Below are 45600 nucleotides of genomic sequence, written 5' to 3'. Positions count from 1 at the left end.
GCGATGAAGCCGTTCTGGCCGTGGCTGCGCCTGCTCGGCGGGCTGGCGATCGTCGTCGCGCTCGCCTGGCGGCTCGGCGCCGACGCGTTCGTCGCCGGGCTCGCGGCGGTGGACGCGCTGTCGGTGATGCTCGCCCTCCTGATCGGCGTGGCGACGACGGTGTGCAGCGCGTGGCGCTGGTGCATCGTCGCGCGCGGCCTCGGGATGCGGCTCGCCCTGCCCGGTGCCGTCGCCGACTGCTACCAGGCGCTCTTCCTGAACTCCGTGCTCCCCGCCGGGATCCTCGGCGACGTCCAGCGCGCGCTGAGCCACGGGCGGCGGGCGGGTGACATCGGCAACGGGGTGCGGGCGGTCGTGCTGGAGCGGTTCGCGGGCCTTGCGGTGCTGTTCGCCGTCGGTGCAGCGACCCTGTTCAGCCGGCCCGCGCTGCTGCCGACCGTCGCGGGCGACTGGCTCCCGACCGCCGGCCTGGCCGGGCTCGGCGTCGCCGCCATGGCCTGGTGGACGGCCCGCGCGCGCAGCGCCGCCAGGGTGCGCGCGGTGTTGGGTGCGACATGGGGCGAGGCCCGCGCGACGACGAGGGCCGTCGGGAACTGGCCGGCCGTCGTGCTGCTCTCCGCCGCCGCGCTCGTCGGCTATCTGCTGCTCTTCGTGGTCGCGGCGCGTGCCGCCGGGGCGCAGGCGCCGATCGGCGAGCTGCTGCCGCTGCTGGTGCTCTCGCTGCTCGCGATGGCCGTGCCGATCAACCTCGGCGGCTGGGGGCCGCGCGAGGCGGTCACCGCGGTGGGTTTCGGCGCGGTGGGTTTCGGTGCGGCGCAGGGCTTCACGGCGGCCGTCGTCTACGGGGTGCTCAGCCTGATCTCGTGCCTGCCGGGCGTCGTGGTGCTGGTGGCGCGCAGGGTCGCGGCGATCACAGCAGCTCGGCGAACGACTCCACGAGACCTGCCAGCAGCGCTCGTCCCTTCTCAGCGGACGCCAGCGACGGCAGCCCGATCACACCTGAGGTCGTGTACGCCTGCATACCGCGGGTCAGCAGATGTCGTCGATCATCCGCTCGATGATCACCTGTCGCGTATCCCGGCCTGACCAGGTGAGGATGCGCATGGAGCAGGATCGACGTTTCCAGCTCGCCGGCGTGCATGTCGGCGACCATGGAGGACCCGAGGCCGGCCGCGTCGCGGGCTGCCGACCACTCGGCCTCGCCGGGGAACAACGCCATCCACGGCTCGTCGACGGTCGCCTCCTGCACGATGTTGCCGAGCACGTAGTTGCCGCCGTGGCCGTTCACGAGCACCAGCTTCGTGACCCCGGCCCGGCGCACCGAATCGCCGATGTCGCGCACGACCGCAGCGAGCGTGGTCGCGCTGATGCTCACGGTTCCAGGCCAGGCGGCATGCTCGTGCGAGCAGGAGATCGTGATCGGGGGCAGACGCCTCACCCGGTGTTTCTCGGCGACAGCGCGCACGATGGTGCAGGCGATGACCGTGTCGGTCGCCAATGGGAGGTGCGCGCCGTGTTGTTCGAAGCTCCCGATCGGGAGCAGCGCGACGGGGCTCGCGCTTTCGCGCTCGTCGACCGTCGTGCCCAGAGGCAGGAACGTGCCGTCGGAGAGATCGCCGGTCATCGCCGGACTTTCTCACACCGCAGCGGCAGAGGGTGTGCGACGAGAGGGGCGACGGATGCCTGAGCAGAAGATCGGTACGGCACTGGCGGAGATCGCCGAGTCGGAGCTGGTGACGAGGAGGGGCCGGTTCCGGGCCGTCGCGTTCCGCGACCGGTTCGACGAGCACGAACACCTCGCGCTGGTGCACGGGGACGTCCTGGCGACGCCGTCGGTGCTGGTCAGGGTGCACTCGGAGTGCATGACCGGGGACGTCTTCGGGGCGCTGCGCTGCGAGTGCGGCGACCAGCTCGACGCCGCGCTCGACATGATCGTGCGGGAAGGCGCCGGCGTGTTCGTCTACATGCGCGGGCACGAGGGGCGCGGGATCGGGCTCGTCGCGAAGACCCGCACGCACGTCCTGCAGGACGAGCAGGGCCTCGACACCGTCGACTCCGCGACCGCGCTCGGGTTGCCCGTCGACGTGCGCGACTTCGGCGCCGCCGCGCGGGTGCTGAACCACATCGGCGTCCGCTCGGTGCGGCTGATGTCGAACAACCCCGAGAAGATCCGCGCGCTCGAGGAGCACGGCATCGAGGTGGCCGAGCGCGTCCCGCTGTTGGCGCAGGTCGACCAGCACAACGTCCGCTATCTGACGGCCAAGCGCGACCGGCTGGGGCACGCCCTGCCGCACATCGACGACGAGCGCGCGAGTGGGACGTTCCCGCGGTAGCGGGACGGGGGTGCGGCGCCGGGGTGTGCCAGGAAAGTGGCTTTCCTGTCCTGTGGTGCCAGGAAAGTGGCTTTCCTGGCACTGCCGCAACCACCTGCGGTGCCCTCGCCCTGCCTCGTGCGTTCAGCGTGCGGCGGTCACGAACTCGAGCACCAGCGGGCTCGCGGTCGCGCGGAACTCCTCGAAGTAGGCGTGCCGCGCGCCCGGGACCAGGTGCATCCAGGCGCCGGGGATGCGGTCGGCGATGAGGGCGGCGTTGGCGGTCGGGTTGAACCGGTCGTCGGCGCCGTGGACGACGAGCGTCGGCGCCGCGATCGCCGGAAGCACGTCCCACGCGTCGTGCTGCGCGCTCGCGGTGAGGTGGCGGCGCCGCGCGTACGCGGGCATCCCCGGGTCGCCGAGCACCGCGTGCGGTCCGGGGTGCTCGGCCAGCCAGGCCGGCGTGAACATCAGCTCGGCGAGCGCCCGGTCGGCCGCCGCGCGGTCGGCCTGCGCGAGCGACCTGCGCACGTCCTGCCCGCGCTCGACGGCGTGCATCCCGCCTGGTGACGTGCAGCCGAGCACGAGCGTGCGGACCAGGTGCGGGTGCTTCACGGCGACCCACTGTGCGATCCGGCCGCCCATCGAGGTGCCGTAGAGGTCGACCCGGTCGGCGTCGAGCTCGCCGATCACCGCGGCGTTGATCACGGCGGCGACGTCGTCCGCGAACATCTCGGTGCTGTACGGGACGTCCGGCTTGTCGCTGTCGCCCGTGCCGCGGTGGTCGAGCGTGACCGTCGTGAAGGTGCTCTCGAAGTCGGCCCGCACGGCGTCCCACCAGCGGTGGGAGTTGGACTGGCCGGAGAGCAGCACGAGCGGTGGGCCGCTCCCGCGCACCTGGAACGCGATCCGGGTGCCGTCGGCAGCGGTCGCGTACCCGTCCACCTCAGATGCCCCGCTGGCTGGTGACCTTCTCGACCGCGATCGTCGCCGCGAACCGTTGGGCGCCGGGCGGCTCGATGTCGACGTGCTCGCCGGTGTACTTCACCGCGATGCGCCGCTCGAGATCCATGGTCTCGTCGAGCACCAGCTCGGCGACCTGCCCGCGCAGCTCCACGTAGTACGTCGGGCGCGCGGGGTCGACGACGGCGAGCGAGATCCGCGGGTCGCGGCGGAGGTTGCGCAGCTTCTGCCGGCCCTCCACGAGGCTGATCCGCACGTGCTCGCCGTCGCGGAGGAACCATAGCGGCGTGATCTGCGGCTCGCCCGCCTTGCCGATCGTCGAGACGAAGGCGACGGCGGTCGAGTCGAGGAGGTCGTGGAAGGGGGCGAGGAGCGACACCGCACAGGTATACCGCGGGGCTCGCGCCCGCCCGGGATGGCATGGTGAGGCATGCCGGACGACATGCCCGACCTCGACGGGGTGCTCGACGCCGTCGGTCCCCGCCTCCGCGAGTTGCGCAGGCAACGCGGGACGACGCTCGCGCGGCTGGCCGAGAGCACCGGGATCTCGGTCAGCACGCTCTCGCGCCTCGAGTCGGGCGGCCGCAAGCCGACGCTGGAGCTGCTGCTGCGGCTCGCGCGGGCGCACCAGGTGCAGCTCGACGAGCTGGTCGGGGCCCCGCCGACCGGCGACCCGCGCGTCCACGCCCGGCCGATCAGCCGCAACGGCACGACGTTCGTCCCGCTCACCCGTCGCCCCGGCGGGGTGCAGGCGTTCAAGCAGATCATCCCGGCGGGCTGGCCCGGTGCGGAGCCCGAACCGAAGGTGCACGAGGGGTACGACTGGTGCTACGTGCTCTCCGGGCAGCTGCGGCTGCAGCTCGGGGAGCACGACATGCTGCTGCGGCCGGGCGAGGCCGTCGAGTTCGACTGCCACACCCCGCACGCCTTCAGCAACCCCGGGCCGGGGCCGACGGAGGTGCTCACGCTCTTCGGCCCGCAGGGCGAGCGACTGCACCTCAGGGCCCGTCCGACCAGGTGAAAGACGAACATCGTGTTCGCCCGATTTCTGGTAGACCGAGCACATGTTCCCTGGGACGCACGCCGCCGTGACACCCGACAAGCTCGCGGTCGTCATGGCCGGTTCCGGCCAGCAGCTGACCTACCGCGAGCTGGAGGAGGGGTCGGCGCGGCTGGCCCGCCACCTCCTCGATGCCGGGCTCGAACGGGGCGACGTCGTCGCGCTGATCTCGGACAACGACCCGCGCGTCTTCGAGGTCTACTGGGCGACCCGGCGCAGCGGCCTCTACATCACGGTCGTGAACCACCACCTCACACCGGATGAGGCCGCCTACATCGTGCGCGACTCGGGCGCGAAGGCGGTCGTCGTGTCGGCGGCGGTCGGGGAGCTCGCCGCAGCCGTCGGCGCGCAGGTGCCGGCCGTGCCGGTCCGGCTCGCGTTCGGCGGGCCGGTCGCGGGCTTCGCCGATTACGACACCGAGCTGGCAGGCGTCTCCTCCGCGCCGCTCGCCGACCAGCCGTGCGGCGAGGACATGCTCTATTCGTCGGGCACGACCGGACGGCCGAAGGGGGTGCGGCCGCGGCTGCCGAAGCGGCAGGTCGACGAGCCGGGCGACATGGCAGGCGTCGTCGTCAGCACGATGTACGGGTTCGACGCCGACACCGTCTACCTCTCGCCCGCGCCGCTCTACCATGCGGCGCCGTTGCGGTTCAGCGCTCGCGTGCAACAGCTCGGCGGCACGGTCGTCGTCATGGAGCGGTTCGAGCCCGTCGCGGCCCTGGCGGCGATCGAGCGCCACCGCGCGACGCACAGCCAGTGGGTGCCGACGATGCTGATCCGGCTGCTCAAGCTGCCGGCGCAGGTAAAGGCGCAGCACGACCTCTCTTCGCACCGCGTCGCGATCCACGCGGCCGCGCCGTGCCCGGTCGACGTCAAGCGGTCGATGATCGAGTGGTGGGGCCCGATCGTGCACGAGTACTACTCGTCGACGGAGGGCGCCGGCATCACGTTCGTCAACCCGACGGAGGCGGCGCAACGGCCGGGCACCGTCGGGAAGGCGCTGGTCGGCACGATCCACATCTGTGACGACACCGGCGCGGAGGTGGGGCAGGGCGAGGTCGGCACGATCTTCTTCGAGCGCGACGCCGCGACCTTCGAGTACCACAACGACCCGGAGAAGACGCGCGGCTCGCGGCACCCCCAGCACGACAACTGGGCGACGTGCGGCGACCTCGGCCACGTCGACGCCGACGGCTATCTCTACCTCGTCGACCGCAAGGGCTTCACGATCATCTCCGGTGGCGTGAACATCTACCCGCGCGAGATCGAGGACGTCCTCGCGCTGCACCCCGCCGTGCTGGACGTCGCCGTGATCGGCGAGCCCGACGGCGAGATGGGCGAGTCGGTGCTCGCGGTGGTGCAGCCGGCGGCGACGGCACAGCCTGGGCCGGAGCTGGCCGAGGAGCTGATCGCGCACGTGCGGGGCAGCATCGCGACCTTCAAGGCGCCGCGGCGCGTCGAGTTCACCGACGACCTGCCGCGCACCCCGACGGGCAAGCTGGTGAAGCAGAAGCTGCGGGAGCGGTACGCCACAACGTCCGGATAAAAATATCGACGTACTCTTTGTGGGTGCCGAGAGTTGCCGACCACGCCCAACGCCGGCGTCAGGTCGTGGAAGCCACCACGCGCGTCATGGCCGCACAGGGCATGGACGGCCCGACCGTCGCCGAGGTCGCTGCGGAGGCCGGCGTGTCGGTCGGCTTGGTGCAGCGGTACTTCCGCACCAAGGACGACATGCTCCTCATGACGTTCGAGCACCACGTCGCCGACCTGATGGACCGGCTCAACGCCTCGTGGGAGTCCGGCGGCTCGATCAAGGAGCGGCTACGCCGATGCCTGCTCGAGTTCCTCCCGCTGGACGGGCCGCGCACGGCGGAGGTGCGCGTCTACCTGGCGTTCTGCGGCCACGCGGTGAGCAGTGAGCCGTTGCGCAGGGTGCAGGCCGCGGCGAGCGCCATGGCGCGCGCGAGCCTCGAGAACGCCATCGCGGAGGCGCGGGAGCTCGGCGAGGTGCCGGTCGACCGCGACCCCGCCACGGAGGCCATGGCGATCTGGGTGCTCGTCGACGGGCTGACCATGCAGACCTACGCCGACCCGCGGACCATGACGGAGGCAGCAGCCGAGCGCCTCATCGACCTGCACCTCGACCGGGTCTTCAGCTGAGCCGTCCTGCAGATGGTCGGTGGGGTGGTGGGGTTGCCAGGAAAGCCACCTTCCTGTCCTGTGGCGCCAGGAAAGTGGCTTTCCTGGCAACGCGTGCGGGACGCACGCATCCCCGTCCCCAGTGCGCGGCCCGCGTCGGCTGACCCCCTGGCAGGGCCGCTACGGCTGCGCCAAGCCGGTGATCCCGGCACTGGACTGCGGACGTGCGGCACGTCCGTCGGGTAGGAGTGGGTGGACCCGTCCGTCCCCGAGCGCGCAGGTGCCCTCATGTATCCCGCTCCCACCCGCACGCGCGTGGCGCGGCGCTGGGGCGTGCTCGGACTGTCGATCGCGGTCGCCGCGGGTGCCGTGGTGCTGGCACGGCCGGAGGTCATGGGCGTGCTGTACGTCCCCGACACGACGGCCGCGCCCGCCGGGCTCGCTGCGGCCGCCGTCGCCGCGGCCCAGGGCGCGACGGGCCCGGCGACCGAGCTGGGTGTTGCGGTGCTGGACCGGGCGACGGGTGAGATCGCCACCGGTCGGCTCGGCGAGCAGCCGTTCTACGCGGCGTCCGTCGCGAAGCTCGTGGTCGCCGCGGACGTGCTCGACCGCAGGCGGAGCGATGGTCTCGCCGTCGGCGACGCCGACCTGGAGCTGGTCCGCCACGCGCTCGGGCCCAGCGACGACAATGCGATGAACCAGCTGTGGACCCGCTTCGACGGCCCCGGCGCCGCGGGCCGCACCGCCGTCCGGCTCGGGTTGACGGGCACCGGCGGCCCATCGGCCCGATCGCAGTGGGGCGAGATGCTCGCCCCGGCGGTCGACGTCGTCCGGATCTGGGCGCACGTGCTCGACGAGCTGCCCGCCGCCGACCGGGACACCCTGCTCGTCCCGATGAACACCGCACCGCCGCGCGCGGCCGACGGCTTCGACCAGCAGTTCGGGCTGCGCTCGACCACCGTCGACGGCCCGGGCGCACCGGGTGCGATAGCCAAGCAGGGCTGGATGTGCTGCGTCTCCGACATGTACTACCTGCACAGCACCGGGGTGGTCGGCCAGGACCAGCGGTTCGTCATCGCCTTGCTCACGAGGATGCCGCGCGGCGAGGGCTGGACGGCCGCGCGCGGCGAGCTGGACACCATCGCCGCGGCAGCTGTGGACGCCCTGCACCCCACCCGACTGTCGTAGCGCCTTGGACTTCGGCGCCGTGGAATGTCATCGCTGTGGAAGGTCAGCGCCGTGGAAGGTCAGCGCCCCGCGATCCGCGCCGTCGTGCCCGGCTCGCCGCGCACCGTCAGCACCCCGCCGACGGTGTGGCGCAGCCACCCGAGCAGCGTCACGTCGTCGAACGTCAGCTGCACCGGCGGTCCCGACCACACCAGGCGCGCGGTCGGGTTGTTGACGATCGCGTCCTGCAGCGCCGCCGCCAGCTCGGGCGTTGCCAGCACGGTGACGCCCTTGTGGGTGACCGCTTTCGCGCCGGGAACGGGCGCAGCGGCGTCGGCGCCGGTGCGCAGGACGTACCCGCAGCCGTGCCTGTCGTCGAACCCTGTTACGACCATGGCGCTCCGTAGCTCGACGTTGCTCGGCGGAAGGAAGTCGACCGCGGGACCTGCGCAGCCGTACAGCAGTGGATACCACGGGATCGTGCCGCGGTGGAGGGTTCGCCGTGAGAAGGTTCACCCCCACGCGACGTTTGTCCGGTGCTTACCGCCTGGTAACAATTGCTAGCACGGCCACCCGCCGCGCCGATGCGGGGCAGCGGTGGCAGAGTCGGCTAGATGTCTAAGGGCGATCCGACGCCCACACGATCCGAGGGCGGCCTGGCCGCACCGGCAGGAGGTCGAAGAGGTCCGATGAACATCGTCGTGCTGGTCAAGCAGGTGCCGGACACCTACTCGGAGCGGAAGCTCAACCCGTCCGACGGCACCCTGGATCGGGACGCCACCGACGCGGTGCTCGACGAGATCAACGAGCGCGCCGTCGAAGCGGCCCTCCAGCTGAAGGAAGCCAACGACGGCTCCGAGGTCACGGTGCTGACCATGGGCCCGGACCGCGCGACCGACGCGATCCGCAAAGCGCTGTCGATGGGCGCCGACAAGGCGGTGCACCTCTCCGACGAGGCGCTGCGCGGCTCCGACGTCGTGCAGACAGCACGCGCGCTGGCGAAGGCGATCGGCACGGTCGAGGGCTACGACCTCGTCGTCGCGGGCAACGAGGCGTCCGACGGTCGCTCGGCCGCCGTTCCCGCGATGGTTGCCGACCTGCTCGGCGTACCCGCGCTGACGCACGCCCGCGAGATCACCGTCGACGGCTCGACGATCACCGTCAAGCGCGAGACCGACGACGGCGTCACGCACCTCACGGCCGAGCTGCCCGCCGTGGTGTCGGTCGGCGAGAAGATCAACGAGCCGCGGTACCCGTCCTTCAAGGGGATCATGGCGGCGAAGAAGAAGCCCGTCGCGTCGATCACGCTCGCCGATGCCGGCATCGACGCCTCCGAGGTCGGGCTGGCCAACGCGCTCAGCACCGTCACCACCTCGTCGCCGAAGCCGCCGAAGAGCGCCGGCGAGAAGGTCGAGGACGAGGGCGACGGCGGCTCGCGGATCGCGGCGTACCTCGTCGCGCAGAAGCTCATCTGAGAACGATCGACGGGAAGGGAAGAAAACTCATGGCTGAGGTTCTGGTACTCGTCGACCACGTCGAGGGTGAGATCAAGAAGTCGACCTACGAGCTGCTGACGGCCGCCCGCGCGGTCGGCGAGCCCTCCGCGGTCGTCGTCGGCCCCGCCGGCACGGCCGGCAAGCTCGGTGAAGGGCTCAAGGCGCATGGCGCCGAGAAGATCTACGTCGCGGAGAGCGGCGACGAGGCGTTCCTCACCCCCGAGGTGGACGTGCTCGCCGCGCTCATCGAGTCGGCGTCGCCCGCCTCGGTGCTCATCAGCGCGACCGCCGACGGCAAGGAGATCGCCGGTCGGCTCGCGGCTCGCACGAACTCTGCGCTGCTCACCGACGTCGTCGGCGTCAGCGCCGACGGTGCGACGCACTCCATCTTCGGTGGCGCCTACATCGCCGAGGCGAAGTCCAACACCGCGCACCCGGTGATCACGCTGCGGCCGGGCTCCGTCGAGATCGAGGAGTCGGCGGGCGCGGGGGCCGAGGAGCCGGTTGCGGTGCCGTCGTCCGACGCGCGCTCCGCGAAGGTCACGTCGCGCGAGCCGATCACCGGGGGTGACCGGCCCGAGCTGACCGAGGCGAGCGTCGTCGTCTCCGGCGGCCGAGGCGTCGGCTCCGCCGAGGACTTCAACGTCGTCGAGGAGCTCGCCGACGCGCTGGGCGGCGCCGTGGGTGCCTCGCGGGCCGCGGTCGACTCCGGCTACTACCCGCACCAGTTCCAGGTGGGGCAGACCGGCAAGACCGTCTCGCCGCAGCTCTACATCGCGCTGGGCATCTCGGGCGCGATCCAGCACCGCGCCGGGATGCAGACGTCGAAGACGATCATCGCGGTGAACAAGGACCCCGAGGCGCCGATCTTCGAGATCGCCGACTTCGGTGTCGTGGGCGACCTGTTCAAGGTCGCGCCGCAGCTGAAGGACGAGATCGCCAAGCGAAAGGGCTGATCAGCCCCGCGCCGGAGCGCGTTGTCGGGGAAGCCACCTTCCAGACGTCTGACGTCGGGGAGGTGGCTTCCCCGTCGTCATCTCCCGGGTGCTGTTCACCGGAGCGTCAGCCCCGCTTCCGCGTCGCCGTCACCGCGCGTTGCTTGCGGCACGTACCAACAGCGCGTGACCTCCTCGCAGGTGCTCGTCCAGACGCCGCAGGCTGCCGCGTCCCGCTACTCACTCCTGCTCACCACCGACGCCGCCGAGGTGCGGGCCGCCCAGCGGTTGCGCCACGACGTGTTCGCCGGTGAGCTCGGCGCCACCCTGCACAGCCTCGAGCAGGGCATCGACGCCGACCGGTTCGACGCCTTCTGCGACCACATCGTGGTCCGCGAGGACGCGACCGCCGAGATCGTCGGCACCTACCGCATGCTGCCGCCGGACCGGGCCCGCGCGGCAGGCGCGCTCTACGCCGAAGGCGAGTTCGTCGTCGACTCGCTCGCGCCGCTGCGCGACTCGCTCGTCGAGACGGGCCGCTCGTGCGTGCACCGCGACCACCGCAACGGCGCCGTCGTCGGGCTCGTGTGGGCCGGCATCGCCCGGTACATGCTGCTGACCGGCAACCGCTGGCTGGCCGGCTGCGCGAGCGTCCCGCTGGCCGACGGGGGAGCGCTCGCGGCGAGCGTGCACGACCAGGTGCTCACAAAGCACCTCGCGCCGGAGAGCTACCGCGCGGCGCCGTACGTGCCGTGGAACCCCGCCGGCATCGAACGGCCCGGCCGGGCCGCGCTGCCGCCGCTGCTGAAGGGCTACCTGCGCCTCGGCGCATGGGTGTGCGGCCCGCCCGCGTTCGACGCCGACTTCGACTGCGCCGACTTCCTCGTGCTGCTCGGGCTCGATCACACCGACCCGCGGTACCTGCGGTTCTTCCTCGGCGAGGGCTGACGATGCATCCCGTGCTCGCGTGGAGCGGCTGGGCGCCGGCCTCGCCGTGCACTCCCGACTGCCTGCCCGCGGAGTCGTCGCCGCAGGTGGGGCGGCTGCAGGTGATCATGCGGACCGTCCGGCTCGCGGCCGCGCTCCTGGTGACCGTCGCCGGGGTGCCGTTCCTCCCGCGGCGGGCGCGGGAGCGGTGGCTGCGGGCCGGCAGCCGAGCAGTGCTGCAGGCGGCGGGCGTGCGGCTGCGGATCACCGGTGCCGCGGAGTACGCGGCACCCGGCCGCGGCGCGCTCGTCGTCGCGAACCACATGTCGTGGATCGACATCCTCGCCGTCGACGCCGTCTCGCCCGTGCGCATGCTCGCCAAGCGCGAGGTGCGGGAGTGGCCGGTGATCGGCTGGGTCGCCGAGCGCTCCGGCGCGCTCTTCGTCGACCGGGCGGGCCTGCACGCGCTGCCGGCGACGGTGGCCGCGACCGCCGACGTCCTGCGCGACGGTGGGGTGGTCGGCGTCTTCCCCGAGGGCACGACGTGGTGCGGCTCGGCCGCGGGCACGTTCCGGCGCGCGGCGTTCCAGGCCGCGATCGACGCCGGGGTGCCCGTGCGGCCGGTCGCGCTGAGGTTCAGCACGCAGGACCCGGCCTTCGTCGGCGATCAGACACTGCTCGACTCCCTCATGCGGGTCGTGCGCATGCGGGGCGTCGAGTGCGAGCTGACCGTGCTGCCACCGATCCCGCCGGGCTCCGACCGGCGCGAGCTCGCCGCGCGGGCGGGCGAGGCGATCGCGTGGGTGACCGGCGTCCGGCACGGCGCTGCGCCAGTCCCCGCCGAACCCGCATTCACCCCAGCAGTGGCCGCCTGACCCCGAACTTCCCCACCGTTTTGCCAACCTGCAGACCCGAAAGCCCGTGCAGGTTGGCAAAACGGTGGGGAAGTCGGGGCGGCGGGGACGGCGTCTACCCTGGATGCCGGAACTTTCCGACCGGTACGGGTGACAGGGATCGCGGGCGTGAACATGCAAGGTGCCACTTACCTCGATCATGCCGCCACCACCCCGATGCTGGAGTCCGCGGTGGCGGCGATGACCGACGCGCTGCGGCGCACGGGCAACGCGTCGTCCCTCCACGGAGCGGGCCGCCGGGCGCGGCGCGCGGTGGAGGAGTCGCGCGAGCGGATCGCCGCCGCTGTCGGCGCGCGGCCGTCCGAGGTCGTGCTGACCACCGGCGGCACCGAGAGCGACAACCTCGCCGTCAAGGGCCTCTACTGGGCCCGCCACAGCGCCGACGACCGCCGCCGGCGGGTGCTCGTCTCCGCGATCGAGCACCACGCCGTGCTCGACTCGGCGGAGTGGCTCGCCACGCACGAGGGCGCCGAGGTCGAGCTGCTGGAGGTCGACCACGAGGGCCGGGTGCGTCCCGAGGTGCTGCGCGCGGCGCTGGCGCGCGAGCCGGAGCGGGTCGCGCTCGTCTCCGTGATGTGGGCGAACAACGAGGTCGGCACGGTCAACCCGATCAGGGAACTGGCCGCGATCGCCCACGAGTTCGACGTCCCGCTGCACACCGACGCCGTGCAGGCCGTCGGGATCCTCCCGGTCGACTTCGCGGCTTGCGGGGTCGACGCGCTCACGCTCACGGGCCACAAGCTGGGCGGGCCGATCGGTGCGGGCGCGCTGCTGCTCGGCCGCGAGGTGGCGCTCACCCCGCTGCTGCACGGCGGCGGCCAGGAGCGCGACGTGCGCTCCGGCACCCTCGACACCCCCGGCGTCGTCGGGCTGGCCGCGGCGGTCGAGCAGTCCGTGGCCGATGGGCCGCGGCGCGCGACGCAGCTGGCCGGGCTGCGCGACGACCTCGTCGGCAAGATCCGCGCCACCGTCCCCGACGCCACCCTCAACGGCGATCCGGGCACGGGCGTCGTCGAGGGCGGCCCGTCCCGCCTGCCCGGCAACGCGCACCTGTCGTTCCCCGGCTGCGAGGGCGACAGCCTGCTGATGCTGCTCGATGCGCACGGCATCGAGTGCTCCACCGGCTCGGCCTGCACCGCAGGTGTAGCGCAGCCCAGCCACGTGCTGCTCGCGATGGGCGCGGGGGATGCCACTGCGCGTGGCTCGCTGCGCTTCTCGCTCGGGCACACCACCACCGCGGCCGACGTCGACGCCGTGGCCGCCGTGATCGGGCAGGTCGTGGAGCGGGCGCGGAAGGCCGGTGCGCGATGAGGGTGCTCGCGGCCATGAGCGGTGGGGTCGACTCCGCCGTCGCCGCCGCGCGTGCGGTCGACGCGGGACACGACGTCGTCGGGGTGCACCTCGCGCTCTCCGAGACCCCGGCGGCGCTGCGCGCGGGCTCGCGGGGCTGTTGCTCCAAGGAGGACGCGGGTGATGCGCGCCGCGCCGCCGACGTGCTCGACATCCCGTTCTACGTGTGGGACTTCGCCGCGCAGTTCAGCGAGGGTGTTGTCGACGACTTCGTCGCCGCCTACGCCGCCGGGCAGACGCCGAACCCGTGCCTGAGCTGCAACGAGAAGATCAAGTTCGCGGCCCTGCTCGACCGCGCGCTCGCGCTCGGCTTCGACGCCGTCTGCACGGGCCACTACGCGCGGCTCGTCGATGGTGAGCTGCGCCGCGCGGTCGACGCCGACAAGGACCAGTCGTACGTGCTGGCCGTGCTCACGCAGCACCAGCTGGCGCACGCGATGTTCCCCATCGGCGACACCCCGAAGTCCGCGGTGCGGGCCGAGGCCGCCGCGCGCGGGCTGCGGGTCGCGGACAAGCCCGACAGCCACGACATCTGCTTCATCCCGTCGGGCGACACCCGCGCGTTCCTGAGCGCCCGGATCGGTGCCAGGCCGGGCGCCGTGATCGACGACGCCACCGGCACCGAGCTGGGCCGCCACGACGGCGTCCACGGCTTCACCGTCGGCCAGCGCAAGGGCCTCGGCATCGACGCCCCTGCCGCCGACGGCCGCCCGCGCTACGTGCTCGGGATCGAGCCGGTCAGCGGCACCGTGCGGGTCGGCCCGGCGTCGGCGCTCGACGTGCGCAGGATCGAGGCCGGCCGTCCGATCTGGAGCACCGGCCACTCACCGGGCGACCGGTTCAGGTGCGTCGTGCAGGTCCGCGCGCACGGCGGCCTGGCCGCGGCCACCGCCGTGCCGACGCCCGACTCGCTGGTCGTCGAGCTGGAGGAGCCGCTGCGCGGGGTGGCGCCGGGCCAGGCCGTCGCGCTGTACCGGCCCGACGCCGACGGCGGCGACGTCGTGCTCGGCAGCGCCCGCATCACGTCCACCGGCTGAGACCCGGCCGGCCTCAGCGGCCTGCGGGACCGGTGGTAGACACCGCGGGTGAGCACTGACGACGCACTGGCCGCAGCTCTGGCCGCGGCCGGGCTGGGGAACGTCCGGCCGGGGGAGCCCGCGCCGATCGTCGTGGCGGCGCAGGACGAACCCGAGGAAGAGCCGGCCCAGCCGCAGGAGCGGTGGCCGGCCGGCGCCGCGACGGCGATCGGCTCGTTGCCCGGGACCGACCCGCGGGAGGCCGCCGCGACCGTCGTGGGGGAGCTGCCGCTGCTGCCGTACCTGCCCGAGCTGCCGGCCCGCGGCGTCGGGGCGGACATCGTCGGGCGCACGGCGTCGCTGCTGGTGGACATCGCGGTAGAGGTGCGGCCGTCGGGCTACCGGGTGGCCGATCGGCCGGGCCGTGACCACCGGATCGCCGTCGACCTGCTCAGGGGCGACATGGACGCGTTCGACGAAGCCTGCGACCCGGTGCGGCCGGCGTGGGTGAAGGTGCAGGCGGCCGGACCGTGGTCGCTGGCGGCGACGGTGGAGCTGCACACGGGACATCGGGTGCTGACCGACCACGGCGCGGTCCGCGAGTTCACCGCGAGCCTCACGGAGGGGCTGCGGCAGCACGTCGCCGAGGTGGCCGCGCGGACCGGCGCGAGCGTCGTGCTGCAGCTCGACGAGCCGGCGCTGCCCGCGGTGATCGCCGGGCAGATTCCGACCCCCTCGGGGTACGGGACGGTGCGGGCGGTCGCGGAGACCGACGCGCAAGACGCGCTGCGGGACCTGATCACCGCGCTCGGCGTCCCCGTCGTGGTGCACTGCTGCGCCGACGAGCCGCCCGTGCGGCTGCTCAACGGCATCGGCGCGGCCGGGATCAGCATCGACGCCACCCGGCCCGCGGTCTCCGGCCGCACCGCCCTCCCCGCGGCGCTCGACGCGCTCGGCGAGACGTGGGATGCGGGGACGCCGCTGCTGCTCGGGATCGTCCCGACCCACGACCCCGGGCGGCCCGTCGCCGCGCCCGCGCTCGCGAAGCGCGTGTTCGAGCTGGCCGACCGGCTCGGCTTCGACAGGCACCGCCTCACCGAGCTCACCGTCCCCACCCCCGCCTGCGGCCTCGCCGGCGCGACGCCCAACTGGGCGCGGCGGGCGATGGCGCTGTGCGCAGAGCTCGCGAAGGCGTTCGGGGACCCGGACGAGTAGGGGGCGCGTGCGTTCCGCACGGGAGGGCAGCAAAGCCACTTTCCGGCCCTCACAGGGCAGGAAAGTGGCTTTCCTGCCCTCCCAGGGGACCCGCCCGGCCGACGACCTCTTGCAGTCGGCCCGGCGGGCGAACGGCAGGAGGAGCGGGGAATCGGGATCCACCGGCACGCTGCAGGCCGCTGCACGTCCGGGGCGGAAGGTCAGGAAAGTCCGCCATGGCCTTCGGGCGCCACGAGGGATGAGGGTCCGTGCTGGGCGCGGCTCGGGTCCGCGGCCGTCGGTAGGTCGAGGCCGAGAGTGGTGACCTCGTGCACGCTCACCGGTCCACACGTTGATCAGATCGCAGTCGTTCACGCTGACACGTGAGCCAGTGCGCGTTGACCGTGCCCCGTCCGCGTCGTGGAACCTTGTGGCGGTCGTGCAACGTTGTAGAGCAGCCACAGGGTTCCATGTGGCGCCAGGGGAGCCCGCTGGCGCCCGACCTGGGCGGCCGACCGCGTACACGTGGCTGATCAGGGGTGTTTTGTCGGTCGGCATCGGTAATCTGCCCTCGTGACGGATGAAGATCCCAAGGTGCGCCACGCCAACCTCGCAGCCGAGGTGGCCGATCACCAGTTCCGCTACTACGTCGATGCGCCGATCATCTCCGACGGGCAGTTCGACGAGCTGTGGCGCGAGTTGCTGGCGCTGGAGGCGGAGCACCCGGAGCTGGTGACGCCGGATTCGCCGACGCAGAAGGTCGGCAGCGGGTTCAGCACGGAGTTCGTCGCGCACGACCACCTCGAGCGCATGCTCAGCCTCGACAACGCGTTCACGGCCGACGACCTGCGCGGCTGGGCCGAGCGGGTGGCCCGCGACATCGGGTCGGAGCAGGTGCACTACCTCTGCGAGCTGAAGATCGACGGGCTGGCGGTCAACCTCCTGTACGAGAACGGCATGCTCACCCGGGCCCTCACCCGAGGCGACGGGCGCACGGGCGAGGACATCACGCTCAACATGCGCACGCTGGAGGAGGTGCCGGAGCAGCTCACCGGCACGCCGGAGTTCCCGGTGCCCGCGCTGGTCGAGGTGCGCGGGGAGGTCTACTTCCGGCTGGAGGACTTCGAGGCGCTCAACGCGCAGATGGTCGAGGCCGGCAAGCCCGTCTACGCCAACCCGCGCAACACCGCGGCCGGGTCGCTGCGGCAGAAGGACCCGCGGATCACCGCGGCGCGCAAGCTGCGGCTCATCTGCCACGGCTTCGGCAAACGCGACGGGTTCGCGCTCGAACGGCAGTCGCAGGGCTACGACGCGTTGCGTGCGTGGGGGCTGCCGGTCTCCGAGCGCACGGTCGTCGTCACCGGCGTCGACGAGGTGATCGCCCACACCGAGTACTGGGGCGAGCACCGCCACGACATCGAGCACGAGATCGACGGCATCGTCGTCAAGGTCGACGAGGTCGCGCTGCAGCGCCGGATGGGCTCGACGTCGCGGGCTCCCCGCTGGGCGATCGCGTACAAGTACCCGCCGGAGGAGGCCACCACCAAGCTCCTCGACATCCAGGTCAACGTCGGCCGCACCGGGCGGGTCACCCCGTTCGCGCAGATGGAGCCGGTGGTCATCGCCGGCTCGACGGTCGGGCTCGCCACCCTGCACAACGCCGACGAGGTGCGGCGCAAGGGTGTGCTCATCGGCGACCGCGTGGTGATCCGCAAGGCCGGCGACGTCATCCCCGAGGTGCTCGGGCCGGTCGTGGAGCTGCGCGACGGCAGCGAGCGCGAGTTCGTGATGCCCACGCACTGCCCCGAGTGCGGCACCGCGCTCGTCCAGCAGAAGGCCGGCGACGTCGACCGGCGCTGCCCCAACGCGCGCTCCTGCCCTGCGCAGCTGCGCGAGCGGGTGTTCCACCTGGCCGGTCGGGGCGCCTTCGACATCGAGGGGCTCGGCTACGAGGCCGCTGTTGCGCTGCTCAAGTCGGGTGTCGTCAACGACGAGGGCGACGTCTTCTCGCTCGACGAGGAGAAGCTGCTGCAGGTCGAGCTGTTCCGCACGAAGGCGGGGGAGCTCTCGGCCAACGGGCGCAAGCTGCTCGCCAACCTGGAGGCGGTGAAGGAGCGTCCGCTGTGGCGGGTGCTGGTCGGTCTGTCGATCCGCCACGTCGGGCCGACGGCGGCGCAGGCCGTCGCGCGCGAGTTCACCTCGATGGAGGCGATCGAGACCGCTGCCGAGGCGGCTGCCGCTGCCACCGCGGCGGCCGGGCTCGTGATCACGTCCGACGGCTCTTCCGCCGAGGCGGAGGAGGAGAAGCCCGGCGAGCCGGTCGCCGTCGACGGCAGCGTCGACGCCGAGGAGGTTGCGCAGCTCTCGGAGGAGGAGCGGGCCGCGGCTGCGGAGAAGGCGGCACGCGCGGCCACCCGTGCCCAGAGCAAGGCGCTCGCCGAGGCACTCGCCCCGATCGCCGGTGTCGAAGGCGTCGGCCCGACGATCGCGGCGGCGCTGCGCGACTGGTTCAGCGTCGATTGGCACCGCGAGGTCGTCGAGAAGTGGCGGGCCGCAGGCGTCCGCATGATCGACGAGGTCGACCGATCGATACCGCGCACGCTCGATGGCATGTCGATCGTCATCACCGGCTCGATGGACGCCTACTCCCGTGACGAGGCCAAGGAGGCCATCACCGCGCGTGGTGGCAGAGCGGCGAGCTCGGTCTCGAAGAACACCGCTTTTGTCGTCGCGGGCGAGGCGCCGGGCTCGAAGTACGACAAGGCCATCGAGCTCCGCGTGCCCGTGCTCGACGAGTCGGGCTTCCGGGTCCTGCTGGAGCGTGGTCCGGATGCCGCGAGGGAGGTGGCCACGATCGGCGAGTGAGAGCCGGTCGTGGCCGGTCGCCCTGCGCAACACTATGATCAACTCGATTGAGGTCTCCGTTCGGAGGAGGCGGAGCCTCTTGTTGATGACGCACTATCCTTCTGGCGTGGGGGTGATGCAGTGCTGCAAGCGGTTCTGAACGGGTCGCGTCCCGAGGACGCGCACCCTGCGCTGCCTGTGCTCGCCCGGCACCTCGCGCGCGACGCCCGCGCGGTCGCGCGGGAAGGCATCACTGCGGTCCACGTCCACCCCCGCGGGCCCAACGCGCAGGAGACGCTCGACCCCATGCACGTCGGCGATGCCGTCGCCGCGATCAGGGCCGAGGTCCCCGGCATGGAGATCGGCGTCACCACCGGCCGCTGGATCCAGCCCGATCCCACCAAGCGCATCGAGGCGGTGCTGGCGTGGGGCCACCTCGGCGTCGGCAAGCCCGACGTCTGCTCGGTGAACGTCCACGAGAAGGGCTGGGTCGACGTCTGCGCGGCCGCGGCCTCCGTCGGCATCGGCGTCGAGCTCGGGGTGTGGACGAGCGGCGACGCCGTCACCCTCCGCACCAATGGCGTCCCGCCCGGCACCACCCGCGTGCTGGCGGAGTCCACCGTCTCCGATCCCGAGACCGCCGTCGCCGAGGGTGTGCGGATCATGCGCGCGCTCGGGAACGAGCTCGGTGTGCCCGTGCTCCTCCACGGCGAAGAGGGCGGCGCGTGGCCCGTCCTCGAGTACGCCATGCGGATGGAGCTCGATACGCGCATCGGGTTCGAGGACGTGCTGGTGCTGCCCAACGGGTGGCTCGCGACCGGCAACGAGCACCTCGTCGCGACGGCCTTCGAGATCGAGAAGAAGCAGAGCTGGCAGTCACCGGGCCGATCCCGGATCGGGCGGCGCGCGCCCAACTGAACGGGCCTGCGGCAGGGCAAGTCGGAGCCCTGGCGGCGACACCATAGGGCTAACCCCCATATCCATCCGGGATCCGCAAGCAATTTTGGCTCCCGCAACAGATTCACCGCCCGCAGCGTGCTCACGAGCGTGGCCTTTTGTGGGAAGCGCGCAATACCGTTGTCTGCATGGGAGTTCTCCGTGCGATCGGACGTCGGGCGCGTGACGCCGCAGCCTTGCTCACGACCCCCGTCGTGCCTGACGATCTCCTCGGCACGATGAACCCGATGTGGTCCACGCGTGAACCCCACGCGCGGGTCATCGGGCTCCGCCGCGAGACCGCCGACACCACGACGCTCGTGCTGCGGCCGGGCGCCGGCTACCGGAAGCACGTGCCGGGCCAGTTCGTCGGGATCGGCATTCGGATCAACGGTGTGTGGCAGTGGCGCACCTACTCGGCGACGTCGTGCCCGTCCGACCCGCTGCTCTCGATCACCGTGACGGTGGTGCCCGGCGGCACCGTCTCCGGCAAGCTCGCGCACGGCACGCCCGTCGGCACGCTCGTCCGGCTCGGTCCGCCGGCGGGCGAGTTCGTGCTCGGCGAGCCCACCCCCGAGAAGCTGCTCTTCCTGGCGGCCGGCAGCGGCATCACGCCGATCATGTCGATGCTGCGCACGCTGTCCAAGGAGCGTCCGGAAGAGCTCGACGGCGCGGTGCTCGTGCACTGCGACCGCACCCCGCGCGACCTCGTGTTCGGTGCCCAGCTGCGTTCGATCGCAGCCGCGACCGGCATGCGGTTCGTCGAGCGGCACACCGCGCTCGAAGGCCGGCTCACCGCCGACGCGCTCACCGACACCGTGCCCGACTGGGCGGCGCGGAAGACGTGGGCGTGCGGCCCGGCCGGCATGCTCGACATGCTCACCGAGCACTGGGACCGTGCAGGCGACCCCGATGCCCTGCACGTCGAACGATTCACCCCGCCCGCGACGGTCGCCGACGGCGTCCCCGGTGGGCGCGTCCACTTCACCACCAGCGACATCGTGGCCGACGCCGGACCGGGCACCCCGCTCATGGTCGCCGGCGAGGCCGCGGGCGCGCTGCTGCCCAACGGTTGCCGGATGGGCATCTGCCACACGTGCGTCGGGAAGCTGCGCTCCGGCGCGGTCCGCGACCTGCGCACCGGCGACGTGCATGACACCCCCGGCGTCCCCGTCCGCACCTGTGTATCCGGTGCCGCCGGCGACGTCGAGATCGAGCTGTGAGGAGCAAAATGCCTACCGCTACCGCAAGCGCAACTCAGACGACGACGATCAGCGCCGCCGCGCACCTGACCGACGAGCAGATCGAGGCGCTCGGCGCCGAGCTCGACGCGATCCGCGAAGAGGTCGTCTCCAGCCTCGGCGAGGCCGACGCCCGCTACATCCACAGGGTGATCGCGGTGCAGCGCGCGCTGGAGATCGGCGGCCGTGCTGCCCTGATCTTCTCCCGGTTCCCGCCGGCGTGGGTGCTGGGGACGGCGGCGCTCTCCGTCGCGAAGATCCTCGACAACATGGAGATCGGGCACAACGTCCTGCACGGTCAGTGGGACTGGATGCGCGACCCGCGGATCCACTCGACGACGTGGGAGTGGGACCACGCGACCCCGGCCGAGGCCTGGAAGCGCACCCACAACTACGAGCACCACACGTTCACGAACGTGCGCGGCAAGGACCGTGACCTCGGCTACACGGTCATGCGGATCACGCCGGAGCAGGAGTGGAAGCCCTCCAACCTGATCCAGCCGCTCACCAACATCGGCCTCTCGCTGATCTTCGAGTGGGGTATCGCGCTCTACGACCTCGACTTCGACAAGTACCGCGACGGCACGAAGTCGAAGGCCGAGATGAAGGCCGACCTGAGGGCGTTCTGGCGCAAGGTCCGCAAGCAGCTCGCCAAGGACTACGTGATCTTCCCCGCGCTGTCGGGCCCCGGCTTCCTGCACACGGCGGCCGCGAACCTCACCGCGAACGTCATCCGCAACATCTGGTCGCACGCCGTGATCTTCTGCGGGCACTTCCCCGAGGGCACCGAGACGTTCGAGGAGGAGCGCCTCGAAGGCGAGACCAAGGGCGAGTGGTACGTGCGGCAGATGCTCGGCTCGGCGAACCTCACCGGCAGCAAGCTGTTCCACATCATGACCGGGAACCTGAGCCACCAGATCGAGCACCACCTGTTCCCGGACATCCCGAGCAACCGCTACGCCGAGATCGCGCCGCGCGTCCGCGAGATCTGCGCGCGCTACGGTCTCACCTACACCGCCGGCCCGTTGCCGAAGCAGTACGGCAAGGTGTTCCTGAAGATCGCCCGCCTGGCGTTCCCCGGCGGCGGCCCGAAGGGCTCGGTCACCGCGCTGCCCAAGGCGCGCAAGACCAACGGCGCCCCGGTCCGCCTGGCCGGCTGACAGCAATCTTCGTCACGCCACAGGCAAGCCTCACCTAAGCTACAGTCCTGTCCTGGGTCGGGCACTCAGGAGGAGGCGGCGCATGCCGGCGAGCGGGTACGGACGTGCGTTGTGCGCACTTGTGGCATCGGCGGCGTTGCTGCTCGCGGGCTGTGGCGGCGGGGCGGGGGAGACCGGCGTCGCGCCGCCGCCGGCCGCGTCGGGCAGCGCTGACGCGTTCCCGGTGACCATCGAGCACAAGTACGGCTCGACGACGATCCCGGCAGAGCCGAAGCGGATCGTCGCGATCGGCTACCAGGAGCACGACTTCATCTACGCGCTCGGCAGCAAGCCGGTCGCGGTCCGCTGGTGGTACGGGTCGGAGACCGACGTGATCCACCCGTGGACCGAGCCGAAGGCGGCCGGGGAGAGCCCGCAGATCCTCAAGATGGACACGATCGAGCTGGAGAAGATCGCCGCGCTCGACCCCGACCTGATCCTCGGCCTGTACTCCGGGATCAGCCAGGACGAGTACACGAAGCTCACCAACATCGCCCCGACGATCACGCAGTCGGGCAAGTACGTCGACTACGGGTCGCCGTGGCAGGAGACGACCAGGACGATCGGGCGGGCGCTCGGCAAGAGCGCGGAGGCCGAGAAGCTGGTCAACGACCTCGACGGCCGGTTCGCCGCGATCAAGGCGGCGCACCCCGAGTTCGCCGGCAAGTCGATCGTGGTGGCCAGCTTCGGCCCGGAGAACATCGGGTTCTTCGCGTCGCAGGACCCGCGGTCGCGGTTCTTCACGTCGCTCGGCTTCACCGTGCCGAAGGAGTTCGACGACATCGCGGGCAAGGAGTTCTACGGGACCCTCAGCTACGAGCAGACCAACCTGCTCGACCGCGACGTGCTCGTCTGGGACCAGCTCTCGTTCACCCCCGGCGGGCGTGCGACGGTCGAGCAGAACGCGCTGGTGCAGCGGATGGCCGTCAGCAAGGAGCAGCGGTCGATCTTCCTCGAGGGCGACGTCGAGGCGGCGTTCGGCTGGAACACCGTGCTGAGCCTGCCGTTCGTGCTCGACGTGCTGGAGCGCGAACTCACGCGGGTCGTCCGGCCGCAGGGGTAGGGCTTTGCGGGGAGGGCAGGAAAGCCACTTTCCTGCCCACGCGTGCGGAACGCACACGATGCCGGGAAAGCCACCTTCCCAGCCCCACGCGCCGGGAAAGCCACATTCCCGGCACTCCGCCACGGCGGCGCCCCGGTCCGGCGCGCACCTGTCATGCGCCGAGTCCTGCCGTCGCTACGCACCGTGATGCAAACCGGCAATATGTGACGTTCTGCTTGTACAAATCTGTGTGACGGAGCACACTCCGTTCAATTTCACTCAGATTGGAACGAACCAGTGCCGCTGCAGCACGGTGCCATGGGCGACTGGAACGAGTACCTCGTCCTGGACCACATCCGGCAAGCCGGGCCGACCACCCGCCCGCAGGTCGCGGGCGCCTTGGGGCTCTCGGCGGCGTCGGTGAGCCGGATCGCCACCCGCCTGCTCGCGCGCGGCCTGCTCGCCGAGACGTTCGGCGAGGCCCGCACCGCGGGCCGGCCCGCGCGGGTGCTGACGTTCAATGCGCTCGCAGGCACCGTCGTCGGCATCGACCTCGGCGGCACACGCTGCCGCGGGGTCCTCGCCGACCTGCTCGGCGAGCCGCTCGCCGAGCACCAGATCACCGTCGCGGAGGCGGGTGGCGGGTTCGCTGCACTCACCGCTGTCTGGCAGCGGATGGCCGGCCTCGCGGCGGAACGCGAGCTCGCGCCGCAGGCGCTGGCCGTCGGCGTCCCCGCCGTGATCGACCCGCGCACCTCGCTCGCCACCCGCGGCCCGAACGTCGGTTGGGAGGGGTTCGACATCGTCGGCAAGCTCGGCGAGCTGGTCGACGTCGAGTTCGCCGTCGAGAACGACGTGAACCTCGCGGCCCGCGGCGAGGCGTCGCGCGGCGCCGCGAAGGGGGTCGCGAACTTCGCAGTGCTGTCGGTCGGCACCGGCCTCGGCAGCGCGATCGTGAGCGACGGTCAGCTCGTGCGCGGCGGCCACAACGCCGCAGGTGAGATCGGGACCCTCGTCACCGGCTTCGAGCAGCTCGGCGAGCGCCGGGTCGGGCGGATCGGTGGCATGGAGAGCGTGGTGTGCGGCCCGGCGATCGCGTTCGAGGCGGCCCGGCTCGCCGCGGGCTCGACGGAGGCGCGCGCCGAGCTGGGCGAGCGGCCGTCGGCGTCCGACGTGTTCGCCGCTGCGGCCGCGGGCGGCCGGCACGCCACCGGGATCGTCGGGCACGTGCTCGACGGCATCGCGCTCTGCGTGCTGGCGCTCGGCGCGGTGGCCGATCCCGAGCTGGTGCTGCTCGGCGGCAGCGTCGGGCGTGCCGTGGAGCCGTTCCTCGGCGCGCTCACCGAGCGGGTCGAGCGGCATTCGCCTGCGCCACCCCGGATCGTCGTCACCGGTCTCGGGTCGAGCGCCACCGCGCTCGGCGCCGTCGACGCCGCCGTGGCGCTCACCCGCGACGCCGTCGCCGCTCCCTTGCTCGCGCAGCTTGGACAAGGAGCCCAGCGCTCATGACCGGAGTGCTCTCCCGCAACGTCCTCGTCATCGTCTTCGCGCTGCTGGTCGTCGTGCTGGCGATCGTCTCGCCGACGTTCCGCGACGTGGACAACCTGCTCAACGTCCTCGAACAGAACGCGATCATCGGCATCGTCGCCTGCGGGATGCTGCTGATGATCCTGCTCGGCGGGTTCGACCTCTCCGTCGGCGCGGTCGGCGCGCTCTCGTCCTGCTCGCTGCCTGGACGATGGCGCAGCTGGGCGTCACGCTCGGGGTGCTGGTCGCGGTTGCGGCCGGGTTCGCCGTCGGTGTGGTGAACGGCCTGCTCATCGCGAAGGTCGGGATCAACCCGTTCGTCGCGACGCTCGGTGTGCAGGTGCTGGTGACGGGCCTGCTGTTCGTCTCGACCGACGCCAAGCCGGTCTACGGCGTGCCCGATTCGTGGAGCGTGATCGGGCTGGGGCGGGTCAACGGCGTGGTGCCGGTCGCGGCGCTGCTCTTCGCCGCGGTGGCCGTGCTGACCTGGCTGCTGCTCCGGTTCACGACGTTCGGCCAGCTCGCGGTCATCACCAGCCCCTGCCTCTTGCGGTTCTCCGGCACGAGGACCACTGCTGGCAGACGAGGCGGCGGGCGGCCGGCGGGTGGCCGACCTGCTGGACTACAAGTCCGGGGTGATCTGACCACTTCCGCTCGGATCCGGACATCTCCGCGCGTCGGGTCTTGCCGGCGGGCGGCACCGGCACAACGGTGTCGGCGTGCACCCCGTGAACATCCACACCGACGAGCCGGTCAGCTCGTGGTCCGGTGCGCTGCGCCGCTGGTGGCCCTCGCTGATCGCGCTTGCGCTCTCGCTGGTCGTCGCGGGCCTGCAGCGCCCGTTCGAGCACGACGACCCGCCGCTGTGGGTGCTCCCCCTGCTCGGGGTGATCTATCTGGCCTTCGGTGCGATGCGGGGCACGCTGCGCCGCCCGGGGGTGCTTGCGCTGCAGGTCGGCGTGCTGGTGGCGCTCGTCGTGCTCACGGTGGTCGCCTTGCTGGTCGCGCCGCCCGTCGCCCGCTACATCGTCGCGTTCGGCTGGCTAGCACACGCGTTCTGGGATCTGGCGCACCACCGCGGCATCGCGAAGCACGCCTCCGTCGGCACCGTTCCCCGCTGGTACGCCGAGGCGTGCGCGATCGTCGACCTCGTCATCGGGGTGGCGCTGCTGGCCGCGTGAGGCCGCCCTGGCCGAACGGGCCGGGAGCTGCGCGACCACCAGCGCGCCGAGGACGATCAGCGCGCCGATGACCTGCATGGGCGACAGGTCCTGCCCCAGCACCAGCCAGCCGAGCGTGGTGGCGACCACCGGGCTGAGCAGCCCGAGGAACGTGACGTGCGTAGGCGTCAGCGCGCGGATCCCGCGGAACCACAGCGCGTACGCGACGGCGGCGCCGATGATCGAGAGGTAGGCGTAGCCGGCGAGGTTCGGGCCGGTCAACGCGACCGGCGGCGGGCCTTCGACCAGCAGCGCGACGGGCAGCAGCACGAGCCCGCCGGCGACCAGCTGCCAGCCCGTCGTCGCGAGCAGCGGCGCGGGGGAGACCCAGCGCTTGCTGAGCACGATGCCCAGGCCCATCACCGCGGCGCCGCCGAGCGCCGCGGCGAGGCCGACGGCGTCGAGCTGCGCATCGGCGCGCAGGACCAGCAGGCTCACGCCGGCGACACCGGCCACGGCGGCGAGCGTCGTGCGCAGCGTCATCCGCTGGCCGAGCAGGCCCGCGGAGAGGCCGACGACGAGCAGCGGCTGCAGTGCCCCGACCGTCGCGGCGACCCCGCCCGGCAGGCGGTAGGCGGCGACGAAGAGGAGCGCGAAGAACGCGCCGATGTTGAGCGTGCCGAGCACGGCCGCGCGCCACCACCAGATGCCGCTGGGCAGCCGCCGCGTGATCGCGACGAGCAGCAGGCCGGCCGGCAGTGCGCGGATCAGCGCCGCGAGCAGCGGGCGGTCCGGCGGGAGGAACTCGGTGGTGACGAGGTAGGTCGAGCCCCAGACAGCCGGGGCCAGCGCAGTGATGAGGATGAGGGCCGTCCGGTCTCTTAGCACTAAACGACTATAACTTAGCGCTAAAGGATTTGCTAGGGTGCTGTATGCCCGATCACGTCGACCGCATCCTGGAGCAGTGGCGCACGGAGCGTCCCGACCTCGACACCTCGCCGATGGGGGTGATCGGCCGCCTGTCCAGGCTGAGCCGGCTAGTCGACACGGCGCTGGGGGAGACGTTCGCGAGCCACGGGCTCGACCGGGCGTCGTTCGACGTGCTCGCGACGCTGCGGCGCAGCGGCCGCCCGTACCTCACGCCGGCGGAGCTGACCCGCTCGTCGATGGTCACCTCCGGCGCGATCACCCAGCGGCTCGATCGGCTGGAGGCGCGGGAGCTGGTGGGGCGCACCCGCAGCCCGTCCGACGGGCGTGAGGTGCATGTCGCGCTGACCCCGGCCGGCCTCGCGCTCGTCGACCGGACCCTGCCCGACCATCTCGCCACGGAGAACCGCCTGCTCGCGGCGCTTTCACCCGACGAGCGCGCGGCGCTGGCCGACACGCTGCGCAACGTGCTGGAGTCGCTCGGCGACGCGCCGCCGGCGTAGAAGTTCCCCACCGTTTTGCCAACTTGCAGACCCTCAGGCTCGTGCAGATTGGCAAAACGGTGGGGAAGTTGGGCGGGAGTTCAGGGGGCGCGCAGGGCGAGAGCCAGTTCGAGGCGGCCGGTGGGGGTGTCGAGGCGCTCGCCGAACGTCTCGCGGAGGCCGGCGAGGCGGTAGCGCACGGTCTGCGGGTGGACGTGCAGCGCGGCGGCGGTCTCGGTGATGTCGCCGTGCGCGTCGAGCCACGCCCGCAACGTCTCCTCGGCGCGGGCGGCGCCGCCGGCCGGCAGGTCCTGCAACGGCCGCAGCGCGCGCTCGCAGAGATCGGCCGCGAGGTCGGGCTGGGCGGCGAGCAGGAGGGTGAGCAGGTGGTCGTCGGCGCGCACGAGCACGTCCGGCGCGCCGAGTCGGCCGGCGAGGTGCAGCGGCCACGCCGCTTGGGCCAGCGCGATCGACCGGTGCGCCGACGGCGGCTCGACGACCGGGCCGAGCACAGCCGGCCGGTCCCGCAAGGCAGCCCGGACGACGTCGGCCCACCCCGGCTTCTCCGGCCACGGCAGCAGGACGACCCCGACCGGGTCGAGGTCGGCGCCGACCGAGCCGGGCAGCCGGGTCGCGACGCCGACGGCGTCCTCGACGACGAGCGCGGCCATCCGCGGGGGCAGCTTCCACCCGGCCGCGGCGGCAACCGGCTCCACCTCACCCGGCACGGCCGGCGGCTGGCGGGTCAGCAGCTCGACGAGCGCGTGCCGGCGCGTCTGCAGCGACCCCGCGCGGCTCGACTCCTCGGTCGTCCAGCCCGCGACCGACGCGGCCGATAGCTCCTCGATGTAGGTGAACAGCGCCTCGGCCAGCCAGAAGATCACGTCGGGCGGCAGCTGGCGGGCCGTCGCGCTCGCGCCGAGCCGCCGCCACAGCGTCCGGCTGCCGACCTGGTACGCCGACTGCAGCGCGGCCAGCGTGCGGCCCTCGCGGTGCTCCACCTGGCCGAGCGAGCGGTAGACCTGCATGTCGATGATCGGGACGTCGCGGCCGAGCAGCTCGAGGAACTGCGAGAGCGCGACCGTCACCCCCTCGGTGATCCGCATGCCGAACCGGCCCGTCATCGGGCGGGCGAAGTCGGGCACCTCGGCGCGCACGGCCGCGATGATCTCGTCGGTCGAGCCGGCCAGCTCCGGGCGCAGCGCCGGGCCGACCCAGCTCGGCACCCGCGCCCACGGTCGGTCCAGCGAGCCCCCACCCGCGGTCGTCGTCACCATGCAACCGTCACCATGCACTCATTGTCACCGCCCGAACTTCCCCACCGTTTTGGGCACATGCGCGCCGATTTGGCGCGCATCCACCCAAAACGGTGGGGAAGTCGGCGCCGCCTCGGGGTGTCAGTTGCCCAGCACCGTCGTGACGATGCCCGTGAGGTGGGCCAGGCGCGCCAGTTCGGACGGGCGGAAGGCGGGCCCGCCCGGCCGGCCGACGACGAGCGCCTGCGCGTCGGTGCCGTAGGGCGCCGCGGCCAGCTCGGTGTCCAGGGCGCGCCACGGTTCGGGCACCCAGTGCAGCTCCGGGTCGAGCACAGTGGCCCGTTTGAGCGGCAGCCACGGCAGGTCGCCCGAGATCGTCTCCGGCGCGGCCGCGCTCTCGGCGATCCGGTAGGCGCGGTCGGCGTCGCGGGTGACGATCACCGCCCAGCCCGCACGGAAGATCCGCGGAACGCCGGCCGCGAGCAGCGTGAGCCCGCCGCCGGGATCGCCGGTGATCTCCTCGATCAGCTCCAGCTCACGATGGGTGTCCAACCGGCCCGAGTGCGGACGCACCGACTCGACCTCGACGCCGGGCACCGACTCGGCCGCCGTGATGAGCACGTCCGGTGGCCGGCCCGGCGGCAGCTCGACCGCCAGGTCGTCGACGGCGTTGCCGTGCGCACGCTCGACGACGTCGACGCCGAGTATGTCGGCACCGGCGTTGCCCAGCGCCGTCGCAACGGCCCCGAGGCTGCCAGGTTGGTCCGGCAGCACGACCCGGAGCAGGAACGACACTCCTTCACCGCCCTCTCGCCGATATCCCCGACCGCGCGGCGAACTCCGGCGCCGCGCGGGCGGGCCGACGCGGCATCCGGAGCGATTCTGTCAGGCCTGGCGCCCTTCGGCACGGCGACAGGCGCACGGGTCCGCCCGCCGCCGAAACTCGGTGGTGGCCGCACTACACTCGGTATCGATGCCGCGCCGGCCGGCCCGTCGCCCGGGCCGTACCAGAGCGCATATTCACCGCTCCGTCGCCGCATCGTCGCAGCCGCTGCAATTCGCTCTGGAGGGACATGTCCGCCGATCCCGCTGGCTTGAGCCGCGACGAGGTCGCGCACCTCGCCAGGCTGGCCAGGCTCGCCGTCACCGATGCGGAGCTCGACGTGTTCGCGGGCCAGCTCGACGTGATCCTCGGCTCGGTCGCCCGCGTCGGCGAGGTCGCAGCCGACGACATCCCGCCGACGTCGCACGCCGTCCCGTTGCAGAACGTGTTCCGGCCCGACGAGCTGCGCCCGGGGTTGACGCAGCAGCAGGCGCTCGCCGGCGCCCCCGCCGCGGAGGACGGCCGCTTCCGCGTGCCGCAGATCCTGGGGGAGGAAGCATGAACGAGCTGACCAGGCTCAACGCCTCCGAGCTGGCCGGGAAGATCCATTCCCGTGAGGTCTCGGCCGTCGAGGTCGCGCAGGCGCACCTCGACCGCATCGCGGAGGTCGACGGCACCGTCCACGCGTTCCTGCACGTCGCGGCGGAGGCCGCGCTGGAGTCCGCCGGGCTGGTCGACGCGAGCATCGCGGCCGGCAGCGCGCCGGCGTCGCCGCTGGCAGGCGTCCCGCTCGCGCTGAAGGACGTCTTCACGACGTCCGACATGCCCACGACCGCGGGTTCGCGGATCCTGGAGGGCTGGCGCCCGCCGTACGACGCCACGGTGGCGACCCGCCTGCGCGAGGCCGGCATCACGATCCTCGGCAAGACCAACATGGACGAGTTCGCGATGGGCTCCTCCACGGAGCACTCCGCGTACGGCGTCACCCGCAACCCGTGGGACACCGGGCGCGTCCCCGGCGGCTCCGGCGGCGGTTCCGCCGCGGCGCTCGCCGCGTTCGAGGCCCCGCTCGCGATCGGCACCGACACCGGCGGCTCGATCCGCCAGCCGGCCGCGTTCACCGGGACGGTCGGGGTCAAGCCAACCTACGGCGGCGTCTCCCGCTACGGGCTGATCGCCTGCGCGTCGTCGCTCGACCAGGGCGGGCCGTGCGCGCGCACGGTGCTCGACGCCGCGCTGCTGCACGAGGTGATCGGCGGGCACGACCCGCTCGACTCGACGTCGATCGACCAGCCCGTGCCGAGCGTCGTTGACGCCACCCGCATCGGGGCGGCCGGCGACCTGTCCGGCGTGCGCGTCGGCGTCGTCCGCGAGCTGGGCGGCGAGGGCTACCAGCCCGGCGTCCGCGCCAGCTTCGACGAGGCGCTCGCGCAGCTGGAGAAGCTCGGCGCCGAGCTCGTCGAGGTCAGCTGCCCGCACTTCGAGTACGGGCTGGCGGCGTACTACCTGATCCTGCCCAGCGAGGTGTCGTCGAACCTCGCGCGGTTCGACGCGATGCGTTACGGCCTGCGGGTCGAGAAGGGCGCCTCGGCGGAGGAGGTCATGGCCGCGACCCGCGAGGCCGGTTTCGGGCCCGAGGTGAAGCGCCGCATCATCCTCGGCACCTACGCGCTCTCGTCGGGCTACTACGACGCCTACTACGGCCAGGCGCAGAAGGTGCGCACGCTGATCAGCCGCGACTTCACCGCGGCGTTCGCGCAGGCCGACGTGCTCGTCTCGCCCACGACGCCGACCACGGCGTTCCCGATCGGTGACAAGGTCGACGACCCGCTCGCGATGTACCTGAACGACCTCGCGACGATCCCGACCAACCTGGCCGGCACCGCAGCGATGTCCGTGCCGTCGGGGCTCGCCGAGGGCCTGCCCGTCGGGCTGCAGGTGATGGCGCCCGCGCTCGGCGAGGCGATCATGTACCGCGTCGGCGCCGCCTACGAGGCCGCCCGCGACGACGAGGCCGGCAGCCCGCTGATCAACGGTGTTCCGGAGGTGACCCGATGACCGCTCCCACATTGGTGGAGTTCGACGAGGTCGTCGAGCGTTTCGACCCGATGCTCGGGCTCGAGGTGCACGTCGAGCTGAACACCCAGACCAAGATGTTCTGCGGCTGCCCGACGACGTTCGGTGCCGAGCCGAACACGCAGGTCTGCCCGACGTGCCTCGGACTGCCGGGTTCGCTCCCGGTGGTCAACCGCGCCGCCGTCGAGTCGGCGATGCGGATCGGACTGGCGCTGAACTGCGACATCGCCCCGTGGGGCCGGTTCGCGCGCAAGAACTACTTCTACCCCGACATGCCGAAGAACTTCCAGACGTCCCAGTACGACGAGCCGATCGCGGTCAACGGACACCTCGACGTCGTGCTCGACGACGGCTCGACGTTCCGCGTCGAGATCGAGCGGGCGCACATGGAGGAGGACACCGGCAAGTCGCTGCACGTCGGCGGCGCGACCGGGCGGATCCACGGCGCGGAGTACTCGCTGCTCGACTACAACCGGGCCGGCGTGCCGCTGATCGAGATCGTCACGAAGATGATCCCCGGCACGCGCGAGCGGGCGCCGGAGGTGGCGCGTGCGTACGTCACCGCGCTGCGCGACCTGATCAAGGCGCTCGGCGTCTCGGACGTCCGGATGGACCAGGGCTCGATGCGGTGCGACGTGAACCTGTCGCTGTCGCCGCGCGACTCCGGTGTGCTCGGCACGCGAAGCGAGACGAAGAACGTCAACTCGCTGCGGTCGGTCGAGCGGGCCGTCCGCTACGAGATGAGCCGGCAGGCGGGTGTGCTTCTCGGCGGTGGCACCGTCGTGCAGGAGACCAGGCACTTCGAGGAGCAGTCCGGCTCCACCCGCGCGGGGCGGCGCAAGGAGACCTCCGAGGACTACCGGTACTTCCCCGAGCCCGACCTCGTCCCGATCGCGCCTCCCGCGGAATGGGTCGACGAGCTGCGCGGCACCCTGCCCGAGCTGCCGTGGCAGCGGCGGGCCCGGCTGCAGGCCGACTGGTCGCTCACCAACGAGGAGCTGCGCGACCTCGTCAACGCGGGCGCGCTCGACCTGATCGAGGCCACCGTCGCCGCCGGGGCGCCGGCCGGCGAGGCCCGCTCGTGGTGGGTCGCGTACCTGACCCAGCAGGCCAACAGCCAGGGTGTGCCGCTCGACGAGCTGCCGATCACGCCGGAGCAGGTCGCGCGCGTGATCGCGCTCGTGGCGTCCGGTGAGCTGAACAACAAGCTGGCCCGCCAGGTCGTCGACGGCGTGCTCGCCGGCGAGGGCTCGCCCGACGACGTCGTCGCCGCCCGCGGCCTCGCCGTCGTCTCCGACGAGGGCGAGCTGATCGCCGCCGTCGACGAGGCGCTCGCCGCGCAGCCCGACGTCGTCGAGAAGATCCGCGGCGGCAAGGTGCAGGCCGCGGGTGCGATCGTCGGGGCCGTCATGAAGGCGACGGGCGGCAAGGCCGACGCCAAGCGCGTCCGCGAGCTGATCCTGGAGCGCAGCGCGGGTTAACGACGCCAACTTCCCCACCGTTTTGCCAACCTGCACGCCTTTTCGGGTGTGCAAGTCGGCAAAACGGTGGGGAACTTCGTCAGGCGGAGCGGACGAGGTGCACCGCGTCGCGCAGCGACAGGCCGGCATGGCGCCTGCGCAACGCCCGGACGGCCGCGATCTCGCCGGTGGTGTCCCGTTCGGCGCGAATCGTCGCAAGGTCGTCGGGTGTGAGCTGCGGGATGGCGGATCCGGTGAAGCGGGCCCGGATCTCGATCCCGAGAGCGGCGGCGAAGCTCAGGACCGCAGCGATCGCGCCGAGCCATACCGGTCCGGTGAGCGCGAGCACGACGGCAAGGATCAACAGCGCGGCCGGGACGATCCACAGCGCCCAGAACGGTAAACGCCTATCTGTGTCATTCATTCTACACGTCTCCTCTGTGAGTGTCGGGTTCACCAGAAGCAGTTTTCGAGTATGCCCTTGATTCCTGTAAGTTCCCCCACGAGCGCACCGAGAGTGATGGCGAGAGCCTCAGCCTTCTCTGCAGCGTTGCCGGCACCGATCAGTAGTCGGGTGGCGTCGTAAACCCCACCCAGCTCCTTTATGAGAGTCTTGATCTTCAGGAGCTTTGCTGCCGGAACCAACGTGCTGACGAGTACGGCACCTACGGATGCAATGCATCCTACGACGTTCCCGGCGCGAGTGGGCAACGGGCCGAAGGCGGCACGACTCGCCGGGGAGTTTCTCCTGAGCCAGTCGTTTGTGGCCTTGTCGCCACGCCGCAGCACTGACTCCGGGATCCTGCTGATGTCTTCAAGCAGCCGCGTGAAGGCTGCACGGGCTTCCCCGGGTGCGCACCGTCGTACGAAGCACATCGATCCGTCAGGAGCGGCGTACTGATGGCTGGGCGCTGATGTGGCGGCTGCCCAGTGGTCGGACTGCGTCGATGAGATTGCTGCGGCTGATGCGGATCCGCAGAGGAGCGTGGTGGCTACGGCTGATGTGATCAACAGAATAAGAAACGTGCGAAAGACCCTTGTCATGCCTTCTCCCTGTGAGTTCACCGACCCGGTTTGGGGCGTATTTGCAATCATGGCGACAATGGGCGTGCGGGCGTGTCGCCTTAAGGGAGATTTGAGCTGGATCGTTCACTAGTGTGAACGTTGTGTCTTGCAATAGATGTGGACGTATAGAGGTTGCCTTCCGGACGTCGCAGGATCTCGGACGGGACGTCGGGGTGAGATGTGCACGTGCGAGTTCGTGCCGGCGGTGGCGAGATTAACCGCAGCGTCTTTTGATCAAGCTTGGACGACACTGAGGTACATCTCGACGTCGAGGCGATCGGCAGCACCACGAGGCTCCGCCGATCCGGCGGGGACTCGTGCACCCGACACCCCACCAACTTCCCCACCGTTTTGGGCACTTGCGCGCTGAAATGGCGCGCATCCACCCAAAACGGTGGGGAAGTTCGGGGGCGCTACGCCCAGCTTGCCCCGCCACCGGCGGGGGGTTGGATGCGCAGCACCCGGTCGTCGCTGGAGACGGGCTTCCCGCCGGCCTTGTTGACGGTGCCGAGCCAGAGGAGGCCGTCGGGGGCGAGGGCGGCCGCGGACAGCCGGCCGTAGGTGTCCTTCAGCAGCACCTCCGGCTCGCCGGTGAAGCCGCCGGTCTCGGTGGGGCGCAGCACGAACAGCGACGCGGAGCCGGCCTGCGCGATCGCGACCACGCCGGGTTGCGCCATGCAGCCTGCGACGCCCGGCCGGTCGGGCCAGGTCCAGGCGGGCGCCGGCAGCGGGCCGGGGACGACGAGGTGCAGGGCGTCCTGGACGCCGGTGTGGTCGGTGACCCAGGCCAGCGTGGTGATCGGGTCGACGCAGATCCCGCCGGGCGAGCGCAAGCCCGAGCTCAGCACGGCCGACGACGGGTCGGGGTTGCCCTTGGCCGGACGGCCGAGCGTGTCGATCCGCAGGATCTTGCCGGCGAGCGACGTGGGGCTGTCCGGCCCGCCGGCGTCGCCGGTGGCGACCAGCAGCGAGCCGTCGATGTCGACGCCCAATGCGCCGGCGTTGTTCGTGGCACCCCTCGGGATGCCGGTGAACACCGGCTTGGGCGGCTCACCTGCGGCGATGCGCACCACCCTGTTGTCCGACGGCGTGGTGACGTAGGCGTAGACGAGCTGGTCCTCATCGTAGGAGTGGGAGAGGACGAGCCCGGTGAGGCCGCCCCCGCCGGTTGCGGCGACGGGGACGGTCGCGATGAGCTCCGGCTCGACGTCCTTCTTCACCTTCAGCACGCGGCCCGTCGCACGCTCCGCGACCAGAGCCGTCTCCGCGTCGGGCAGCACGGCGATCGCGCCGATCGGTTCGAGGCAGGTCGCGACGACGAGCGGGTCGGGGTCGACGCAGCCGTTCGGTGCCGGCGGCTCGTCGCCGGGCTCCGACTGCCCACCGCCCTGCGCCGGCGGCTGTCTGGGATCGGTCGGCTCCGGGATCGTCGGCGGGCCGCCGAGCTCGCCCTGCCCCTCGATCTTCTCCCGCCAATCGCGCGGGCCGTCGTCGGGGAACGTCGCGCACCCGGCCAGCAGCAACCCGAGCAGCACAGCAGCCACCCCGCGTCGCAGACGTCCCACCACGAGACCCAGGTTAGGCGCGACGGGGTGAGCAGCCGGTGAGTACGGTCGGTGCCATGGTCGACATCCGGGTGCTGGTGCCGCAGGAGGAAGGGATGGCCGCGTTCGCCGGCGTCGATGGCGTCACCGCCGTCCGGTACGACGGCGCGGCGGAGCTCCCACCGGAGGCCGCCGACGCGACGGTGCTGATCCCGCCGTTCCTCACCACCGCCGTCGACATCGCGCAACGGATGCCGAAGCTGCAGCTCGTCCAGCTGCTCACCGCCGGCGCCGAGGCGTGGATCGGCAAGCTCCCCGAGTCCGTTGCGCTCTCCGACTGCCGCGGCGCGCATGGCGGGGCCACCGCGGAGTGGGTCGTTATGACGCTGCTGGCCGTCTACCGGCACGTCCCGCAGTTCGTCCGCGCGCAGGACGGCGCGCGGTGGGAGTACCACCAGACCGAGGAGCTGGCCGGGAAGCGCGTGCTGATCGTCGGCGCCGGTGACGTCGCGGAGCAGTTGGTGCGCAGGCTCGACCCGTTCGACGTGTCGACGACGCTCGTCGGGCGGCGGGCGCGGGCCGGCGTGCACGGCATCGACGAGGTGCACGGTCTGCTGCCGCACCACGACGCGTGTGTGGTGGTCGTCCCGCTCACCGACGAGACCCGCGGCCTGGTCGACGCCGAGTTCCTGACGGCCATGCCGGACAGATCGGTGCTGGTCAACGGCGCGCGCGGGCCGGTGGCCGACACCGACGCGCTGGTCGCGGAGCTGGCTTCCGGGCGGCTGCGCGCGGCGCTCGACGTCACCGAGCCGGAGCCGCTGCCACCCGGGCACCCGCTGTGGAACGTGCCCGGTCTCCTGCTCACGCCGCACGTCGGCGCGAGCGTTCCCGACGGGCTGCGGCGCGCCTATACCGTCGCCGCGCAGCAGGTCGCGGCGTTCGCCCGCGGCGAAGAACCCTCCAACCTGGTACGGAACGGTTATTGAGAACAACGCCGGGATTGGGCCGTCCGGGCTACTCTCCGAAGCCATGAGCGAGGAGCCCACCGGGGTCATCACGGGGATCGGCAGCGGGTACGGCGACAGCGACCCGTCCAAGACCCGGCCGAACATCCGCCCGCTCACGTGGAACGCCGGCGCCGACATCGGGATGCTGCTCCTGCGCTTCGGCGTGGGTGGCACGTTCTTCGCGCACGGCATGCAGAAGGTGTTCGGGCTGTGGGGTGGACCCGGCATCGAGGGCACCATCCGGATGCTGGAGGGCTTCGGCTTCCAGCAAGCGCCGACGCTGGCCTGGGTGCACGGCATCACCGAGCTGGTCGCGGGCGCGTTCGTCGTGCTCGGGGTGCTCACCCCGCTGGCGGCCGCGGGCCTGCTGGCCATCATGATCAACGCCGTGTTGCTGAAGTGGGGCAACGGGTTCTTCATCGCGTCGCCCGCCGGTCCCAACTCGATCGAGCTGGAGACCGTGCTCGGGCTGGCGGCTGCCGCGATCGTGTTCGTCGGGCCGGGCCGCATCGCGCTCGACAACGGGCGTCCGTGGCACCGCAGGCCGACGTCCTGGGGCTTGCTCTCGCTGATCGTCGGCGTCGCCGCGGCCGTGCTGGTGTTCATCTTGTTGCGCAGGTCGCCCTGAGCGACACCGACGGCGCCTGGTTGAAGCCGACGGGGCGCGCGCTCGGCGGGGAAGCCCGGATCGTCACGCGCGCACCGCTGGAGGGTGGGTACAGCTCGCCCGAGATCGAACGGATAGAGCTCGACGTCGCCGGCCGGTCCGTGACCGTCGTGCGCAAGAACGCCGACTCGGCGGAGATCGCGGCGATGCGGGCGATCGCCGTCGTGCCGGGCGTCGAGCGGCCGCGCCTGCTGGCGGCCGGCGGCAACTGGCTGGTCATGCCCTTCCTCGACGCGACGCCGCTCACCTTCGGCGATCCCGTCCCCGCCGACGTGTGGGAAAGCCTCGCGCGGGTGCACGCCCACTGGCTGCGCAACCGGCCCAGAGGGCTGCCCGTCGTCGACGCCAGGTGGTGGGCGCACCTGTGCGACTACACCCTGATCGCCGTCCGTGGCGGGATCGCGCGCACCGGCGAGGAGCCCTACGTCGAGGCGGAGGCGCGGCTGCTGGAGTGGCGCACGGACGAGCGGATCAAGGCCGCGCTCGCGGTGCTGCCGCGCACCCTCACGCACAGCGACCCGCACCTGGGCAACGTGCTCGTCGACGACGCCGGTGCGGTGTTGATCGACTGGGGCAGCTCGCGGATCGCGCCGGCGGGGGTCGACCTCGCGGTGCTCAGCGCGCAGGGCAACGCGGTCCCGACGCCGTACGAGGAGCTCTTCGCGCAGCTCACCGGCGGTGCGGACCGGCTGCGCGCGATCGAGGAGCCGTGGGCGGACGTGCACGTCAACGTCCAGTACCTGACGTTCGCGGCCGACCACCTCGGCGCCGAGCGCGTCGCGGCGATGGTCACGACCGCCGCCGAAGCGCTCCACCGCCTCGGCGCCGCCCTCCGCTAGCGAAGTTCCCCACCGTTTTGCCTACTTGCACGCCGTTTCGGGTGTGCAGGTTGGCAAAACGGTGGGGAAGTCGGGTTGGGAGGGTCACAGCGCGGCTTCCGCGTTGGTGCGTAAGGATGACACCCTCGCTCGGCCACTCCCGTCCCGCAAAGGAATGCCCATGCTCGCTACCACCAGAGGACTGCGGACGCTGGTCACCGCGATCGTCGGGATCTCGGTACTGGTGCTCGCCGGCTGCGGCGACGCCGGCCGCCGGGACGCCGCGCCGAGCGGGCCGGGCGCCTCCACGGCGCCGAAGCTGGCGATCGTCTACTCCCCGCAGTTCAAGGACGGTTCGTGGGGCGAGGCCGCGATCACCGGGGCGCAGAAGCTCAAGGACAGCGGCGTGATCTCCGACTTCGCGGCGCAGGAGAACATCAACCCCGGCCCCGACGCCGAGCGGGCGCTGCGCAGCTTCGCGGAGCAGGGCTACAACCCGATCGTCGCGCACTCCTTCAACTACGGCGACAACATCAAGAAGGTCGCGAAGGAGTTCCCGAACACGATCTTCGCCTACCCGGGCGGCTTCGGTGACGTCTCGGAGAACGTCGCCGACTACTCGCAGCCGTTCCACGAGGCGACGTACCTGGAAGGCATCCTCGCCGCGGGGGTCACCCCTGGTGGGACGGTCGCCGGCGCCGGCGGCTTCGACATCCCGGTCTGCCGTGCGATGTACAACGCCTACCTCGAGGGCGCGAAGCTGGTGCGGCCCGCGACGACCGGCACGTTCGTCGCCGTCGGCGACTGGTCGGACGTGCAGAAGGCCAAGGAGGCCGCGCTCGCGCAGGCCGACCAGGGCGCCACGATGTTCGTCGGCTGCGGCCAGGGCCCGACGTTCGGCCAGATCCAGGCCGCGGCCGAGCGCAAGGCCGTCGCCTCGGGCTACTCCGGCGACATGTCCGGCCTCTCGCCGGCGGTGCTCGCGTCGTTCACCTGGAACCTCGACAAGATCTTCGGCGAGATGGTCGGCGACGTCGCGGCCGGCAAGGTCAACCCGACCCGCTACTTCGAGGTCGGGATGGCCAAGGGCGGGCTGAGCGTCGTGATCAGCCCGGAGTGGCAGGCGAAGGTGCCGGCCGAGGTCAAGGCGACCTTCGACAAGAAGACCGCCGAGATCACGAGCGGTGCATTCGTCGTTCCGCTCAACGACAAGTGACGTGACCGCCGCCGTTCTCTCCGGGATCGAGCGCCGCTTCGGCGAGGGTCCCCCGGCACTCGACGGTGTCGACCTGGAGGTCGTGCCCGGCGAGGTGCATGCGCTGCTCGGCGAGAACGGCGCGGGCAAGACCACGCTCATGCGGATCCTCGCCGGGCTGGACCGGCCCGACGCCGGGTCGGTCGCCGTCGCGGGCGAGGAGATCACCACTTTCACGCCGAGGGCGCTGCGCGAGCACGGCGTCGCGATGGTGCAGCAGCACTTCACGCTGGTCCCGACGCTGACGGCCGGGGAGAACCTCGCGCTGGCCCGGCCCGAGGGCGCGCTGCGACCGTCCGCACGGCAGGTGCAGCGGCGGGTGGAGGAGCTGGTGGAGCGCTTCCGGCTGCCGGTGCGGCCGGACGTGCCGGTCGCCGAGCTCTCCGTCGGGGAGCAGCAGCGCTTGGAGATCCTGCGCGCCCTCGACGCCGACGCCCGGCTGCTGATCCTCGACGAGCCGACGGCCGTGCTCGTCGACGACGAGGCCGACGCGCTGCTCGACGTGTGCCGTGGGCTGGCCGCCGACGACCGCGCGGTCGTGATCATCACCCACCGGCTGCGTGAGGTGTTCGCCGGAGCCGACCGCGTGACGGTGCTGCGCCGCGGCGCCGTCGTCTGCGCCGGTGAGCCGGTGGCCGACCACGACCGGGCGAGCTTGGCGAACCTGATGGTCGGCGCCAACGCGACCAACGGGACGGCTCGGCCTGCTCGCCACGTCGAGGGCTCGCGGTTGCGCGTCGAGGGCGCCGCACTGCGCCGGCTGCGGCCGCTGGACCTCCAGGTCGGCGCGGGTGAGGTGCTCGGCATCGCCGGGGTCGACGGCAACGGGCAGGCCGAGCTGGAGGAGCTGCTCGCGGGTGTGACGGCCCCGGACCGCGGCACGGTGACCGTCGACGGCGTGCCGGTGCCGGTCGGAGCGCCGCGGGAGCGGATCGCTCGGCACATCGCGTACGTGCCGTCCGACCGGTACCGCTACGCGCTCGCCGGCCCGCTCTCGTTGGCCGACAACCTGGAGCTGGGACGCGGCCCGTCGCGGCGCCCGACCCGCGCCCGGCGCTGGGAACTCGCCCAGCCGGTGCTCGCGGAGTGGGACGTGCGCGGCGCGGGACCGGAGCTGGCCGCGGGCCGACTCTCCGGGGGCAACGCGCAGAAGCTGGTGCTCGCGAGGGAGCTCGCCGGCACCCCGAAGCTGGTCGTCGCCGCCCACCCGACCCGGGGCCTCGACCCGGAGGCCGCGCGGATGGTGACCCGCCGCATCCTCGACGCGGCCGCCGGCGGGGCTGCCGTCGTGTGGTTCGGCGCGGAGCTGGACGAGCTGTTCGACATCGCCGACCGGCTGGTGGTGCTCGCGGGTGGGCACGCGGCGGGCCCGTTCGAGCCGCCGTACGACCGCGCCGCGATCGGCATAGCCATGGCGGGCGGGGGTGGCTCGTGACGGGCACGCACGCTCACGGGGTTGCCTGGAAAGCCACTTTCCCGGCACCAGGCGCCTGCAAAGTGGCTTTCCAGGCAACCCCCGCCGCGCCGGATGGGGGTGCGTGGTGGCGGTGACGGATCGGGAGGCCGGCGTGCGCGGGCCCGACCGGCTCGTCGGGCGCCTGCTCGGCGGCCGGGACGGGCGTTCGCGGGCAGCGCGGGTCGCCGTCCCGGTGCTGGCCGTGCTCGGTGCGCTCGTGGTCGGCGGGGTGCTGATGGCGCTCGAAGGGGTCGCGCCGCTATCCGCGTACGGCGAGGTGGTCAGCGGCGTCCTCGGCCGCACGCGCGGGCTGGCCGACACAGCCGTCGTCGCGACGCCACTGATCCTGCTGGCGCTCGGCATCACCGTGGCCTACCGCGCCCGGGTGTTCACGATCGGGGCGGAAGGCCAGTACGTCACCGGTGCGCTCGCGGGCACCGCGCTCGCCACGGTCGGGCCGCTGAGCGGGCTTCCCGGTCCGCTATTGGTCATCGTTGCGCTCCTCGCCGCCGTGCTTGCCGGCGCGGCGCTCGCAGCGCTGACGGGCTGGTTGCAGGACCGCTTCGGCGCCAGCGTGGTGATCACCAGCCTGCTGCTGAACTACGTTGCCGCCGCCGCGCTCGCCTGGGCCGTGCGGGTCGGCATCCGCGATCCCGGCTCGTTCACGCCGCAGAGCCGGGCCGTCGGCGCCGCCGGGCTGCCCACGCTGCCCGGCACCGGCCTGCACCTCGGGTTCCTGTTCGCGTTGATCGCGGTGCCGGTGCTGGCCGTGGTGCTGCGCCGCACCCGGTTCGGCCTGCGCGTCGAGGTGCTCGGCGCGAATCCCGACGTCCTCGCGGTCAACGAGGCCCGCCCCGCCGCGGTCCGGCTGGCCGTGCTGATCGTCGCCGGCTCGCTGGCGGGCTTCGCGGGGTTCGTCGAGGTGGCCGGCGTGACCGACCGCCTGACCCCGGCGTTCGCCACCGGGTACGGCTTCACCGCGATCATCGTGGCGTTGCTGGGTCGGCTGCGGCCGCTCGGCGTGCTGGTCGCCGCGCTGCTGCTCGCCGGCCTCTCGGTCGGGTTCGACGAGGCCGAGCGCGCGTTCATCATCCCGTCGTCGACGGTCGGTGTGATCCAGGCGCTCATCGTGGTGTTCTTCGTCGCGGGCGAAGCGCTGAGCCGGCGAAAGGGACGCTGACGTGGACACCTTGTTCACCCTCGCCACGCTCGCCGCCGCGATCCGGCTGGCGGTGCCCGTCGCGATGGCCGCGCTCGGCGAGGTGATCGCCGAGCGCTCGGGGGTGCTCAACCTCGGGCTCGAAGGCACGATGCTCTTCGGGGCGCTGGCCGGCTACCTCGGCACGACCGCAACCGGCACACCGTGGCTCGGCCTCGGCTCCGGTCTGCTCGCCGGCACGGCGTGCGGGGTCGTGCTCGCGCTGCTCATGGTCGTGGCCCGCGCCGACCAGATCGTCACCGGCCTCGCGTTCACGCTGTTCGCGATCTCGGCGACGACGTACCTGTTCGAGCTGTCCTACACGATCGGTGAGCCGCCGCCGCGGATCCCGAGCATCGACATGCTCGAGCTGGTCGTGATCGTCATCGTGGTGCTGGCCGCCGTCTGGTTCCTGCTCGCGCGGACGTCCGTCGGGCTGGTGCTCTCCGCGGCCGGCGACGCGCCGGGTGCGGTCGACGCGCTCGGCTACCGGGTGACGAACGTGCGCGGCGCGGCCACCGTCGCGGGCAACGCGCTGGCCGGGCTGGCCGGGGCGATGCTGGTCTGCGGACCGCTCGGGCTCTTCGTGCAGAACGTCACCGCCGGCCGCGGTTGGGTTGCGCTCGCGCTCGTGGTGTTCGCGCGGTGGCGGCCGGGCCGCGCAGTTGCCGGCGCGTTGCTCTTCGGTCTTTGCGACGCGTTGCAGCTTCGGCTGCAGGGCACCGCGACCGCGATCCCGTACGAGATCTTCCTCGCGCTCCCGTACCTGGTCACGCTCGTCGCGCTGATGGTGCGGGCGAAGCGGTCGGCGACCCCGGCGGCGCTGGCCGTCCCGTTCGTGAGAGGCAGATCGTGACCGACGTGCGGATCGGACCGGCGCTCGTGGTGCCGGTCGATGCGCCGCCGTTCACCGGGTATGTCGAGGTCACCGGCGGCGCCATCAGCCACCTCGGCGAGGCGCCGACCGCCGCGGCCGCCGCCGAGACCGTCGGGGCGACGGGCCGGATCGTCGTGCCGGGGTTCGTCAACACGCACTGCCACACGAGCCAGCAGCTCGGCCGCGGGCTCGGCGACGACGTCGACCTGCTGACCTGGCTGCACGAGCGGATCTGGCCCTACGAGCTGGCGCTCACCGAGGCCGACGCCGAGCTCTCGGCGCTGGTGTGCGCGATCGAGCAGATTCGCAACGGCACGACGCTCATCGCCGACCCCGGTGGCCGGCACGTCGACGGGATGGCCCGCGGGATCGCCGCGGCCGGGATCAGGGCGCTGCTCGGCCGCAGCTCGATGGACTCGGGCGACGGGCGCCCGAAGGGCGATCGCGAGTCGACGGCCGAGGTGCTCGCCGCGCAGGACGACCTCGCGGCGCGCTGGCACGGGAACGGCCGCCTACGGTTCTCCTACACGCTGCGGACGATCTTCAACTGTTCCGACGACCTGATCACCGCAACGGTGGAGCGGGCCCGCGCGCTCGGCTCCGTCGTGCAGATGCACGTCGCGGAGATCCCCGAGGAGAACGCGCACACCGTCGCGACCAGGGGTGCGACGACCGTCCGGCACCTCGCCCGGCTCGGCGCGCTCGGCCCCGACCTGCTCGCAGTGCACGCCGTCTGGCTCGACGACGACGAGATCGAGCTGCTCGCCAGCAGCGGCTGCCCGGTCTCGCACAACGCCGCGTCGAACTACAAGATCCTCGGCAGCCCGCGGATCGCCGACATGCTCGACGCCGGTGTGCTCGTCGGGCTCGGCACCGACGGCGCGCCGTCCAACAACCGGATGAGCATGATCGACGAGATGTGGCTCGCCGCGATCGCGCAGAAGGGCCTGCGCCGCGACCCGACGGTGCTGCCGGCCGCCGCCGTGCTGCGGATGGCGACGCTCGACGGCGCGCGGGCGCTGGGCATGGCCGGGCTCGTCGGCTCGCTCGCCCTCGGCAAGCGGGCCGACCTCGTGCTGCTCGACCCGTTCACCGCCAACTTCGCGACCGCAGCCGACCCGGTATCGGCGCTGGTCACGGCGCTGAAGTCGGAGAACGTCGAATCCGTCATGTGCGACGGAGAATGGCTGATGCGCGACCGCCGCCTTACGCGGATCGATGAGGGAGCGGTGCTGGCCGAGGCCGCTGCTCGTGCGGCGGCCGTCCGGCGAAGGGCAGGGATGACGTGACGCAGGAACCGGAGGAGACACCAATGCCGAGCGAGCAGCCGAGATCACTGCCCACCGTCGATGTCAGCCCGTTCGCCACCGGTGCGGCGCCGAGCGCCGCGCAGGACGAGGTGGCCGCCGAGCTCGACCGGATCTGCCGAGAGATCGGGTTCTTCCTGATCAGCGGACACGGCGTCGAACCCGCCGTCAAGGACGACATGATGGAGGCGATGCGGCGCTTCTTCGCGCTGCCGGAGGCGGAGAAGCTCGAGCTGGCGATCGACCGCTCGCCCTGCCACCGCGGCTACGTCGCGATCGCGTCGGAGACCCTCGACGACGCCAAGAAGACCGCGGGTGACCTCAAGGAGTCGCTCGACACCGGCGGCGAGCACGGGCCCGACCACCCCGAGGTGGTGGCCGGGACGCCGCTGTTCGGGCCGAACCAGTTCCCGGCCGACCCCGGCTTCCGCGCCGCGTGGGACGCCTACCGGGCGCAGGTGATCGAGGCCGCGCAGCGCGTGCAGCGGGCCATGGCACGAGCGCTGGGCATGCACGACGAGTTCCTCCTCGACCGGGAGGGCGGCGAGGTCATGTACCACCTGCGCCACCTGCACTACCCGCCGCAGGACACCGTCGTGCCGGGCCCCGACCAGCTGGGCTGCGGAGCGCACACCGACTACGGCAGCCTCACGCTGCTCGCCGACGACGGCATCGGCGGGCTGCAGGTGATGCGCCGCGACGGGGTGTGGATGGACGTCGCGGTGCCGTCGGATCGGCTGGTCGTCAACCTCGGCGACCTGATGGCGATCTGGACCAACGACCGCTGGGTCTCCAACCCGCACCGCGTGGTCAACCCGCCGCACAGCGACCGCTACTCGATGCCGCTGTTCGTCCACCCGCCGTACCACGCGCAGATCACGTGCCTGCCCACTTGCCTCGAACCCGGCGAGGAGCCGCGTTACGAGCCCCAGGGCGCCGGCGACTACCTGATGATGCGGCTCGACGCCACACACAGCTACCGCAACCCGTTGCTCGCAGGCTGAGCACCTGCGCTCGGACGAGAAGGACCCCATGACCGAAGACGCCCGGCTACCGGCAGTGCTCGACACGACCATCCCGCACTCCGCGCGCACCTGGAACTACTGGATGGGCGGCAAGGACAACTACGCCTCCGACCGCGCCGCGGGCGACGCTTTCGCCAGGATGTACCCCGGCATCTGGGCGCTCGCGAAGCACTCGCGGCGGTTCCTGATCAGGGCGGTGCACCACCTGGCGGCCGACGCCGGGGTGCGGCAGTTCCTCGACATCGGCACCGGCTTGCCGACGATGGACAACACCCACGAGGTAGCGCAGCGGGCGGCCCCCGAGTCGCGCATCGTTTACGTCGACAACGACCCACTGGTGCTGGCGCACGCCCGCGCGCTGCTGGTCAACACCACTCCCGAGGGGGTCACCGCGTACGTCGAGGCCGACCTGCACGACCCCGACCTCATCGTCTCCGACGCCAAGAACGTCCTCAACATCACGAAGCCGGTCGCCGTGATGTTCATGGGCGTTCTCGGGCACGTCGCCGACTACGAGGAAGCGCGCTCGATCGTCTCGTACCTCATGGCGGCCGTGCCCTCCGGCAGCTACCTGGTGCTGTGGGACGGCACCGACAGCGAGTCGCTGAGCGCGGCCAACGAGGACTACCGCTCCACCGGCGGCGTGCCGTACCTCCCGCGCAGCGAGGCGGAGATCGGCGGGTTCTTCGAGGGGCTGGAGATGGTGGGGCCGGGCCTGGTCTCGATCGCGGAATGGCAGCCCGAGGGCATCGAGGCCGACAACGCCGAGCCGGTGGACGGGGTCGGGGCGGTGGCCAGGAAACCATGACGCCCGAGCCGTGACGCCGAGCGCAGGTGTGCGAACCCGGGGTCGGGAAGGGCAGGAAAGCCACTTTCCTGCCCTGTGAGGGCCGGAAAGTGGCTTTCCTGCCCTCGCGTGCGGAACGCAC

The 45600-nt window shown here is 72.1% G+C and carries 43 protein-coding genes and 2 pseudogenes; 35 read left to right on the top strand and 10 right to left on the bottom strand.

Features of this window, described 5'->3' with window-relative positions; genetic code table 11:
• Positions 1-3 precede the first annotated feature (3 nt).
• Positions 4-807: pseudogene (locus tag LL648_RS23445) on the top strand (lysylphosphatidylglycerol synthase domain-containing protein); the annotation flags it as partial.
• Between the two features lie 103 nt (positions 808-910).
• Here the strand turns inward: LL648_RS23445 and LL648_RS23440 are convergent.
• Positions 911-1624 (bottom strand): creatininase family protein, encoded by a 714-nt coding sequence (locus LL648_RS23440; protein ID WP_232664843.1) that lies wholly within the window; start codon positions 1622-1624, stop codon positions 911-913.
• Between the two features lie 55 nt (positions 1625-1679).
• Here LL648_RS23440 and ribA point away from each other — a divergent pair, with 55 nt between their 5' ends.
• A complete protein-coding gene (gene ribA / locus LL648_RS23435) occupies positions 1680-2333 on the top strand; it encodes a GTP cyclohydrolase II (protein WP_232664842.1) in 654 nt (217 codons plus the stop codon).
• 123 nt (positions 2334-2456) lie between these two features.
• Here the strand turns inward: ribA and LL648_RS23430 are convergent, their stop codons facing one another.
• Both LL648_RS23430 and LL648_RS23425 read right to left on the bottom strand, forming a co-directional pair.
• Positions 2457-3257, bottom strand: coding sequence for an alpha/beta fold hydrolase (locus LL648_RS23430; protein WP_232664841.1), 801 nt, complete (start codon positions 3255-3257; stop codon positions 2457-2459).
• 1 nt (position 3258) lies between these two features.
• A complete protein-coding gene (locus LL648_RS23425; protein WP_232664840.1) occupies positions 3259-3654 on the bottom strand; it encodes a PPOX class F420-dependent oxidoreductase in 396 nt (131 codons plus the stop codon).
• A gap of 51 nt (positions 3655-3705) precedes the next feature.
• On the opposite strand from LL648_RS23425, the gene LL648_RS23420 reads away from it, so the two are divergent.
• The 4 genes from LL648_RS23420 to LL648_RS23405 all read left to right on the top strand — a co-directional run bounded on the left by LL648_RS23420 (position 3706) and on the right by LL648_RS23405 (position 7665).
• Positions 3706-4296: a helix-turn-helix domain-containing protein gene (locus tag LL648_RS23420; protein ID WP_232664839.1), complete on the top strand. Its 591-nt coding sequence runs from the start codon at positions 3706-3708 to the stop codon at positions 4294-4296.
• 43 nt (positions 4297-4339) lie between these two features.
• Complete coding sequence (locus LL648_RS23415; protein ID WP_232664838.1) at positions 4340-5881, top strand: acyl-CoA synthetase; 1542 nt, start codon at positions 4340-4342, stop codon at positions 5879-5881.
• Positions 5882-5904: 23 nt separating this feature from the next.
• Positions 5905-6498 carry a TetR/AcrR family transcriptional regulator gene (locus LL648_RS23410; RefSeq protein WP_232664837.1) on the top strand — a complete coding sequence of 198 codons (594 nt, stop codon included), beginning with the start codon at positions 5905-5907 and terminating at the stop codon, positions 6496-6498.
• 267 nt (positions 6499-6765) lie between these two features.
• Positions 6766-7665 (top strand): hypothetical protein, encoded by a 900-nt coding sequence (locus tag LL648_RS23405; RefSeq protein ID WP_232664836.1) that lies wholly within the window; start codon positions 6766-6768, stop codon positions 7663-7665.
• 59 nt (positions 7666-7724) lie between these two features.
• On the opposite strand, the gene LL648_RS23400 is transcribed toward LL648_RS23405, so the two are convergent.
• On the bottom strand, positions 7725-8039 hold the full coding sequence (locus LL648_RS23400; RefSeq protein WP_232664835.1) for a hypothetical protein: 315 nt from the start codon (positions 8037-8039) through the stop codon (positions 7725-7727).
• A 294-nt stretch (positions 8040-8333) separates the two neighbouring features.
• On the opposite strand from LL648_RS23400, the gene LL648_RS23395 reads away from it, so the two are divergent.
• From LL648_RS23395 to LL648_RS45800, 15 genes and pseudogenes are all read left to right on the top strand, one after another.
• A complete protein-coding gene (locus LL648_RS23395; RefSeq protein ID WP_232664834.1) occupies positions 8334-9119 on the top strand; it encodes an electron transfer flavoprotein subunit beta/FixA family protein in 786 nt (261 codons plus the stop codon).
• Between the two features lie 29 nt (positions 9120-9148).
• Positions 9149-10096, top strand: a complete 948-nt coding sequence (locus tag LL648_RS23390; protein ID WP_232664833.1) for an electron transfer flavoprotein subunit alpha/FixB family protein — start codon at positions 9149-9151, stop codon at positions 10094-10096.
• Between the two features lie 165 nt (positions 10097-10261).
• Positions 10262-11023, top strand: coding sequence for a GNAT family N-acetyltransferase (locus tag LL648_RS23385; protein WP_232664832.1), 762 nt, complete (start codon positions 10262-10264; stop codon positions 11021-11023).
• Between the two features lie 2 nt (positions 11024-11025).
• On the top strand, positions 11026-11877 hold the full coding sequence (locus LL648_RS23380) for a lysophospholipid acyltransferase family protein (protein ID WP_232664831.1): 852 nt from the start codon (positions 11026-11028) through the stop codon (positions 11875-11877).
• 153 nt (positions 11878-12030) lie between these two features.
• Positions 12031-13227, top strand: a complete 1197-nt coding sequence (locus tag LL648_RS23375) for a cysteine desulfurase family protein (protein ID WP_232664844.1) — start codon at positions 12031-12033, stop codon at positions 13225-13227.
• Positions 13224-14303: a tRNA 2-thiouridine(34) synthase MnmA gene (mnmA, locus tag LL648_RS23370; RefSeq protein ID WP_232664830.1), complete on the top strand. Its 1080-nt coding sequence runs from the start codon at positions 13224-13226 to the stop codon at positions 14301-14303. Before LL648_RS23375 ends, mnmA begins: the two co-directional genes overlap by 4 nt.
• A 48-nt stretch (positions 14304-14351) precedes the next feature.
• The gene (locus tag LL648_RS23365) at positions 14352-15497 is read left to right on the top strand and encodes a methionine synthase (protein WP_232664829.1); all 1146 of its coding nucleotides are present in this window, start codon (positions 14352-14354) and stop codon (positions 15495-15497) included.
• A 552-nt stretch (positions 15498-16049) separates the two neighbouring features.
• Positions 16050-18341, top strand: coding sequence for an NAD-dependent DNA ligase LigA (ligA, locus tag LL648_RS23360; RefSeq protein WP_232664828.1), 2292 nt, complete (start codon positions 16050-16052; stop codon positions 18339-18341).
• A 120-nt stretch (positions 18342-18461) separates the two neighbouring features.
• Complete coding sequence (locus LL648_RS23355; protein WP_232664827.1) at positions 18462-19238, top strand: 3-keto-5-aminohexanoate cleavage protein; 777 nt, start codon at positions 18462-18464, stop codon at positions 19236-19238.
• Between the two features lie 167 nt (positions 19239-19405).
• Positions 19406-20479 (top strand): ferredoxin reductase, encoded by a 1074-nt coding sequence (locus LL648_RS23350; RefSeq protein ID WP_232664826.1) that lies wholly within the window; start codon positions 19406-19408, stop codon positions 20477-20479.
• Between the two features lie 8 nt (positions 20480-20487).
• Complete coding sequence (locus tag LL648_RS23345; RefSeq protein WP_232664825.1) at positions 20488-21657, top strand: fatty acid desaturase family protein; 1170 nt, start codon at positions 20488-20490, stop codon at positions 21655-21657.
• Between the two features lie 82 nt (positions 21658-21739).
• On the top strand, positions 21740-22759 hold the full coding sequence (locus tag LL648_RS23340) for an iron-siderophore ABC transporter substrate-binding protein (RefSeq protein ID WP_232664824.1): 1020 nt from the start codon (positions 21740-21742) through the stop codon (positions 22757-22759).
• 297 nt (positions 22760-23056) lie between these two features.
• Positions 23057-24247: an ROK family transcriptional regulator gene (locus LL648_RS23335; RefSeq protein ID WP_232664823.1), complete on the top strand. Its 1191-nt coding sequence runs from the start codon at positions 23057-23059 to the stop codon at positions 24245-24247.
• On the top strand, positions 24244-24546 hold the full coding sequence (locus LL648_RS23330) for a hypothetical protein (protein WP_232664822.1): 303 nt from the start codon (positions 24244-24246) through the stop codon (positions 24544-24546). The genes LL648_RS23335 and LL648_RS23330 overlap by 4 nt, the downstream gene beginning before the upstream one ends.
• Positions 24477-24776: pseudogene (locus LL648_RS45800) on the top strand (ABC transporter permease subunit); the annotation flags it as partial. The gene LL648_RS23330 and the pseudogene LL648_RS45800, both read left to right, overlap by 70 nt.
• 532 nt (positions 24777-25308) lie before the next feature.
• Here the strand turns inward: LL648_RS45800 and LL648_RS23320 are convergent.
• Positions 25309-26313 (bottom strand): EamA family transporter, encoded by a 1005-nt coding sequence (locus tag LL648_RS23320; RefSeq protein WP_232664820.1) that lies wholly within the window; start codon positions 26311-26313, stop codon positions 25309-25311.
• A gap of 44 nt (positions 26314-26357) precedes the next feature.
• On the opposite strand from LL648_RS23320, the gene LL648_RS23315 reads away from it, so the two are divergent.
• Positions 26358-26855, top strand: coding sequence for a MarR family winged helix-turn-helix transcriptional regulator (locus LL648_RS23315; protein WP_232664819.1), 498 nt, complete (start codon positions 26358-26360; stop codon positions 26853-26855).
• Between the two features lie 80 nt (positions 26856-26935).
• On the opposite strand, the gene LL648_RS23310 is transcribed toward LL648_RS23315, so the two are convergent.
• Complete coding sequence (locus LL648_RS23310; RefSeq protein ID WP_232664818.1) at positions 26936-28111, bottom strand: PucR family transcriptional regulator; 1176 nt, start codon at positions 28109-28111, stop codon at positions 26936-26938.
• 120 nt (positions 28112-28231) lie between these two features.
• A complete protein-coding gene (locus LL648_RS23305) occupies positions 28232-28885 on the bottom strand; it encodes an amino acid-binding protein (RefSeq protein WP_232664817.1) in 654 nt (217 codons plus the stop codon).
• 278 nt (positions 28886-29163) lie between these two features.
• On the opposite strand from LL648_RS23305, the gene gatC reads away from it, so the two are divergent.
• The 3 genes from gatC to gatB are packed head-to-tail and all read left to right on the top strand — an operon-like array spanning position 29164 to position 32470.
• Positions 29164-29475: an Asp-tRNA(Asn)/Glu-tRNA(Gln) amidotransferase subunit GatC gene (gene gatC / locus LL648_RS23300; RefSeq protein WP_232664816.1), complete on the top strand. Its 312-nt coding sequence runs from the start codon at positions 29164-29166 to the stop codon at positions 29473-29475.
• The gene (gene gatA / locus LL648_RS23295; RefSeq protein ID WP_232664815.1) at positions 29472-30971 is read left to right on the top strand and encodes an Asp-tRNA(Asn)/Glu-tRNA(Gln) amidotransferase subunit GatA; all 1500 of its coding nucleotides are present in this window, start codon (positions 29472-29474) and stop codon (positions 30969-30971) included. The genes gatC and gatA overlap by 4 nt, the downstream gene beginning before the upstream one ends.
• Positions 30968-32470, top strand: a complete 1503-nt coding sequence (gene gatB / locus LL648_RS23290) for an Asp-tRNA(Asn)/Glu-tRNA(Gln) amidotransferase subunit GatB (RefSeq protein ID WP_232664814.1) — start codon at positions 30968-30970, stop codon at positions 32468-32470. The genes gatA and gatB overlap by 4 nt, the downstream gene beginning before the upstream one ends.
• 79 nt (positions 32471-32549) lie before the next feature.
• Here gatB and LL648_RS23285 read toward each other — a convergent pair whose 3' ends face one another.
• The 3 genes from LL648_RS23285 to LL648_RS23275 form a co-directional block, all read right to left on the bottom strand.
• Entirely contained in the window at positions 32550-32873 is a 324-nt protein-coding gene (locus LL648_RS23285) for a hypothetical protein (RefSeq protein ID WP_232664813.1), read from the bottom strand.
• A gap of 29 nt (positions 32874-32902) precedes the next feature.
• Complete coding sequence (locus LL648_RS23280) at positions 32903-33493, bottom strand: hypothetical protein (RefSeq protein WP_232664812.1); 591 nt, start codon at positions 33491-33493, stop codon at positions 32903-32905.
• Positions 33494-33927: 434 nt separating this feature from the next.
• A complete protein-coding gene (locus tag LL648_RS23275) occupies positions 33928-35082 on the bottom strand; it encodes a PQQ-dependent sugar dehydrogenase (RefSeq protein ID WP_232664811.1) in 1155 nt (384 codons plus the stop codon).
• Positions 35083-35135: 53 nt separating this feature from the next.
• On the opposite strand from LL648_RS23275, the gene LL648_RS23270 reads away from it, so the two are divergent.
• The 10 genes from LL648_RS23270 to LL648_RS23225 all read left to right on the top strand — a co-directional run bounded on the left by LL648_RS23270 (position 35136) and on the right by LL648_RS23225 (position 45479).
• Positions 35136-36047: a 2-hydroxyacid dehydrogenase gene (locus LL648_RS23270; RefSeq protein ID WP_232664810.1), complete on the top strand. Its 912-nt coding sequence runs from the start codon at positions 35136-35138 to the stop codon at positions 36045-36047.
• A 43-nt stretch (positions 36048-36090) separates the two neighbouring features.
• Complete coding sequence (locus LL648_RS23265) at positions 36091-36696, top strand: DoxX family protein (protein ID WP_232664809.1); 606 nt, start codon at positions 36091-36093, stop codon at positions 36694-36696.
• A 20-nt stretch (positions 36697-36716) separates the two neighbouring features.
• Positions 36717-37574 carry a phosphotransferase gene (locus LL648_RS23260; protein WP_232664808.1) on the top strand — a complete coding sequence of 286 codons (858 nt, stop codon included), beginning with the start codon at positions 36717-36719 and terminating at the stop codon, positions 37572-37574.
• Positions 37575-37734: 160 nt separating this feature from the next.
• Positions 37735-38769 carry a BMP family protein gene (locus LL648_RS23255; protein WP_232664807.1) on the top strand — a complete coding sequence of 345 codons (1035 nt, stop codon included), beginning with the start codon at positions 37735-37737 and terminating at the stop codon, positions 38767-38769.
• A 1-nt stretch (position 38770) separates the two neighbouring features.
• Positions 38771-40243, top strand: coding sequence for an ABC transporter ATP-binding protein (locus LL648_RS45335; protein WP_232664806.1), 1473 nt, complete (start codon positions 38771-38773; stop codon positions 40241-40243).
• Between the two features lie 112 nt (positions 40244-40355).
• Positions 40356-41444 (top strand): ABC transporter permease, encoded by a 1089-nt coding sequence (locus tag LL648_RS23245; protein WP_232664805.1) that lies wholly within the window; start codon positions 40356-40358, stop codon positions 41442-41444.
• Between the two features lies 1 nt (position 41445).
• Positions 41446-42318, top strand: a complete 873-nt coding sequence (locus LL648_RS23240) for an ABC transporter permease (RefSeq protein ID WP_232664804.1) — start codon at positions 41446-41448, stop codon at positions 42316-42318.
• The gene (locus LL648_RS23235; RefSeq protein ID WP_232664803.1) at positions 42315-43628 is read left to right on the top strand and encodes an amidohydrolase family protein; all 1314 of its coding nucleotides are present in this window, start codon (positions 42315-42317) and stop codon (positions 43626-43628) included. The genes LL648_RS23240 and LL648_RS23235 overlap by 4 nt, the downstream gene beginning before the upstream one ends.
• Positions 43629-43651: 23 nt before the next feature.
• Entirely contained in the window at positions 43652-44650 is a 999-nt protein-coding gene (locus LL648_RS23230) for an isopenicillin N synthase family dioxygenase (RefSeq protein ID WP_232664802.1), read from the top strand.
• Between the two features lie 28 nt (positions 44651-44678).
• A complete protein-coding gene (locus LL648_RS23225; RefSeq protein WP_232664801.1) occupies positions 44679-45479 on the top strand; it encodes an SAM-dependent methyltransferase in 801 nt (266 codons plus the stop codon).
• Positions 45480-45600 lie beyond the last annotated feature (121 nt).

It is taken from the genome of Pseudonocardia sp. TRM90224, assembly GCF_021245725.1.
GTDB lineage: Bacteria > Actinomycetota > Actinomycetes > Mycobacteriales > Pseudonocardiaceae > Pseudonocardia.
This window is presented reverse-complemented; position numbering and strand designations above follow the sequence as displayed.

Coding starts and splice junctions, on each gene's coding strand:
- LL648_RS23440 (WP_232664843.1), bottom strand. CDS start 1,624: ATGACCGGCGATCTCTCCGACGGCACGTTCCTGCCTCTGGGCACGACG.
- ribA (WP_232664842.1), top strand. CDS start 1,680: ATGCCTGAGCAGAAGATCGGTACGGCACTGGCGGAGATCGCCGAGTCG.
- LL648_RS23420 (WP_232664839.1), top strand. CDS start 3,706: ATGCCGGACGACATGCCCGACCTCGACGGGGTGCTCGACGCCGTCGGT.
- LL648_RS23415 (WP_232664838.1), top strand. CDS start 4,340: ATGTTCCCTGGGACGCACGCCGCCGTGACACCCGACAAGCTCGCGGTC.
- LL648_RS23405 (WP_232664836.1), top strand. CDS start 6,766: ATGTATCCCGCTCCCACCCGCACGCGCGTGGCGCGGCGCTGGGGCGTG.
- LL648_RS23400 (WP_232664835.1), bottom strand. CDS start 8,039: ATGGTCGTAACAGGGTTCGACGACAGGCACGGCTGCGGGTACGTCCTG.
- LL648_RS23395 (WP_232664834.1), top strand. CDS start 8,334: ATGAACATCGTCGTGCTGGTCAAGCAGGTGCCGGACACCTACTCGGAG.
- LL648_RS23390 (WP_232664833.1), top strand. CDS start 9,149: ATGGCTGAGGTTCTGGTACTCGTCGACCACGTCGAGGGTGAGATCAAG.
- LL648_RS23380 (WP_232664831.1), top strand. CDS start 11,026: ATGCATCCCGTGCTCGCGTGGAGCGGCTGGGCGCCGGCCTCGCCGTGC.
- LL648_RS23375 (WP_232664844.1), top strand. CDS start 12,031: ATGCAAGGTGCCACTTACCTCGATCATGCCGCCACCACCCCGATGCTG.
- mnmA (WP_232664830.1), top strand. CDS start 13,224: ATGAGGGTGCTCGCGGCCATGAGCGGTGGGGTCGACTCCGCCGTCGCC.
- LL648_RS23350 (WP_232664826.1), top strand. CDS start 19,406: ATGGGAGTTCTCCGTGCGATCGGACGTCGGGCGCGTGACGCCGCAGCC.
- LL648_RS23345 (WP_232664825.1), top strand. CDS start 20,488: ATGCCTACCGCTACCGCAAGCGCAACTCAGACGACGACGATCAGCGCC.
- LL648_RS23340 (WP_232664824.1), top strand. CDS start 21,740: ATGCCGGCGAGCGGGTACGGACGTGCGTTGTGCGCACTTGTGGCATCG.
- LL648_RS23335 (WP_232664823.1), top strand. CDS start 23,057: ATGGGCGACTGGAACGAGTACCTCGTCCTGGACCACATCCGGCAAGCC.
- LL648_RS23330 (WP_232664822.1), top strand. CDS start 24,244: ATGACCGGAGTGCTCTCCCGCAACGTCCTCGTCATCGTCTTCGCGCTG.
- LL648_RS23315 (WP_232664819.1), top strand. CDS start 26,358: ATGCCCGATCACGTCGACCGCATCCTGGAGCAGTGGCGCACGGAGCGT.
- LL648_RS23310 (WP_232664818.1), bottom strand. CDS start 28,111: ATGGTGACGACGACCGCGGGTGGGGGCTCGCTGGACCGACCGTGGGCG.
- gatC (WP_232664816.1), top strand. CDS start 29,164: ATGTCCGCCGATCCCGCTGGCTTGAGCCGCGACGAGGTCGCGCACCTC.
- gatA (WP_232664815.1), top strand. CDS start 29,472: ATGAACGAGCTGACCAGGCTCAACGCCTCCGAGCTGGCCGGGAAGATC.
- gatB (WP_232664814.1), top strand. CDS start 30,968: ATGACCGCTCCCACATTGGTGGAGTTCGACGAGGTCGTCGAGCGTTTC.
- LL648_RS23285 (WP_232664813.1), bottom strand. CDS start 32,873: ATGAATGACACAGATAGGCGTTTACCGTTCTGGGCGCTGTGGATCGTC.
- LL648_RS23280 (WP_232664812.1), bottom strand. CDS start 33,493: ATGACAAGGGTCTTTCGCACGTTTCTTATTCTGTTGATCACATCAGCC.
- LL648_RS23270 (WP_232664810.1), top strand. CDS start 35,136: ATGGTCGACATCCGGGTGCTGGTGCCGCAGGAGGAAGGGATGGCCGCG.
- LL648_RS23265 (WP_232664809.1), top strand. CDS start 36,091: ATGAGCGAGGAGCCCACCGGGGTCATCACGGGGATCGGCAGCGGGTAC.
- LL648_RS23255 (WP_232664807.1), top strand. CDS start 37,735: ATGCTCGCTACCACCAGAGGACTGCGGACGCTGGTCACCGCGATCGTC.
- LL648_RS23230 (WP_232664802.1), top strand. CDS start 43,652: ATGCCGAGCGAGCAGCCGAGATCACTGCCCACCGTCGATGTCAGCCCG.
- LL648_RS23225 (WP_232664801.1), top strand. CDS start 44,679: ATGACCGAAGACGCCCGGCTACCGGCAGTGCTCGACACGACCATCCCG.